The sequence below is a fragment of the Oscillibacter sp. genome, from assembly GCF_032018205.1.
In the GTDB taxonomy this organism is placed as follows: Bacteria; Bacillota; Clostridia; order Oscillospirales; family Oscillospiraceae; genus Oscillibacter.
Map to the genome: position 1 here is coordinate 172,647 of NZ_DALZOY010000001.1, position 48,687 is coordinate 221,333.

41 protein-coding genes, 1 other RNA gene and 1 riboswitch (1 of these 43 cut by a window edge) are annotated in these 48,687 nt (G+C 58.4%); of the genes, 17 read left to right on the forward strand and 25 right to left on the reverse strand.

Annotation, left to right across the window (positions count from 1 at the left end; genetic code table 11):
• The 5 genes from RTU96_RS00770 to RTU96_RS00790 all read right to left on the reverse strand — a co-directional run.
• On the reverse strand, window positions 1-254 hold the 5' end (the start) of the coding sequence (locus RTU96_RS00770) for a DUF4127 family protein (RefSeq protein WP_312634369.1). The gene continues 1,513 nt to the left of window position 1, outside the view; 254 of the gene's 1,767 nt are visible here — the first part of the coding sequence; its start codon is at window positions 252-254; the stop codon falls past the left edge of the window.
• A gap of 60 nt (window positions 255-314) precedes the next feature.
• A complete protein-coding gene (locus tag RTU96_RS00775) occupies window positions 315-683 on the reverse strand; it encodes a YbaB/EbfC family nucleoid-associated protein (RefSeq protein ID WP_312634370.1) in 369 nt (122 codons plus the stop codon).
• Between the two features lie 104 nt (window positions 684-787).
• A complete protein-coding gene (gene dnaX / locus RTU96_RS00780; RefSeq protein WP_312634372.1) occupies window positions 788-2,632 on the reverse strand; it encodes a DNA polymerase III subunit gamma/tau in 1,845 nt (614 codons plus the stop codon).
• A gap of 48 nt (window positions 2,633-2,680) precedes the next feature.
• Window positions 2,681-2,780: signal recognition particle sRNA small type (gene ffs, locus RTU96_RS00785), an RNA gene on the reverse strand.
• 111 nt (window positions 2,781-2,891) lie between these two features.
• Complete coding sequence (locus RTU96_RS00790; protein ID WP_312634373.1) at window positions 2,892-3,848, reverse strand: alpha/beta hydrolase; 957 nt, start codon at window positions 3,846-3,848, stop codon at window positions 2,892-2,894.
• 233 nt (window positions 3,849-4,081) lie between these two features.
• On the opposite strand from RTU96_RS00790, the gene RTU96_RS00795 reads away from it, so the two are divergent.
• Window positions 4,082-5,374: a hypothetical protein gene (locus tag RTU96_RS00795; protein WP_312634375.1), complete on the forward strand. Its 1,293-nt coding sequence runs from the start codon at window positions 4,082-4,084 to the stop codon at window positions 5,372-5,374.
• Window positions 5,375-5,376: 2 nt separating this feature from the next.
• The gene (locus RTU96_RS00800) at window positions 5,377-6,081 is read left to right on the forward strand and encodes a DUF6320 domain-containing protein (RefSeq protein ID WP_312634376.1); all 705 of its coding nucleotides are present in this window, start codon (window positions 5,377-5,379) and stop codon (window positions 6,079-6,081) included.
• Between the two features lie 154 nt (window positions 6,082-6,235).
• Here RTU96_RS00800 and RTU96_RS00805 read toward each other — a convergent pair whose 3' ends face one another.
• Both RTU96_RS00805 and RTU96_RS00810 read right to left on the reverse strand, forming a co-directional pair.
• Entirely contained in the window at window positions 6,236-7,009 is a 774-nt protein-coding gene (locus RTU96_RS00805; protein ID WP_312634378.1) for a GNAT family N-acetyltransferase, read from the reverse strand.
• A 67-nt stretch (window positions 7,010-7,076) separates the two neighbouring features.
• Window positions 7,077-7,784, reverse strand: a complete 708-nt coding sequence (locus RTU96_RS00810; RefSeq protein WP_312634379.1) for a PAS domain-containing protein — start codon at window positions 7,782-7,784, stop codon at window positions 7,077-7,079.
• 255 nt (window positions 7,785-8,039) lie between these two features.
• On the opposite strand from RTU96_RS00810, the gene RTU96_RS00815 reads away from it, so the two are divergent.
• From RTU96_RS00815 to RTU96_RS00825, 3 genes are all read left to right on the forward strand, one after another.
• A complete protein-coding gene (locus RTU96_RS00815; RefSeq protein WP_312634381.1) occupies window positions 8,040-8,417 on the forward strand; it encodes a RidA family protein in 378 nt (125 codons plus the stop codon).
• Between the two features lie 152 nt (window positions 8,418-8,569).
• Entirely contained in the window at window positions 8,570-10,216 is a 1,647-nt protein-coding gene (locus RTU96_RS00820; RefSeq protein WP_312634382.1) for a tryptophanase, read from the forward strand.
• A 217-nt stretch (window positions 10,217-10,433) separates the two neighbouring features.
• Window positions 10,434-11,831 (forward strand): sodium-dependent transporter, encoded by a 1,398-nt coding sequence (locus RTU96_RS00825; RefSeq protein WP_312634383.1) that lies wholly within the window; start codon window positions 10,434-10,436, stop codon window positions 11,829-11,831.
• A 143-nt stretch (window positions 11,832-11,974) separates the two neighbouring features.
• Here the strand turns inward: RTU96_RS00825 and RTU96_RS00830 are convergent, their stop codons facing one another.
• From RTU96_RS00830 to RTU96_RS00865, 8 genes are all read right to left on the reverse strand, one after another.
• A complete protein-coding gene (locus RTU96_RS00830) occupies window positions 11,975-12,517 on the reverse strand; it encodes a CarD family transcriptional regulator (RefSeq protein WP_312634385.1) in 543 nt (180 codons plus the stop codon).
• A 312-nt stretch (window positions 12,518-12,829) separates the two neighbouring features.
• Complete coding sequence (locus RTU96_RS00835; protein WP_312634386.1) at window positions 12,830-13,372, reverse strand: GNAT family N-acetyltransferase; 543 nt, start codon at window positions 13,370-13,372, stop codon at window positions 12,830-12,832.
• Between the two features lie 102 nt (window positions 13,373-13,474).
• Window positions 13,475-14,740, reverse strand: a complete 1,266-nt coding sequence (locus tag RTU96_RS00840) for an AI-2E family transporter (RefSeq protein ID WP_312634389.1) — start codon at window positions 14,738-14,740, stop codon at window positions 13,475-13,477.
• An 85-nt stretch (window positions 14,741-14,825) separates the two neighbouring features.
• Window positions 14,826-15,308: a gamma carbonic anhydrase family protein gene (locus tag RTU96_RS00845; protein ID WP_312634390.1), complete on the reverse strand. Its 483-nt coding sequence runs from the start codon at window positions 15,306-15,308 to the stop codon at window positions 14,826-14,828.
• 18 nt (window positions 15,309-15,326) lie between these two features.
• On the reverse strand, window positions 15,327-16,559 hold the full coding sequence (locus RTU96_RS00850) for an aminopeptidase (protein ID WP_312634392.1): 1,233 nt from the start codon (window positions 16,557-16,559) through the stop codon (window positions 15,327-15,329).
• 70 nt (window positions 16,560-16,629) lie between these two features.
• Window positions 16,630-17,514 (reverse strand): YihY/virulence factor BrkB family protein, encoded by an 885-nt coding sequence (locus RTU96_RS00855; protein WP_312634393.1) that lies wholly within the window; start codon window positions 17,512-17,514, stop codon window positions 16,630-16,632.
• 283 nt (window positions 17,515-17,797) lie between these two features.
• Entirely contained in the window at window positions 17,798-19,192 is a 1,395-nt protein-coding gene (gene asnS / locus RTU96_RS00860) for an asparagine--tRNA ligase (protein ID WP_312634394.1), read from the reverse strand.
• 97 nt (window positions 19,193-19,289) lie between these two features.
• Window positions 19,290-20,519 (reverse strand): class I SAM-dependent rRNA methyltransferase, encoded by a 1,230-nt coding sequence (locus tag RTU96_RS00865; protein WP_312634396.1) that lies wholly within the window; start codon window positions 20,517-20,519, stop codon window positions 19,290-19,292.
• Window positions 20,520-20,735: 216 nt separating this feature from the next.
• Here RTU96_RS00865 and rny point away from each other — a divergent pair, with 216 nt between their 5' ends.
• Window positions 20,736-22,283 carry a ribonuclease Y gene (rny, locus tag RTU96_RS00870; RefSeq protein WP_312634398.1) on the forward strand — a complete coding sequence of 516 codons (1,548 nt, stop codon included), beginning with the start codon at window positions 20,736-20,738 and terminating at the stop codon, window positions 22,281-22,283.
• A 101-nt stretch (window positions 22,284-22,384) separates the two neighbouring features.
• On the opposite strand, the gene RTU96_RS00875 is transcribed toward rny, so the two are convergent.
• The 4 genes from RTU96_RS00875 to RTU96_RS00890 form a co-directional block, all read right to left on the reverse strand.
• Window positions 22,385-24,388, reverse strand: a complete 2,004-nt coding sequence (locus tag RTU96_RS00875) for an FtsX-like permease family protein (protein ID WP_312634399.1) — start codon at window positions 24,386-24,388, stop codon at window positions 22,385-22,387.
• The gene (locus tag RTU96_RS00880; RefSeq protein WP_312634401.1) at window positions 24,381-25,148 is read right to left on the reverse strand and encodes an ABC transporter ATP-binding protein; all 768 of its coding nucleotides are present in this window, start codon (window positions 25,146-25,148) and stop codon (window positions 24,381-24,383) included. Before RTU96_RS00880 ends, RTU96_RS00875 begins: the two co-directional genes overlap by 8 nt.
• A gap of 172 nt (window positions 25,149-25,320) precedes the next feature.
• Window positions 25,321-26,310 (reverse strand): sensor histidine kinase, encoded by a 990-nt coding sequence (locus tag RTU96_RS00885; protein ID WP_397356229.1) that lies wholly within the window; start codon window positions 26,308-26,310, stop codon window positions 25,321-25,323.
• On the reverse strand, window positions 26,307-26,987 hold the full coding sequence (locus tag RTU96_RS00890) for a response regulator transcription factor (protein WP_312634404.1): 681 nt from the start codon (window positions 26,985-26,987) through the stop codon (window positions 26,307-26,309). Before RTU96_RS00890 ends, RTU96_RS00885 begins: the two co-directional genes overlap by 4 nt.
• A gap of 244 nt (window positions 26,988-27,231) precedes the next feature.
• A riboswitch (Lysine riboswitch) is annotated at window positions 27,232-27,397 on the forward strand.
• Window positions 27,398-27,506: 109 nt separating this feature from the next.
• Between RTU96_RS00890 and dapA the strand changes: the two genes are divergently transcribed.
• The 4 genes from dapA (at window position 27,507) to RTU96_RS00910 (ending at window position 31,549) form a co-directional block, all read left to right on the forward strand.
• Window positions 27,507-28,394 carry a 4-hydroxy-tetrahydrodipicolinate synthase gene (dapA, locus tag RTU96_RS00895; protein WP_312634405.1) on the forward strand — a complete coding sequence of 296 codons (888 nt, stop codon included), beginning with the start codon at window positions 27,507-27,509 and terminating at the stop codon, window positions 28,392-28,394.
• Entirely contained in the window at window positions 28,391-29,107 is a 717-nt protein-coding gene (gene dapB / locus RTU96_RS00900) for a 4-hydroxy-tetrahydrodipicolinate reductase (protein ID WP_312634407.1), read from the forward strand. The genes dapA and dapB overlap by 4 nt, the downstream gene beginning before the upstream one ends.
• Window positions 29,108-29,176: 69 nt before the next feature.
• Entirely contained in the window at window positions 29,177-29,872 is a 696-nt protein-coding gene (gene dapD, locus RTU96_RS00905) for a 2,3,4,5-tetrahydropyridine-2,6-dicarboxylate N-acetyltransferase (protein ID WP_312634409.1), read from the forward strand.
• Window positions 29,873-30,016: 144 nt separating this feature from the next.
• A complete protein-coding gene (locus RTU96_RS00910) occupies window positions 30,017-31,549 on the forward strand; it encodes a sodium/proline symporter (protein WP_312634411.1) in 1,533 nt (510 codons plus the stop codon).
• 132 nt (window positions 31,550-31,681) lie between these two features.
• Here the strand turns inward: RTU96_RS00910 and RTU96_RS00915 are convergent, their stop codons facing one another.
• From RTU96_RS00915 to glnA, 5 genes are all read right to left on the reverse strand, one after another.
• Entirely contained in the window at window positions 31,682-33,439 is a 1,758-nt protein-coding gene (locus tag RTU96_RS00915) for an ammonium transporter (protein WP_312634413.1), read from the reverse strand.
• Between the two features lie 178 nt (window positions 33,440-33,617).
• Window positions 33,618-35,021, reverse strand: coding sequence for a glutamate synthase subunit beta (locus RTU96_RS00920; protein WP_312634415.1), 1,404 nt, complete (start codon window positions 35,019-35,021; stop codon window positions 33,618-33,620).
• A gap of 13 nt (window positions 35,022-35,034) precedes the next feature.
• Window positions 35,035-39,567, reverse strand: a complete 4,533-nt coding sequence (gltB, locus tag RTU96_RS00925) for a glutamate synthase large subunit (RefSeq protein ID WP_312634417.1) — start codon at window positions 39,565-39,567, stop codon at window positions 35,035-35,037.
• Window positions 39,568-39,687: 120 nt separating this feature from the next.
• The gene (locus RTU96_RS00930) at window positions 39,688-40,236 is read right to left on the reverse strand and encodes an ANTAR domain-containing protein (RefSeq protein WP_312634419.1); all 549 of its coding nucleotides are present in this window, start codon (window positions 40,234-40,236) and stop codon (window positions 39,688-39,690) included.
• A gap of 146 nt (window positions 40,237-40,382) precedes the next feature.
• Window positions 40,383-41,714 (reverse strand): type I glutamate--ammonia ligase, encoded by a 1,332-nt coding sequence (gene glnA / locus RTU96_RS00935; protein WP_312634420.1) that lies wholly within the window; start codon window positions 41,712-41,714, stop codon window positions 40,383-40,385.
• Between the two features lie 435 nt (window positions 41,715-42,149).
• Between glnA and RTU96_RS00940 the strand changes: the two genes are divergently transcribed.
• A complete protein-coding gene (locus RTU96_RS00940) occupies window positions 42,150-42,755 on the forward strand; it encodes an NAD(P)H-dependent oxidoreductase (RefSeq protein ID WP_312634421.1) in 606 nt (201 codons plus the stop codon).
• A 137-nt stretch (window positions 42,756-42,892) separates the two neighbouring features.
• Here RTU96_RS00940 and RTU96_RS00945 read toward each other — a convergent pair whose 3' ends face one another.
• Window positions 42,893-43,576 carry a FadR/GntR family transcriptional regulator gene (locus tag RTU96_RS00945; protein ID WP_312634423.1) on the reverse strand — a complete coding sequence of 228 codons (684 nt, stop codon included), beginning with the start codon at window positions 43,574-43,576 and terminating at the stop codon, window positions 42,893-42,895.
• Between the two features lie 230 nt (window positions 43,577-43,806).
• Here RTU96_RS00945 and RTU96_RS00950 point away from each other — a divergent pair, with 230 nt between their 5' ends.
• The 6 genes from RTU96_RS00950 to RTU96_RS00975 all read left to right on the forward strand — a co-directional run bounded on the left by RTU96_RS00950 (window position 43,807) and on the right by RTU96_RS00975 (window position 48,655).
• Window positions 43,807-44,496, forward strand: a complete 690-nt coding sequence (locus tag RTU96_RS00950; RefSeq protein WP_312634424.1) for a hypothetical protein — start codon at window positions 43,807-43,809, stop codon at window positions 44,494-44,496.
• 29 nt (window positions 44,497-44,525) lie between these two features.
• Window positions 44,526-44,747: a 4Fe-4S dicluster domain-containing protein gene (locus tag RTU96_RS00955; protein WP_349680149.1), complete on the forward strand. Its 222-nt coding sequence runs from the start codon at window positions 44,526-44,528 to the stop codon at window positions 44,745-44,747.
• Window positions 44,748-44,766: 19 nt separating this feature from the next.
• On the forward strand, window positions 44,767-45,837 hold the full coding sequence (locus RTU96_RS00960) for a 3-methyl-2-oxobutanoate dehydrogenase subunit VorB (protein ID WP_312634425.1): 1,071 nt from the start codon (window positions 44,767-44,769) through the stop codon (window positions 45,835-45,837).
• Window position 45,838: 1 nt separating this feature from the next.
• Window positions 45,839-46,588: a thiamine pyrophosphate-dependent enzyme gene (locus tag RTU96_RS00965; RefSeq protein ID WP_312634426.1), complete on the forward strand. Its 750-nt coding sequence runs from the start codon at window positions 45,839-45,841 to the stop codon at window positions 46,586-46,588.
• A gap of 1 nt (window position 46,589) precedes the next feature.
• A complete protein-coding gene (locus RTU96_RS00970) occupies window positions 46,590-47,126 on the forward strand; it encodes a 2-oxoacid:acceptor oxidoreductase family protein (protein WP_312634427.1) in 537 nt (178 codons plus the stop codon).
• Between the two features lie 443 nt (window positions 47,127-47,569).
• On the forward strand, window positions 47,570-48,655 hold the full coding sequence (locus tag RTU96_RS00975) for a branched-chain amino acid aminotransferase (RefSeq protein ID WP_312634428.1): 1,086 nt from the start codon (window positions 47,570-47,572) through the stop codon (window positions 48,653-48,655).
• Window positions 48,656-48,687: the final 32 nt, after the last annotated feature.

Sequence of the window (48,687 nt, forward strand, 5' to 3'; positions counted from 1 at the left end):
CCGTTGGGGTTAAGGGGCTGACCATCCAGTTTTGTGGCATAAAGCGAGGAATCCGGCAGCAGCAGCTTATAGTCCAGAGATTCCGCAAGATACACCGCCCGCTCCACATTGTCCGGGCGGTCGTCCAGCGGAACATAGGCAAGCTTTGCAGGACCCTTCGGGTCTGCCGCCTGCCTTTGCCCGCAGCCTGCCGCTCCCAAAAGAAGCGTCAGGGATAGAGCGGCGGAAAGTAACTTTAAAGCAGTTTTTTTCATCGTGCCTCCAATTTGCAAAAAAGTCCGCAAGCACAGCCTGCGGACTTTTTACGCGATGTTTTACAGGGAGAAGCCTCCCAGATCCATGCCGCCGGTGATGTCGTTCAGGCTGGCCTCCATGGTGTCTCCCGCCTGACGCAGCGCCTCGTTTACAGCAGAAACGATCAGGTCCTGAAGCATCTCCACGTCCTCGGGGTCCACGGCCTCGGGCTTGATGTTGACGGACAGAACTTCCTTTTTCCCGTTGACCTTGGCCTCCACTGCGCCGCCGCCCACGCTGGCAGTAAATTCCTGAACCTCAACCGCACTTTGGGCGGTGTTCATGGCTTCCTGCATCTCCTGGATCTTCTGCTGCATCTCCTGCTGACGGGCGGCCCCGGAGGGGCGCATACTGCCGTTGGTAAATCCACGGCGGGCACTGTAACTCATAAAGCAAGGCTCCTTTTCAAATTTGTTTGAAGTGTATGTTTGCAGGCGGGGACGCACGCGAACGCGCCCCGGCTTTAAAACGCGGCTAAAAGCACGCGCCGCATTTATCGGATGGTGAAGTTGTCCAGTCGGCTTCCCCTGCGGATCAAATCCTCCAGCTTGTCCTCCGGAGAGGAGGCGGGGCCGTCGCCCACGGTGAGCCGCACCGTGACGGGCCCATCGGCCCGAAGGGCGGACAATTCCTGAAGCGCGCCCAAGACCCGGTCGTTGTCCAGTCGGCCCTTGGTGATTTCATCCGGCGCATAGACGGTGAGTGCGCCGTCCTTCAGCTCTCCGCTGCACCGGTCCAAAAACACCCGGTACATGGGCGGAAGACGGCCTTTGCATTCCTCCGCCAGCGCATGCCACCACTCCGCGCCTCCCGCGCTTTCTGAAGAAGCAGGAGAAGCGGGCCCCGGCGGGGAAGAAGAAACTTCCGGGGTCGGCGGCGCCGCCGGTTCCCGTGAAACTGCGGCGACGGACGTTTCCGTCGCCTTCGGGAGAGGCGCGGCTGCTTCGGGGGATGGGGTAAATCGCGCATCAGCGTCTTCCCACGGTGGGGCGCTGCGGTCGTCAATGGGCGGCTCCTCCGGCAAGGGCGGTTCCTCGCCCCAAGGCGGACTGTCCTCAAAGGCGGAAGGGGATTTTGCCACTGAAGCGGGTCTTGAAACGGGCGGAACCTTCATGGGCGGAGTGGATCTCTCCGCGGGGGCCGTACGGCCCTGTCCGTTTCGCTCCGTCGGGTTCCTGCCCAGAAGAGCGGGAAGCCGTTCCAGCGTGTCCTCCAGCTTCTGAATCCGGGCGGTGAGCGCGGTGAGGTCCCCGGAGAGGGATTCGTCGCACAGCCGCAGAAGGCACAGCTCTGCGTCGGTCCGGCGGTTGGAACTGTAATAGAGGTCGGCGGAGGCCCGCTGCAAGGTGGTGACCAGATACAAAAGTCTGCTTCCGGACGCGTCTTTTTGGAGCTTGTCCAGCGCCGCGGAGTCGTATCCTCCGGAGAGCAGCGCCGCGCCCCCCTCCGGGGCGGTTCGCCGCAGCAGCAAATCCCGAGTCAGGACGGACAGCTCGCTCAAAACGGCACCCACGTCCTTGCCCCCGTCGTAAAGTCGGTTCAAAAGCAGCAGGGCCGCTTGCGCGTCCCGCTGTAAAATGTGCTCCATCAGTTGGGCGGTCTGAAGATTTCCTGCAAGACCCAGCACGTCCAGCACGGCCGTGGCGTCAATCACGCCGCCCGCCGCCGCGCACTGGTCCAAAAGGGACAGCCCGTCCCGCAAAGCCCCGTCCGCAAGGCGGCTTAAAAGCTCCGCGCCGTCGGCGTGGAGGTCGATGCCCTCCTGCTGGGCGACGTAAGAAAGCCGTCCGGCAACCTCACGGGGCAAAATGCGCTTGAAGGAATACCGCTGGCAGCGGGAGAGAATCGTGGCCGGGACCTTGTGCAGCTCCGTGGTGGCCAGAATGAACATCAAATGCTCAGGCGGCTCCTCAAGAATTTTCAGAAGGGCGTTGAACGCCGCCACGGAAAGCATGTGAACCTCGTCCACAATGTAGACCCGCTTTTTCACGTTGGCGGGGGAATAAATCGCCTCGTCCCGCAAAGCGCGGACCTGATCGACGCCGTTGTTGGAGGCGGCGTCCAGTTCTAAAACATCCAAAAAGGTGCCGTTTTCAATTCCAAGGCAGCTTGGGCAGCGATTGCAGGGATCGCCGTCCTGAGGGTCTTCACAGTTCACCGCCTTGGCCAGAATTTTCGCGCAGGTGGTTTTGCCGGTGCCCCGGGTGCCGGTGAAGAGATAGGCGTGGGACGTGCGTCCTTCCGCCACCTGACGCTTCAGCGTCTCGGTGATGTGGGCCTGGCCAATCACATCTGAAAAGGTTTTGGGCCGCCACTTGCGGTACAAAGCCTGATACACACCACCGCCTCCTTTCAAAAAGACAGAATAAGTCCTCCGTTTGCAGCCACGGAACCGGCGCCCTCGCGGCACATGGAACATCCCGCACGATGCTGCTCGGTTCCCCGCCTGACATGGTTAGCAGGCGTCCATTGCGCGAGACCGGCTCCGCGGCTGCAAGCGGAGGACTTCATTCAAAGTGTATCTATTCTACTATAAATTTTTCAAATTATCAACTGGAATCTGCGGGGACGGGCGTAAATTTTCAGATTGATGAATTTCAGAGCAGTTCCAGAAGGAACAGGGCAATCTGTTCCATAGCCGCCGCCGCCTTTTTAATGGGGAACATCTGAAACACATGCCACATGTCATCCCAGACCTCCAGACGGCACTCCGCGCCCGCTGCCTTCATGGCATGGCACAGAGACTCCGCGTCGGAATAGAGAATTTCATAGGACCCCACCTGCACGAGCGTGGGGGGGAAGTCCGCAAAGTTTCCAAACAGGGGGGAAAGGCTGGGGCTGCGCAGATTTTCCTTCCCGGCGTATACTTCCCGGACGGCGTGGATATACTCCAGCGTCAGCATGGGGTCAATTTCCGCCCGCTCCGTGTAAGAGGGACCGGAGGCGGTCATATCCGTCCACGGGGACATGAGAATCAGGGCGGCGGGCAGCATCCGCCCGGCGGCCTTCAGCCGGTGGCACAGCACCAGCGCAAGATTCCCCCCCGCGCTGTCCCCGGCCACCACCACGTCCCGCGCGCCGTATCCTAGGCGCATGAGATAATCCCACGCACGCAGCCCGTCCTCCACCGCCGCCGGGTATGGGTGCTCCGGGGCAAGGCGGTATTCAAAGGTCAAAACGTCGAAGCCCGTGGCCTTGGTGAGCTTGGAGGAGAGCACCTTGGAATAGCCAAGGTTCCCGCTGGTATAGCCCCCGCCGTGGCAGTATAGCACGGCGCGCCTGCGCCGGTGGGGCCGCTGCAAACGCATCCACGCCGCAGGCATCCCGGCAAGGTCAAACGGCTCCCAGCTCATGTCCGCCATGTCGGCGGTGAGATTGCCCAAAAGCTCCTGACTCCGGCGCTGGCGCTCCAGCTCCTCCACCGTCATTGCTTCCGGCGCTCCCGCGCTGTGGAGGGCCTTGAGCACTCGCATGGCGGGGGCCAATCGGCGGCTTTCGGCGGATTTGCGCTGCTGGGCAAGCGCGGCCTTGAGAACCTTGCGGGACTGGTCCATGACGCGCCCTCCTTTTCAATGATGGCATCATGATAGCATAGTTTTCCCCAAATGACACGCTTTTTTCCGTTTGTTGCGGGGAAATTCGGGCGGCGGGTCAATGCGTTCTTGCGGTGAGCGGCGGCCCATGATACAATTATTCAGATGAGCCGCCGCGTTTGCCCGTCCCTGAAGGGAAAGCGAAAGCGGTCCGAGCGCAGGCGCAAATGGAGTTTAAAAAGGAGGGAGCCGCCATGGCGACAAAAAAGCAATGGTACAAGCTGGACAACGCGGGCGTGCTGTACTCCGCGCTTCAGCGGGAGGAGTATTCCGCCGTCTACCGTTTTTCCGCCGTGATGACCGAGCCGGTGAACCCCGCCGCGCTGCAAGGGGCCATTGACGCGGTGCTGCCCCGGTTTCCGGGATTCGCGGTGCGGATTCGCCGAGGCGTATTCTGGTACTATTTCGAGCCGAACACTGCCCCCGGTCCTTTTTTGAAAGAGGATGTGGCGGACCCCTGTCAGCCCTTTCGGTTTCATGAGGACGCGGGGTGGCTAATTCGATTTTACCGCTATCAAAACCGCATTTCCTTTGAGGCATTTCATGCCCTGTCGGACGGCGCGGGCGCGATTACCTTTTTTAAGACGCTTTTGGCGGAATATCTGCGCCAAACCGGTATGTTTGTTCCTGTGGAAGAGGGGATTCTGGATTTAAACGAACCGCCCCGGCCCGAGGAACTGGAGGACGCCTACGCCCGCTATGTGGGTCCCGCCGCCCGCAGGCTGCCGCTGATTAAGAAAGCCTATCAAAATCTGGGGCAGGCGGAGCCGTTTTATACGTTTCATGTCACCATGGGCTTTGTGCCGCTGGACAAGCTTCTGGAAAAAGCCCGGAGCTATGGCGTGTCGGTGACGGAGTATCTGGCGGCGGCGCTTCTTCTGGTGCTGGCGGAAAAACAACGGCGGGAGAACTATCACAAGATGCTGCCTGTGACGCTGGCGGTGCCGGTCAATCTGCGGCCTTGGTTTCCGTCGGAAACTCTGCGGAATTTTCTGGTCACGGTTCAGCCGGGGTTTGATCCGGCGCTGGGGGAGCACAGCCTTGCGGAGGTGGCGGCGCAGGTGCGCCACTATATGCGGCTCCATATTTCGCCGCAGGAAATGCGGGCGCAGATTACCCGCAACGTCCGTTATCAGTCCAACACGGCATTGCAGCTTCTGCCCCGTGTGGTGAAAAATTCCATTGTGGCTTACCATTATCGAACCCGGGGCGTGCGCCCTTATTCCGCCACGTTTACAAATCCCGGCGCGATCCCCATGCCGGAGGCCATGCGGCCCCACATTCACCACATGGAGGTGGTACTGGGGCAGGCCACCGTTCCCCGGCCCCATGTGGCCTCTGTCAGCTATGGCAACATCATGGAAATCACCGTGGCGGGGACACAGGCGGACGCGGAGACGGAACGGGACTTTTTCCGCTTTCTGGTACGGGAGGGGCTGCCCGTGCGCATTGAGAGCAACCGCTCAAACCCCGAAAGGAGGACGTAAACATGCCATATTGCGTACACTGCGGCGTGGAGCTGAGCGCCGATGTGAAGGATTGCCCCCTGTGCGGCACGGAGGTGCACGACCCCGGCGCTGACCCGGCGGCGGAGCACCCGCCCTTTTTTCCTGCCCGGCGGGCGGAGGTGGCTCCGGTTTCAAAGCGGACGGCGGCTCTGCTGCTTACGTCTATGCTGGCGTCGGTCAGCGTGTGCTGCGCACTGCTGAATCTGGCGCTGAAGCCGGAACACCGGTGGTATTTGTTTGTGGTGGGCGCGGCGGCGATGCTGTGGGTCTGGCTGGTGCTGCCGCTGCTTGTAAACCGCTGGGTCCCTCTCTGGGTGCGGCTCACCGCGGACGTGGGCGCGGTGGCGGTCTATGTGGCCCTGATCGCTCTGGCGCTGGACGGCTGGGAATGGTTTTGGGGCCTTGCAGTGCCGCTTTTGGCGGTGGCGGCGGCGGTGGTGTGCGCCCTGAGCTGGCTTTTGCGCCGGGGGCACTCCATGCTGACCACCGCCATGCTGTGCCTTGGGGCAGCGGGGCTTTTCTGCGTGGGCGTTGAGGCCTGCACAGACCTGTATCTGCATGACCTGTGGTCCCCGGGGTGGTCACTGGTGGTTTTGGCGGCCTGCGTGGGTCTTTCTATTCCGCTGGTGGTGGTGCGGCGAGTGCCGTCCCTGCGGGAGGAAGCGCGGCGGAGATTTCATTTTTAGGGCTGCTGCCCGACGGTGCACATAGTCGGGTTTTTGTTTTCTTCCATGGTGAGAGTGAGATGAAGGGGACGGCAGCATACTTTTTGAGCTGAATAAAAAAACCAAGCGGAAGGGACAGAGGAATATCCTCTGTCCTTTCCGCTTTCATGATGAATTAGAGGTATAATTCGCCCCAGCGTCCGCAGGTTTCAAAGCCGACCTGGCGATAAAGCTCCGCTACCCCGTCATTGCCGGAGATCAGGCGGGGCGTTTTTCCTTTTTTCTGAATGCGACCTGTCAGAAAGCGGCTGATGCAGCCGCCCAAACCCCGGTGGCGAAACTCCGGTACCACCGCCACTGCCGCGATGATGCCGCATTCGTCGTCCTCGGAGGCGATGCTCCCTGTGCCGACGGGCTGCCCGTCAACCTCCAACTGCCACACCTCCGCAAGCCCCTTGGACAGGCGCAGGCGCAGATCGGCGGACCAGCTCTCATACTGAAGGTGCTGGCGGTAGTATTCGTGGCTCTGCTGGAGGATGCTGAACACCGTCCGAAGGTCACCGGGCACAAGATCAGGGAACATCCCGCTCTGGGGCCCGCCCCGGTATACCATGAAATACGAGCTGTCTATTGTGCCGCCCAACAGGCGCTGAAGCGCATCGGTCAACGTCCGGTCTGCGTCGATTTCTCCCACGCGCTCCGCCTGTGCCAGAGCCGCGATTTCTCCGGGGTTTGCCCGGCCGTCGGCAGAGACTGACAGCACGCCTCCGGATAGGCACAGCGCAGCAGCGGGGAAGCCGTCTTCCACGCATAGGTAAAAGCGGGCGCGGACATCTCCCGGCCCGTAAGCCCGAAGAGCGGACAGCGCCCGGGAGCCAAAGACGTGTTCATAGGAACAGGCCGTGGAAAACGCAGAAATCTGGGTGGGCGCAGTCAGCGGCACAAGCATGGGGAACCTCCTCTTCATGAAAAAGAGGGCGTATCCGCCCGCCTTTCAAAAGCGTATATCGGGCGCGTTATCGCGTCTCGGCGTGTTTACTGTTCCTGATCTGGGACAGATAGCGGTAAATGCTGGCCTGAGAACAGCAAAGCCCTTCGGCCACGTCCTTTACCGCACCCTTGAGCAAAAAGATACCGTCGGCCTCCAGCTTGGTGAGAATTTGCAGGCGTTCGTTGGCGGTCAGCCGCTCTGCCGTTACCCCCAGCAGCTCTAGCTCGCCGCTGACGGCGTCGGCTGCCACAGCTTCCGCGGAATTGCCGAATTTTTCAGGCATCCGCTGCTCGGCTGGCACTGCCCCAGGGCCAAACTGAGAAACAAAGTCCTCCACAAAAAAGTCGGGGTGGCACAGGCCCATTATCTGGCTGCTGACAGCCCGGAACTGGCTGTCATCAAAGTTAATGCAGAGCATACCGATCAGCCGGGCATTGTCCTTGATGAACAGCGTGTTGGACCGCAAAGTCTTGCCGTTGATGGCGACCCCGTAGTAATTCAGGCGGTAGTCCGAGGTTTCGTAGCTCTTGTCCTTCAAAATACTCAGGGCAATGTTGGTCAGGGGAGCGCCAATCTCCCGCCCGCTGATGTGATTATTAGCGATGGCAACAATCGAACGTTCTTTATTTGTCAAATCGTGGAGAGCAACCTCGTAGGAAGAACCCAGGGCGCGCCCGAGGAACTCCGTAAGTTTCGCATACGGCAGGAGAAGGGGGTTGGGGATCTCGGGCATGCGCTCACCTCAGTTCATATTTTTGCTGCGATCTTTATCTTCATTATATATGTTTGTCAGTTTTTTGTCAAAATAAAAAATTATCCTAACTATAATAATAATAAATTTGCACTTTTAAAGATAATTTATAAGTATTGCACAATATTCAAAAAATAAAAATGTTTAATCAGACAAATGTGATAAATTAGCAACATTTTAATTGACAAAATTTTTAAGAGTGATAAAATTTTATTACAAAGCGAAGGAGGATTACCAATGAAAGCGATTGTTAGTACAACCAAGGCCCCTGCGGCCATCGGGCCTTACTCTCAGGCCGTGCAGGCAGGTGGACTGGTCATCACCTCCGGGCAGCTGCCCATTGACCCCGCCACGGGCGTGTTTCCCGAGGGCGTCCAGGCCCAGACCCGGCAGTCATTGACCAATGTCAAGGCTATTTTGGAGGAAGCCGGCACCGGCATGGACCACATTATCAAGACCACCGTGTTCCTGAAGAACATGAATGACTTTGGCGCCATGAACGAGGTGTACGCCACCTTTTTCACCGAAAGCGGCTTTCCCGCCCGCTCTGCAATTGAAGTCGCTCGTCTTCCCAAGGACGCGTTGGTAGAAATCGAAGTCATCGCAGTCCTGTAAGGATATTCCCGCTTTCCCGTTACGTTCCTGCATCTTTCTTTGGAAGATACTGTCCGCCAGGCGAAAAGCAGGGATTGGGACCCCTGTGTTTTGACGACCGGAGTATCCATAACAAGGCGCACTGCGCCGAAAAATTATGGAGGTAAAGCACTATGTCTAACAAATATTCTCTGAACGTTCCCGCTCCTCATCACTTTACTTTCGCGGTTCGTGATGTTCCCAATGTGACGTTGGAGCAACGTGAGCGTGCGCTGAAGGCCACCCACTACAATGAGTTCGCCTTCCCCTCCGGCATGCTGACGGTCGATATGCTTTCCGACTCCGGCACCACCGCTATGACCAACCAGCAGTGGGCGTCCCTGTTCCTGGGCGACGAGGCCTATGGCCGCAACACCGGCTATTACGTTCTGCTGGACACCTTCCGCGACATTCTTGAGCGGGGCGGCGAGAAGAACTGGAAGAAGATTGTCGATCTGGTTCGCACCGACTGCCGGGACGTGGAGAAGATGATGGATGAGGTCTACCTCTGCGAGTACGAGGGCGGCCTGTTCAACGGCGGTGCTGCTCAGATGGAGCGGCCCAACAGCTTTATCATCCAGCAGGGCCGCGCAGCCGAGTCTGTGCTGATGGAAATTATTAAGAAAATTCTGGCCCAGCGGCATCCCGGCAAGGTCTTTACCATCCCCTCCAACGGCCATTTCGATACCACCGAGGGCAACATCAAGCAGATGGGCTCCGTGCCTCGGAACCTGTATCACAAAGAGCTGCTCTATCAGACTCCCGAGGGCGGAGCCTATGCAAAAAACCCCTTCAAGGGCAACATGGACATTGACAAGCTGGAGCAGCTGATTCAGGCCGTGGGTTCCGAAAACGTGCCCTTGATCTTTACCTGCATCACCAATAACCCCATCTGCGGCCAGCCCGTTTCCATGGCCAATATCAAGGACATTAACCGGGTTGCGCACAAGTACGATATCCCCTTGGTATTCGATGTGGCCCGCTGGGCGGAAAACTGCTACTTCATCAAGATGAACGAAGACGGCTACGCCGATAAGTCCATCGCCGAGATTGCCACCGAGATGTTCTCCTATTGCGACGCCTTCACCATGTCCGCCAAGAAGGACGGCCACGCCAACATGGGCGGTATGCTGGCTTTCCGCGACAAGGGGTTGTTCTGGAAGAATTTCTCCGACTTCAATGAAGACGGCACCGTCAAGACCGACGTGGGCGTGCTGCTGAAGGTCAAGCAGATCTCCTGCTATGGCAACGATTCTTACGGCGGCATGAGCGGCCGCGACATTCTGGCGCTGGCCGTGGGCCTGTATGAGTCCTGCGACTTCAACTATATGCATGAGCGCGTGAAGCAGTGCGAATATCTGGCGCAGGGCTTCTACAAGGCCGGAGTCAAGGGCGTGGTGCTGCCCGCCGGCGGTCATGCCGTGTACATCAACATGGACGAATTCTTCGACGGCAAGCGCGGCCATGAGGCTTTTGCCGGCGAGGGCTTCAGCCTCGAGCTGATCCGCCGCTACGGGATCCGTGTCTCTGAGCTGGGCGACTATTCCATGGAGTATGATCTGAAGACTCCGGAGCAGCAGGCCGAGCTTGCCAACGTGGTTCGGTTCGCCATTGACCGCAGCCGCCTGACTCAGGAGCATCTGGACTATGTCATCGCCGCCGTCAAGGCCCTGTATGAAGACCGGGAAAGTATCCCCAACATGCGCATCATCTGGGGGCATAACCTGCCCATGCGTCACTTCCATGCCTTCCTGGAGCCCTATTCCAACGAGGAGAAATAATTCTCCAACTTATAATCTTGCGTAACCTGCGCCGCGTGGAAAGAGCGCAGGGGTAAAGAGCGAAACGCCCGCGGAAAATGAATACGCTTTCCGCGGGCGTTTTTACGCGCACTCCTCCCCGCAAAGAGGCCGGTCGGAAGTCCGGTCCAGCCAGGAAGGCGGCCCCCGCTCTGTGAGGAACCGGGGTTACCGATATACAACGAATGGAGGGACAATAATGGCAGAAAACTCAAAAACTTTAGAAAAGCAAGATGGCTTTAAGTCGCAGTGGGGCTTTATCATGGCGGCCGTCGGCTCCTGTGTGGGCATGGCCAACGTCTGGCGCTTCCCCATGCTGGTCTCCCGCTACGGCGGTCTGACCTTCCTGATCCCCTATTTCATCTTTGCGTTCATCATTTCCCAGTCTGGTATGATGGAGGAGTTCTCTCTGGGCCGTTGGTCCGGCTACGGTCCCGTGGGCTCCTTCGGCAAGGCCATGGAAAACGGCGGCAGGTCCAAAAAAATTGGCGAACTCATCGGCAGCGTCCCTGTGTTTGCCTCGCTGTGCCTGGGCACCGGCTATGCGGTCATCATGGGCTGGGTGTTCTACTACGCCAAGATGGCCTTCACCGGCGAGCTGGTGGCCATGGGTCAGGACATGAACGTCATCGGCAGTACCTTCGGGGCGGTGGCTCCGGAGGCGGCGACGCTCCCCGAAGCCATCAAGATGACTTTTGCGACCGGCGGCGCCAATAACTTCTGGATTATCGTTGCCATCGCAGTGTCTTTCCTCATTATGATCCTGGGCGTGTCCGGCGGCATTGAGGCCTCCTGCAAGGTTATGATCCCGGCCCTGTATGTGCTGTTCATTATTCTGGCGGTCGTCATGATCTTCATCCCCGGCACCGGCGACGGCTATCGGTATATCTTCACTCTGGATCCCAAGGGCCTGCTGAACCCGGAGGTTTGGGTCTTTGCCTTTGGTCAGTGCTTCTTCTCCCTGTCCGTGGCAGGCTCCGGCTCCGTCATCTACGGTTCCTATCTTGGCAAGGACGTGAAAATCCGTCAGTCTGCCGCCCTGTGCGCCGTGTTCGACACCTCCGCGGCCCTACTGGCCATGCTGATCATTATTCCCGCCATGGCGACTGTGGGCGCGGATCTGGGCAACGGTGGCCCCGGCCTGCTGTTTATTTACATCCTGCCCGTCTTCAACAGCATGGGCGGCATCTCCCGGATCATCGGCATCTTCTTCTATGTCGCGGTCCTGTTTGCCGGCATCAGCTCCATTATCAATCTCTTTGAGACGCCCGTGGCAATGTTGCAGGAAAAGCTGCACATGAAGCGCCTGACCGCCACCGCCGTAATCCACATTTTCGGTCTGGTAGTCTCTCTGATCATCCAGCCTTGGACCTCCCAGTGGATGGATATGGTGTCCATTTACCTGTGCCCCTTGGGCGCCTTCACTGCCGGGTTTATGTTCTTCTGGGTCATGAAGAAGGATGTCGCTGTGGAGGCGGTGCAGTTGGGCAGCGAAAAGCCCATCATGAAGTGGTTCTACTCTTTTGGCAAGTACGTATTTGTCCCGCTGTGCCTTCTGTGCTTTGTTCTGGGCATTGGGTTTGGCGGCATTGGCTGATCTCCCCGGTGATTCAACACTCTTTTCAAAAAATGGGCGGCGCCGAGAAACGGCGCCGCCCTCTGTTCATCTTTTCACCTGTGCTTTGACAAGGTATCCCCAAAAATTGGGCTGTGCCGCTGCCGTGGGAGGGCTTTTCTCGCTTATGCAAGCTCCTGTGCGGGGACGGATTTCCGGGTCCGCAGCTTCGCGGCGATGCGGTCCAGCATTTCACTCACCGGAACGTCCAGTGCGGCGGCAAGTTCGCCACCCAAAAGCTGCTCTGCCTGCTTCATGAAGTGTTCGTCCACAGCCCCAAATTTTCGCTTCGTCTCCTCCACATGCGTCTTTTTGCAGTAAATCGAGATGACAAGCTCCAAAAGATCGCGGCAATCGCTGGTTTGCAGAAGCGTCTGGTAATGGTCCCGCAGATTTTGGGTGCTGCCGCCGTAATAGGCCTGCGCCCGGCTGGCGGGAATCGCGTCCACCAGATCATCCGCCTCTTCTGCTGTCAGGATAGGCCGAATGGGCACCTTGCAATTTTCTATCGGTGCGTAAATCGTCCCGTCCTGATACAGGGGGCTGAGCACATAGTAGAGCTTATCCAGCTCTCCAGGCTTGCTCCGGCAAAAGTCCGGCTGGGTGATATCTTCCACCCGACACACACCCGTGCGTCCGTAAACCACAAGATCTTCCTTTTGAAACATAGCTCCTCCGCTTCCCGCCGACAGGCACAAAGCGCCTGCCGAAATGCCGAGAAAAATAACTTCCGTTATTTTTCCGCCGCGGGCCACGCCTTTTTGGCGCGGCCCGCGGACTCAACTGCGCTTAATCGCTCCCACGATAAAACGCGCCGGTCCAACGGCCGAGTTTCTCGGCTGCTGGACCGCGTAATCTATATTTATATATTATAGCACATTTTTTGAAGAAATGGTAGGGGTTTTTTACAAATAATTTTAAAACCTGTCCCTGACGGGCAATTTTCGGGTCAGACGGGCGGCCAATCTGGCCGCCGGGCGTCAGGATAGACGGCTTCCACCTTTGAATTCGACCTGCTTGTCAAAGCACTTCAGCGTCTCCCAAATCACACTTTGGAAGTGAAACCGCGTCTCTCCCGCGTAAGAATAGCCAAGCCCTTCGTACAGGTGGCAGGCCGGGGAATTTCCCTCGTAGGTGTCCAGCCGGATCACAGGCCAGTCCTTTGCCCGGGCGTGCCCCTCGCAGAAGTGCACAAATTCTTTCCCTTTTCCCTGACCCGCGAAGTCCGGGTGGATGCAAAGGGTATGGATGACCATGACCTCCTCCGGTGCGGCCTGAAAATTCCAGTGAATACCGGCGTATTCCGGCGGCTGAATCTGGTTGAGAATTACGCAGCCAAACAGCGCGCCGTCCTCCTCTCCCACATACAGCGTGCCCTGCTCAAACGCCGCGCTGGCATGAGCAAGGGTGGGGTAGAGGTCCTTCTGCCAATTGGTATGGCGTACCGTATCCTCGCGGTCCAGCAGCGCCCGGTAAAGTGCGTCCACCCGATCAAGATCGTGCGCCTGTGCAAGTCGAATCATCTCTGTTTGCTCCTTTGTTTTTAATGGGATATCCCTGAAAGTCTGCCAAAATCCGCGCAGAGATGGACCAAACATAGCGCTGCACCGGTGGAGGCAAGTGTTCTAAAGCGGCTTCTGCCCGTCAGACTGCGGATTCTTAAGTTTTCCGGGTTTGGATGGGCGCTTTTTTACCGGCGGAACGGGCGGCGGAGCCAGCGGGGCTTGGGGGCGCAGCTTAGAGGGCGAAATTTTTCGTTCCGCCAGCTGGTCCTTTACGAACTGACGGAACAGGGCATACAGCACCGAGCACAAGGGAATAAATACCAGCATTCCCAGAATCCCCATTAGCTTTCCGCCTAAGATGACCGCCACCAGCACCCAAATGGAGGGAAGCCCCACGGAAGACCCCACCACATGGGGATAGATAAGATTTCCCTCGATCTGCTGGATGACCAGAAACAGCACGATGAACAAAAGCGCCTGCACCGGATTTACCAAGAGAATCAGCAGTGCGCCCACGGCGCAGCCGATAAATGCCCCCACAATGGGAATCAGGGCCGTCAGCGACACCGTCACGCCCACCAGAACCGCATAGGGCATCTTAAAAATCGGCATAGTCACGATGAACAGGGAGCCCAGAATCACTGCCTCCAGACACTGGCCGGAAAGAAAGTTTGAAAATGTGCGGTTTGCAAGGTCGGCCACGGACAAGATCCGGTCCGCCGCCCGCTCAGGCAGCAGGGCGTAGAGAATCTGGCGAATTTGATGCCCTAGCTTTTCCTTTTGAAGAAGCAGGTAGACGGCAAACACCAGCCCGATGAAAAACGTGCTCACGCCGCTGACCACGCTGCCCACGAAGCTCATGCCGCCCAGCACGCCGCCAACGCCCGTATTTACCAGCTGCTCGCCCAAATCACGCAGCAGCTCCAGCGCCTTGGCGGACAGAGTGGTCCACTGGATGTCCAGCGTTTGAAGCGCCGTCTCAAGCTCCGGCAGGCGGGTTTCCAGCGTCGAGAGCATCTCTGGCAGCCGGGTAAAAAACGTCTGTGCCTGCTGAGAGACGGAGGATACCGCATCCCCCAGACTGGGGACGATGACAAGGCTTGCAAGCGCCAATACCCCGGACACCAGCGCCAGTGTCAGCAAAAAAGCCACGAGGCGGCGCAGTTTTGCGGTGCGCTTGTCGTTGCCCATCCGCCGCTCCACCGCCCGCATGGGCACGTTGAGAATGAACGCCACGGCGCAGCCCAGCAGAAAGGGCGCGATGAGAGAAACCATTGCCCCCAGCGCCCCGCCCAGCAGCGTCAGATTTTGCAGACCCCAATACCCCGCCAGAACGGCAAAGGCCGCGCCAGCCACCGTCCACACGTTTTTCTTATGAAACTCCATAGCTACTCCTTTTGAAAAAGCGGGCGGGGCAAGGCTCCGCCCGCTTGACCGGGTTCCGACTTATAAAATAGGATGGGCCAAAGCGTCAGCTCCTACGATAGTTTTCCGCCGCCGTCAGATAGCTTTGCGCCTCTTCCCGGTTGGCCTCAATCTCCTCCGGCGTGAGGGACCGGACGACCTTTGCGGGACTGCCCAGAATCAATGACCCGTCGGGCGCGTCCATTTTCCCGGACACCAGCGCCCCCGCCCCCACAAGGCAGTTGTTTCCAATCCGTGCCCCGTTTAGAAGCACGGAGCCCATGCCCACAAGGGTATTGTTCCCCACGGTGCAGCCGTGGAGAATGGCCCCGTGGCCCACGGTGCAGCCGCTGCCCACTGTCGTCTCGTCGTGAAGCGCGCAGTGGTCCTGAATGTTGGTGTTTTCCCCGATTTTGATGGGGCCCCAGTCCCCCCGGAGCACAGCGTAATACCAGATGTTGGCGCCCTTGCCCAAGGTCACGTTCCCGGTCACAACAGCGCCCTCAGCAATTAAAACGTCCTGATCCGTCTCTCTTTTTTGATAAGGCATATGGATGTCCTCTCTATTTTATATGGCAAAATTCCCGTTTACGAACACGGGGATTTCCTCTCCTGCGTGGGTGGTGCCCACGATGGACAGATCCTGCGTCCCCACCATAAAGTCCACGTGGGTGATGGAGTCGTTCAGGCCCCGGCGGGTCAGCTCTTCGCGGCTCATTTCATGCCCGCCCTTCAGGCAGGGATATGCCTCACCGAAGGCAATGTGGCAGGCGGCATTTTCGTCAAACAGGGTGTTGTAGTACAGAATTTTCTGGTTGGAAATGGGGCTGTCGTAGGGGACTAGCGCTACCTCGCCGAAATAGGACGCGCCCTCGTCCACCGCAATGGCGGCCCGCAGGTTTTCCTCACCTTGCTGGGCGTGGGCCTCCACAATTTTTCCATTCTTCACCACAAAGTGGAAGCCGTCGATGATATTTCCGTCGTTTACCAGAGGAATGGAGGCGTAGACCACGCCGTTTACCCCGGTTTTCAGGGGAGAGGTAAACAGCTCCTCCGTGGGAATGTTGGCGATAAAGGTCTGGCCCTTCAGGGTCACGTCGTCTCCCGCTTCCCAGACGTGGCCCTCGGGAAGCTCCACCGTCAAATCTGTGCCAAGGGAGTTTTTGTAGTGCAGGGACTTAAAGTTCAGCGCATTCAGCGTTTCTCTGCGCCGCGCCAGCGTGGCAAGATGCTCCCGCCATTTTTCAACGGCGCTTCCGTCTCCGCTGATGCGCACGGCGGCAAAAATAGCGTCCCACAGACGCTCCATTGCTTCGGACTCCGTTGCCTTGGGGAACACCCGCTTGGCCCAGGAGGGGATGGGAATAGACGCGATGCACCACGGAAAGCCGCCGGACATTTGCAGGCGGTTGAACATCCGCAGCGCCTGCCCTCCGGCCCGCTGGGCCCGGACCACCCGGCCCGAATCCACGCCCTTGAGGTTTTCCGGGTCGCCGGCAGAGATGGCGAGATAGGCCGCCCCCTCCATGGCATAGTCGTTAAAAAAGTGCCGCCGCCACAGGGGAACGGAGTCAAACACGTCCTCCTCGGCCCGCAGATACTTCATCCGGCCCAGCGCGTCGTCGTTCCAGTTGACCACCACCTCGCGGCAGCCTGCGTCATAGGCTTTTTCCGCGCACATCCGGGCAAACCATGCGCACTCCACCGGGGTGGAGATAATCAGCGTCTGCCCCTTCTGCACGTTCAGGCCTACCTGAATCAGCAGCGCGGCGTATTCCATCAATTTTTCCTCGTGCTTCAATCTGCATCCATCCTTTCGTCAGGCCCGGCGCACCGGGACTTGCTCACTTCATTTTGGGTTTTTAATTACTTTATGGATCTTCCTGCTCGAAGGAAAAGCTGTCCTTTCCCTCCCTGCGCAGGGAGATAAGGGTCCCGTTCAGCTCCGCGCCCATAATCAGCGCGGTGGCGCTCATATACATCCACACCAAAAGGGCCATGGCCGTTCCAATGGAGCCGTACAGCAGGGAATAGTTGGCCATGCGCTCCATGTAGACGGCGTAAATGCCCGACAGCACCAGCCACCCCGCAAGGGACGACACCACGCCGGGAAGCAGGTTTCTCCAGGGCTGGCGGGCGTCCTGCGTGATGGCGTAAAGCGCCAGAAGGGCGAAGCACGCCACCACCGCCACCAGAGGAAACCGAAGCGTGGCCCACAGCTTTGCAGCAAAAGGCGGCAGGTGAAAATTTTCCACCGCGTAGGAAAGCGCGGTGTTGTTCACGCTCATCAGCACCAGCGTCAGCGCCAGTGCCAGCAGCAATAGAATCGTGTAAACCAGCGTGCGCACAAAATGCGCCGCTGCGTGGCGGGGCGGGCCCAAATGGTATGCCGTGCGCACGGAGCGCATCAGGGTGTTTGCCGCCCGCATGGGGAAGTAAATGGAAAAGACCAGCCCAAACAGCAGCAGCCGGACATTGGCGTTGGCCTGCACGTGGACAAGGTACACGCCGATGAAGTCCACCGCTACCTTGGGCAGAAATTCCCCAAGGTCCTTTAAGATGGCACCTACGTCCAGATGCAGCAGTCCCAGCAGAGAGCTGGCAAAAATCAGCATGGGGAAAATCGCAAATAAAAGGTAAAACGCCAGCGCCGCGCCCTGAATGGACACGTTGTGCCGCAAATAGCGACGCACCAGCAGATACAGGCCGCGCCAGAGCTTGTTTTTCGGCAGCGGCGGAAGATTTGGCTTGCTCACAGCGCCCCCCCTTCACATGGTACGATACCATGACAGTATTTACCGGCTCGGTAAAAATATGACGGCGGCGGCGCAATGCGGGCCGTTTCAGTAATTTTACCATGATTTTCCGCCGCCGTCCACCGGCATTTTTATTTTCTACCCTGCCATTCTGCACGAAAAGTGGCGCTTTTTGTGCTTTATTAAGGCCGCTGAGAATTGAAGTACATTGTAGGCGGAAAACAAGGCACGGCGGAAGGCAAAGCCCTCCGCCGCGCGTATTACGCCCCGCTCATTTTAATTTTTAGAAGTCTGCGCTGCCCACGGTGCGGGGATGGGGCAGCACATCCCGGATGTTGCTCACGCCGGTGAGGTACATCACCATCCGCTCAAAGCCCAGACCGAAGCCTGCGTGCTTGCAGGAGCCGTACCGCCGCAGATCGCAGTACCACCAGTAATCCTGCGGATCCATACCCGTCTCCCGGATGCGGGCCTCCAGCTTGTCCAGCCGCTCTTCGCGCTGGCTGCCGCCGATAATTTCGCCGATGCCGGGAACCAGACAGTCTGTTGCGGCAACGGTTTTTCCGTCGTCGTTCATGCGCATATAAAACGCCTTGATTTCCTTGGGATAATCCGTGACAAACACGGGCTTTTTAAACACCTGCTCCGTCAGATACCGTTCGTGCTCCGTCTGAAGGTCGGTGCCCCACTCCACCTTGTAGGCAAACTGGTCGTTGTGCTCCTTCAAAATCTCCACGGCCTCGGTATAGGTCACGCGGCCAAAGTCGGAAGTGGCCACATGCTCCAGCCGCTCCTTAAGGCCCTTATCCACGAAGCTGTTGAAAAAGTCCATCTCTTGGGGGCAGCGCTCCATGGTACGTCGAATGACAAATTTAATCATGGCCTCCGCCACGTCCATGTCGCCCTTGAGGTCGGTGAAGGCCATCTCCGGCTCGATCATCCAAAACTCGGCGGCGTGGCGCTGGGTGTTGGAGTTTTCGGCCCGGAAGGTGGGGCCGAAGGTATACACGTCGCCAAAGGCCATGGCGAAGTTTTCTGCGTTGAGCTGACCGGACACCGTGAGGTTGGCGGGCTTTCCGAAAAAGTCCTGAGAATAGTCAATCTGCCCGTCCTCGGTGCGGGGCGGATTCTCGGGGTCCAGCGTGGTTACTCGGAACATCTCGCCCGCGCCCTCACAGTCGCTGGCGGTGATGATGGGGGTATGGACATAGACGAAGCCACGGTTTTGGAAAAACTCGTGGATGGCAAAGGCCGCGACGCTGCGCACCCGGAAGGCGGCGGAGAACAGGTTCGTCCTGGGCCGCAGGTGCTGGATGGTGCGGAGAAATTCCGGGCTGTGGCGCTTTTTCTGGAGAGGGTACTCCGGGGTGGAGGTGCCCTCCACCACAATTTTGACGGCCTTCAGCTCCAAAGGCTGCTTGGCCTCCGGCGTGAGGGCCACCGTGCCGGTGACGATCAGTGCCGCGCCCACGTTCTGGGACGCGATCTCCGCATAGTTGGCAAGAGCTGCCGTGTCCAGCACCACCTGCAAGTTCTTAAAGCAGGAGCCGTCGTTCAGCTCCACAAAGCCAAAGTTCTTCATGTCCCGCACGGTGCGGACCCAGCCGCCCACGGTGATCTCCTTGCCGGAATAAACCTCGCTGTCGGCAAAAATTGCCGCGATTTTTGTCATACTCATTTCGTTCACCCGTTTTGTCATTTTTGCCGGAACGGCATCATTTAAATATAGAATAATATTATACGCGCTTTTTCGGCGGTTTACAAGTCGCTTTCCCTCAAATCACCTGAAACAGGTAAAATTTGAGATAGTCCGTCTCCTCCACGCCCCAAAGAATGGGATGGTCCGGCCCTTGCTGACGCGCTTCCACCTGCCGAAGCTGCACCCCTGCGTCCCGGGCGGCGCTTTGCAGCATGGCTTCAAATTTTTCGTGGGTGGCAAAGTGAGAGCAGGAGCAGGTGGCGAGATATCCTCCTCGGGGCAGCAGCTTCATGGCCCGGTAGTTGATCTCCTTATAGCCGGTGATGGCGTTTGCCACCGTGGCCCGGGATTTCGTGAACGCCGGTGGGTCCAAAATGATGAAGTCGTATTTCCGGGGCTGTTTTTCAAGCTCCGGCAGCAAATCGAACACGTTGGCCCGGACGCACGCCACCACGTTTTCCAGCCCGTTGCGGCGCACATTGTCTCTCGCCAGCTCCACCGCCGATTCCGACACATCCACGGCGGTGACGTGGGCCGCGCCGCCCATGGCGGCGTTTAAGGCGAAGGAGCCGGTGTGGGTAAAGCAGTCCAGCACCGTCCGTCCCTTGGAAAGCCGGGCTACCGCCTGACGGTTGAACTTCTGGTCCAGAAAAAAGCCGGTCTTCTGACCATTTTCCACGTCCACCAGATACTTTACGCCGTTTTCAACAATCTCTGTCACGGCGGACTCCGGCGGCGTCTCCCCCGGCAGGGGGAACCAGCCCTTGTATTGCGTGAGCCCCTCTTTTTCCCGGAGGGCCATGTCGTTGCGCTCATAGATTCCGGTAATCTCCTGTCCATCCTGACGCAGAATTTCCACCAGCAGGGGAAGCAGCAACTCCTTGCGCACCTCCATCCCCACGGAGAGAATCTGCACGGCGAGAAGCGGGCCAAACCTGTCCACCGTCAGCCCGGGAAAGCCATCGGCCTCGCCGAACACAAGGCGGCAGCAGGTTAAATCCTCCGGCCGCAGCACAGTTTTTCGGTATTCCCAGACCCAGCGGAGCTTCCTCTCCCAGAATGCCCGGTCAAAAACGTCGTTGGCGTTGCGGGAGACAAGGCGGATTCGGATTTTGGACTGTTCCGAGTAAACTCCCGTTCCCAGATACCGGCCCTTTTGACTCACCGCGTCCACCAGAGCCCCGTTCTCCGGCGCGCCGCGCAGGGCGGTGATTTCCTCGCCGTAAACCCACGGGTGGCCCCGGAGCAGGGCGGCCTCCGCCTTGGGCGTGATGGTGGCGCTTGGATAGATTCTCTCCGTTTTCATAAGCGTATCCTCATTTCCGTTTTCCGCATTTCGTGTTCGAGTGTAGCACATTTTTTGAAAAAACGCTATATCCGGTGAAAGTTTATACATTTTTTCTTGACAGGGGAGCGGCAAACGATTAAACTAAAAAAGGATTCTTATCGGCAGTTTTAAAGCCGCTGATTTTTCCAAAATTTTCTCGCATACAAACACCGAAAATTCAGGAGGTAAACCATTGTGACGGAGATCATCATTTCAGTCCTTGCGGGGCTGGTGGTCGGCGGCGCGGTTTGCTTCCCTCTCGGTATTCGCTACCGGAAGCAGGTATCCGAACGGGAAATCTCAAGCGCCGAAGAAGAGGGACGGCGCATCATCAACGAGGCGATAAAAAGTGCAGAAACCAAGAAGAAAGAAGCCCTGTTGGAAGCAAAGGAAGAGATCCTGAAAAACCGCAGCGAACATGAGAAGGAAGTAAAGGAACGCCGGTCCGAACTGCAGCGGCAGGAAAACCGCTTACAGCAAAAGGAAGAAAACCTCGACCGCAAAACCGAGGCCATTGAGAAAAAGGAAGACGCCCTGGCCCAGAAGCACCAGCAGGTGGACCGGGAGACTGAGGAAATCAAGACCATCAAGCGCAGCCAGACAGAGGTGCTGGAGCGTATCTCCGGCTTCACCGCCGAGGAGGCAAAGCATTATCTGATCGAGCAGGTGGAGAGCGAAGTAACGCACGAAACCGCCCTGAAAATCAAAGAAGTGGAAGCCCGCATGAAAGAGGAAAGCGACATTCGTGCCCGCGAGGTGGTGGCGCAGGCCATCCAGCGCTGCGCGGCGGACTCTGTGGCGGAAATGACCGTCAGCGTGGTGGCGCTTCCCAACGACGAAATGAAGGGCCGCATCATCGGCCGCGAGGGCCGCAACATCCGCACCATCGAAACGCTGACCGGCGTGGACCTGATTATCGACGACACGCCGGAGGCCATTACCGTCTCCTGCTTTGAGCCGGTTCGCCGGGAGGTTGCCCGGCTGGCGCTGGAAAAGCTTATTTCCGACGGGCGCATTCACCCCACTCACATTGAAGAGATGGTAGAAAAGGCCCGCAGGGAAGTGGACGCCGTGATTAAGGCCGAGGGCGAGCGCGCCGTATTTGAAACCGGCGTGCGCAATCTGCACCCTGAGCTTGTGAAGATGCTGGGCCGGCTTCATTACCGCACCAGCTATGGTCAGAACGTTTTGCAGCACTCTATCGAGGTCAGCCACATTGCCGGTATGATGGCGATGGAGCTGGGCGCGGACGCGCAGGCCGCCAAGCGGGCGGGCCTGCTGCACGATTTGGGCAAGTCCGTGGACCACGAGATGGAGGGCACCCATGTGCAGCTGGGCGTGGAATTTGCCCGGAAGTACAAGGAAAAAGAAGACATCATTCACGCCATCGAGGCCCACCACAACGACGTGGAGGCCCATACGGTGGTGGCCTGCCTTGTGCAGGCGGCGGACGCGATTTCCGCGGCCCGCCCCGGCGCGCGGCGTGAGAATCTGGAGAACTACATCAAGCGTCTCCAGCAGCTTGAGGAAATCACCGGCAGCCATCCGGGCGTTGAAAAGTCCTTTGCCATTCAGGCGGGACGCGAGGTCCGCGTGATGGTGAAGCCTGACCAGATTTCCGAGGACGAGATGGTGATTCTGGCCCGGGATCTGGCTAAGAAGATCGAGGAAGAGATGGAATACCCCGGACAGATCAAGGTCCATCTGATCCGCGAGACAAAAGCAGTGGAATACGCGAAGTAACAAGCAAGCCCCCGGCCAGACGGCCGGGGGCTTTTTAATTAGTTCCGCTGAACGGGCTTCATGGAAGAACTTAAAAAACCTTGCTGCTTAAAAAAATGAGATTAGGCGCTGACCAGCTCATAGTAAGCCTTGGCTGTTGCGCGGTAAACCAATGCGTAAATCACCGCGAACGCCGCCAGCGTCCCCGCGGTGCACCCCAGAACCAGCGGTCCGTTGTGCAGGGAAAACAGGGTCAGCAGCCGGGTCATGAGACTGAAATCAAACGCCACATGAACCGCCGCCACTGCCAGAGGCGCAAAAAACACCACCAATAGCTGAGAGTTGATGGACCGACGAACGGTTTTCAGCTCCATTCCTACCTTCTGCATCACAAGATATCGCTCTCGGTCTTCATAGCCCTCGGAGATTTGCTTGTAATAGATAATCAGGACGGCGGCCATCAGGAAGATGGTTCCCAAAAACACACCGAGGAAGAAAAAGCCGCCGTTGAGGGAGTAGTAGTTTTGCCCGAAGCTCTCTCTGGTTTCAAAGTCCAGCCGGGCCCAGTCTCCCGTGCCGGTGAAATCCATCGTCTGCTCCAGCTCGTTGGGTTGTACCGCGCCCTCGTCCACATCCCAAAAGCCGCGCCACTGCATGGGCTCCGCGTCCTGCGCGCCCAGAGAGGCCCGCTGGCCGTTATACAGCGCGTCAAGCACCTCGTCGGACACCACCATGTACAGCACATCTACCGCCGAGGGCTGGAATTCGGGTGGGGCAGGATACTGTGCATCGGGCTTCGCCGCTGTCAGCGTCAGGTCATCGGCATTGAAAAACCGGAAGGTTAGACTCTGCTTTTGCCCCGCTCCGTCTGCATACAGCAGCATTTCGCCGTTGGAAAGTGTCGGGGCCTCTTTACCGGTGACGGCGGCATAATCAGCGGGGGCCATGGCGCAGACCATGTTGTTGACGCCAGACATATCGCTTTTTACCTCCAGCGCACCTTTGTCTTCATGCACGCCGAAAGAGAGATATCCGTAACTGGAAACGGGCGCGGCGGAGACGCCCTCTGCCCCAAGCTGCTCGGCCACGGTTTTATAAAGCGCCTGCGGGTCAAAGGGGGAATCCTTCACCGGGTCATACTGAATCTCTGCCCGCAGGTTTCCGGGGAACTGCTCTTCAAGCGCCGCCTCGCTTCCCAGATACAGAGACAGCGTGCCTGAAATCATCACCAGCACCATGGTGGAAAGCACGCAGATGTTGGCAAGGCCCACGGCGTTGCGCTTCATGCGGTACAGCATTCCGGAAACGCCGATGAAATGGTTAATTTGATAGTAATACTGTTTGTTGGCCCGCAGGGCCTTTAGAACCGCGATGCTCACGGCGGTAAACAGGCAGTACGTCCCGATGATGACCAGCAGCACCGCCACAAAATACATGCCCAGCGCCGCCATGGCGGACCGGGTGGTGATGGCGATGGTATACCCTGCGCCCAGCGCAGCAATGCCGATCAATGCCGTGATGACACGGGTCTTCGGCTCCCGTTCTCCGGCGCTGCTTTCCCGCAGCAGCTCGGTGGGGTTCTGAACGTGGATACGGCGAAGATTGAGCAGCAGATTAAACAGCACTATCATTCCAAACAGTACCGCCGTTCCGACGATTCCCTCGCCGGATACGTAAAAACCGTATGCAATGTCCATCTGCATCAGGCGGCACAGCAGCAAAACCGCCAGCTTTTGCAGCAGCAGCCCCAGCAGCACGCCGCCCACAATGCCCGCGGCGGCGGTATAAGCCGCTTCAAAGCCCAAAACGATTGCGATGTGCCGCTTACCCATGCCTAGAACATTGTAAAGCCCCAGCTCGCGTTTGCGCCGCTTCATCAGGAAGCTGTTGGTATACGTCAGAAAAATCACTGCAAAAACCGCGATCACAAAGGTGCCGATGCTCATAAACACGGAGAGGTACATGTATCGGGAACTGTTGGGCAAATCGGGCGCGTTTGCAAGGGCCACCGCAATGTAATATGCCGCCGCCGTCCCGATGACAGTGAGAAGGTAGGGAATGTAGAATTTTCCGTTCCGCGCCAGATTGACCAGCGCCATCCTCGGGTAAAAATGCCCCTTACTCATTTGCCTCACCGCCTTGCGCCAGCACTGTCAGCGTGTCGGAGATGCGGCCAAACTGCTGTTCCCGGGTGTTTTCTCCGCGATAGAGCTGGTGATAGACCTCTCCGTCCCGTAAAAACAAAACCCGCTGGGCATGGCTGGCGGCCTTGACGGAGTGCGTCACCATTAAAATGGTCTGCCCGCCTCCGTTGATCTCTCCGAACAAATCCAGCAGCCGGTCGGAGGCCCGGGAATCCAAAGCGCCGGTGGGTTCGTCCGCCAGAATGATTTGGGGATTTGTAATCAGCGCCCGCGCCACGGCGCAGCGCTGCTTTTGTCCGCCGGAAACCTCATAGGGGTATTTGCTTAAAATGTCCCGGATTCCAAGCTGCTCCGCCAGCGGCTTCAACGCCTTTTCCATCTCACCGAACTCCTGCCTTGCCAGCACCAGCGGGAGGAAAATGTTATCCTGCAAGGAAAAGGTGTCCAGCAAGTTAAAATCCTGAAACACAAACCCTAGATTTGTGCGGCGAAAAGCGGCCATGTCCCGCTCTCGAATATCGGAGACGGCTCTGCCCGCCAGCAAAACCTCTCCGGAGGTGGGCTTGTCCAGCGCGGCCAATATATTCAAAAGCGTGGTTTTTCCCGAGCCGGATTCCCCCATGATGGCCACGTATTCTCCGGGCTCCACGGAAAAGCTGACATTTTTCAATGCCTCCACCTGATTTCCGCCGAAGCGGGTGGTATAGATTTTTTGCAGATGAGATACTTCCAGAAGCGACATATGAACTCCTCCTTTTCATACTCTCATCCTAACAAAGCGCTTGCGGCACTGCCATTGAATTTCCTTACAGTTTCGCCCGCAAGCTTACATTTTTGTAAGTTTGCCCGTATAGCCGACTTGAAGCCCCTGGAGCGGATAGCAAAAGCGATCCGTCCCATTTGGAGGGCAAGGGTTATTCCGCCACCTGCCGCCCTTCGTGCAGCAGCAGACGCACAATGGTCCCCACGCCGGGCCGGGAGACAATGGTAATCCCGTGGCCCAGATTTGTCAAAACCCGTCGGCTGAGGTAAAGGCCTATGCCGGTGGCTTTTCGGTCCTCCCGGCCATTATAGCCGGTGAAGCCCTTTTCAAATACCCGGGGCAGGTCCTCCGGGCGGATGCCGATGCCATTGTCCGCGATGGCCAGCGTTTCGCCGTCGGGATAGATGCGGACGGTGCCGCCCTCGGGGGTATATTTGATGGCGTTGGACAAAATTTGCCCCAGCACAAAGCTCAGCCATTTTTCATCCGTCATAAGCGTGCGGTTTGTCTCGTGAAATTCCAGCGTCAGTTTTTTCAAAATAAACAGCCGCGCGTACCGGCGCAGACTTGCCCGGATGATTCCGTCCAGTTCGCAGCGGCGCAGAACATAATCCGTTGTGTCGCTGTCCAGCCGCAGATATCCCAAAACCATTTCCACATACTCTTCGATTTTTAGAAGTTCTGCCGACAGGGCCTCGCGGTCCGTCTCTCCGCCGGACTGAAGCAAAAGCCGCCCGGCGGCAATGGGCGTTTTAATCTGGTGGGCCCAGAGGGTGTAATAATCCAGCAAATCCTGACGGCTGTTTTCGCTCTGCGTCAGCAGCTTGGCACGATGGGCGCATACGGCGTTTAAAAGCGACTGATAGTCCGCCTCCAGCGCGCTGCGGGGGTGGGGAAGGGGCAGCACCGTTTCATAAACGGCCTTCTTCAACTGTTCAAGCTCTTTATGGCGGCGGAGAAAGCCGACATAGCCCACGGCAAAAAATAATAGGCCCAGCACGATGCATAAAAGCGCGGCGTACCCCACCGCCTCGGCGGGGTATGCATACAGCGACAAAACCCCGGCAAAAATGGCGGCGGACGCCGCCAGAAAAAGCAGCAGCTTGTACTGCCGTCTCAGATATTGCAGCAGCATGTTCAGTCCTCCACCAGATAGCCCGCGCCCTTTTTCGTGCGGATCAATGTTCCAAGGCCCGCCGCCTCCAGCTTTTTGCGCAGCCGGGCCACGTTCACCGTCAGGGTGTTTTCATCCACAAACGCGTCAGATTCCCACAGTCGGGTCATCAAACCCTCGCGGCTGACAATTCGGCCCCGGTTTTCCAAAAGCATCTGTAAAATTTTCAGCTCGTTGCGGGTCAGCTCCAGCTTTTCCGTCCCGGCGGTCAGCGTCCCGTCGGACACGTTCAAAACCGCCCCGCCGCAGGACAAAAGCTGGGCTGGCTCTCCGAAATCATAGGCCCGGCGCAGCAGCGCCTGCACCTTGGCGGCGAGGACGCTTAAATCAAACGGTTTTGCCAGAAAATCGTCTCCGCCCATGTTCATGGCCATAATCTGATTCATGTCATCCCCGGCGGAGGAGATGAACAGAATCGGGACCTTGGACACCCGCCGAATCTCCGTGCACCAGTGATATCCGTTGAAAAATGGAAGGGACACATCCAAAAGCACCATCTGCGGCGCTGCGGCGGCAAATTCCGCCATCACATTCTGGAAATCGCCAACCCGGATGACCCGGTGGCCCCAGCTTTCAAGGTGCGCTTCCATGGCGCCGGAGATCACCGGGTCGTCCTCCACAATTAAAATACGGCAACCGTTCAAATTCCGTACCTCCCTATGCGCTTGCCCGTTTCACAGGTGCTTTTGAAACGGAAAACCGCTGTGTATTCCGCGCCGGAATGACGCGTTTGATAAAATTCAGGTTTTCAGAGGATAGTATAATCTATTTCCAAATTTAGCGCAACGCTTCACATTTTGTCCGCCCGCCGCAGAATTTTGTGGATTTTTCCTCTTTGGGTCAGAAACTTGCTCTTGAATCCGGGCTTGAAAGATGCTATGATAACCCCAATAGGATAGAGGCGCGAATGAGACGGCGCTGCGGGAGTCGACAGGCAACGATCGCAGCGGAAGCGATTTCGCCGAACTGAACCGGCAGGTATGCCGCTTTGGTGGGTCCGGGGAGAACATCTCCGGGACTGTCCGCGGGAAACCGCGGGTGCGCTATCTGCTCACAGGGTACTTCCGCACGCTTGTAGGTTGGTGTGGGGGCGATTGTCGGTAGAGAGCGTTTTCTCTGCCGATTTTTTGTTGCTTAAACAATCAACGTATGGAGGAAACACTATGAAATTCGATCATGTACAAGGTTCAATCGTGGCCACGGTTACGCCGTTTCACGACGACGGGAGCGTCAATTTTGAGGTTTTGACCCAGCTTTTGGAGCGGCAGATTGCCGCCGGGACGGATGCCATTCTGGTTCTCGGAACCACAGGAGAATCCTCCACCATGACCCACGAGGAGGACGACGCGGTGGTGGCCCACGCGCTGAAAACCATCAACGGACGGGTGCCGGTGGTGGTGGGCAGCGGCTCCAACTGCACCGCTACGCAGGTGCAGAATGCAAAGCGCTATCAGGCTATGGGGGCCGACGGGCTGCTTTTGATTACACCCTACTACAATAAGACCAATGCCGAGGGCATGTATCACCACTTTGCCGACGTGGCAGACGCGGTGGAGATTCCCTGCATTCTCTACAATGTTCCGGGGCGCACAGGCTGCTCCATCCCCGTGTCCGTGGTGGAGCGGCTGGCGAAGCATCCCAATATCGCCGCCATCAAGGAAGCCTCCGGCGATATGAGCTATGCAATGAAAATCGCCCATTGCATTGGGCCGGACTTTGCGCTCTATTCCGGAAACGACGACATCACCATCCCCCTGCTTGCCATCGGCGGCAGCGGCGTGATCTCCGTGTACGCCAACGTGATGCCCAAGGAGTGCCACGAAATTGTCACGGAATTTCTCCATGGCGACCGGGAAAAGGCGCTTGCGCAGCACCTGCGGTATTTGCAGGTGATGAACGATTTGTTTTTGGAGGTCAACCCCATTCCCGTGAAGACCGCCATGAACCTGATGGGTCTGAATGTCGGTCCCATGCGTCTGCCCCTTTATGAAATGAGCGAAGAAGCCAAGAAGAAGCTGGAAGCCGCCATGCAAGAGGCGGGTCTGCTGTGAGGCTCATACTGATCGGACATGGGAAAATGGGGAAGCTGCTGGAGCAGCGGGCTGCGGAGCTGGGCCACGAGGTAGTCGCCGCCTTAGACCGGGAAAGCCTTGCACAGCTCGCCGCCCTTCCGGCGGCGGATATGGCCATCGACTTCTCCCGGCCGGAGACGCTGGGCGCGATTGGAGCCTACGTCCGCCGTACCGGCACACCCCTGCTCTCCGGCACCACGGGCTACACGTCCGAGGAAATGGAGGCGCTTCGCGCTCTGGGAACCGCCGCCCCGGTGCTCCACGCCGCCAACTTCTCTCTCGGCATCGCGGTGTTTCGCAGGGCGCTGACACAGGTTTCCGACACGCTGAAGCCCGCGTTTGACATTGAGATTGAGGAAATTCACCACAATCAAAAGGCCGACGCACCCAGCGGCACGGCGAAGCTGCTTCTCTCCGCCATCGACCCGGCCGGGGAATATACCCCCGTCTATGGGCGGGAGGGAAACACCGGCGCGCGAACCCCAAAGGAAATCGGGGTTCACGCTCTGCGGGGCGGCACCGTGGCGGGGACTCACACGGTTTCTTTCTTTGGCCCGGATGAGGAACTGTCCATAACCCACCGGGCCGCAAGCCGCCTGATTTTTGTGAACGGAGCGCTTCACGCGGCGGGTCTGCTGACGGGAAGGCCCAAGGGGTTTTATGCTCTTGAGGACCTGCTGTTCGGGCAATAAAAATTTTAACCTGACAGTGCGGATTCCGCGCAAGATACGCGGGAAGCCGATAGAAAGGAATTAAAACCAATGAACGCGCAGGAAATTATTGACTACATTTCAAATTCTGAGAAGAAGACCCCTGTGAAGGTCTACGTGAATATGTCAGGTCCGGTGGACTTTGGCTCCGCCAAAGTCTTCGGGTCTAATGGGAGCTACACCGTGTTTGGCGACTGGGGGGAGCTGGGCCCCATTCTGGAGCAAAACCGCGCCAAGATGATTGATCTGATGGTGGAAAACGACCGGAGAAATTCCGGCGTGCCTTTGCTTGACACAAGGAACGTTCCGGCGCGCATCGAGCCCGGCTCCATTATCCGCGAAAAGGTGGAGATCGGCGAGGGTGCAGTGATCATGATGGGGGCTATCCTCAATATCGGCGCCATTGTCGGCCCCGGTACCATGATTGACATGGGCGCGGTGCTGGGCGGACGGGCCACGGTGGGCGCGCATTGCCACATTGGGGCCGGCGCGGTGCTGGCCGGGGTGGTGGAGCCTGCCTCCGCAACGCCTGTGATTGTGGAGGACAACGTGCTGGTGGGCGCCAACGCCGTGGTGATTGAGGGTGTCCGTATAGGGAAAAACGCCGTGGTGGCCGCAGGTGCGGTGGTGGTGGAAGATGTGCCTGAAAACGCCGTGGTGGCAGGCTGTCCCGCCCGAATTGTCAAAATGAAGGACGAGAAGACCGAAGGGAAAACCGCTCTGGTGGACGCGCTGCGAAGGCTGTGACCGCAAAAGATATTCAACCCCGGACAAATTGATCATATTGATGAAATCCCGCATAAAAACGTTTTTATGCGGGATTTTGTATTCCCTTTTGGAGGGAAATATGATATATTATAGAGCACTTGTGTGCAAAGGAGACTGGAAACTATGCTGAATACAGCGAATATCTGCATTACTATTTCAATTCTCGTCTATCTGATTGCGATGGTGGCCATCGGCGCGGCCTGTTCTAAAAAGAACAAGACCACGGATGACTTCTATCTGGGCGGGCGAAAGCTTGGCCCGCTGGTCACGGCCATGAGTGCCGAGGCCTCCGATATGAGCAGTTGGCTCTTGATGGGCCTGCCGGGGGTGGCGTATCTCACGGGCGTGGCCGACGCGGGCTGGACTGCCGTGGGTCTTGCACTGGGCACCTATCTCAACTGGTTGATTGTGGCTCGCCGCATCCGGCTGTATACCCATAAGCTGAACGCCATCACCATTCCGGAGTTTTTCTCCAAGCGCTTTGGGGATGAAAAGCGGCTGCTCACGGGAATTTCCGCTGTGGTAATCCTGATTTTCTTTATTCCTTACACTGCCTCCGGTTTTGCTGCTTGCGGGAAGCTGTTCAACAGCCTGTTCGGCGTGAATTATCTGGCGGCAATGATCATCTCCGGTATCGTGATCGTGGCGTACACGACCATGGGCGGGTTCCTTGCCGCTTCTACCACCGACTTTATTCAGAGCATTGTCATGACCGTGGCCCTGCTGATTGTACTGTTGTTTGGCGTGAACGCTGCGGGGGGACTGGACGTGGTGATGGACAACGCCCGGGCGCTCCCCGGCTATCTGAGCATGGCCCTGAGCCACAGCCGGGCGGAAAACGCCGCCGTTCCGTACAGCCTGATTACCATTATCTCCACCTCGGCCTGGGGTCTTGGGTACTTTGGAATGCCCCACATTCTGCTGCGGTTTATGGCCATTGAGGACGAGCGGAAGCTGAGCCTCAGCCGCCGTGTCGCCACCGTGTGGGTGGTGATTTCCATGGCAGTGGCCATTTTTATCGGCATTGTTGGCTATGGCGTCACCGTGGCGGGCGGCATCGGGTTTTTGGAAGGCTCCGCCTCCGAAACCATTGTCGTGCGGCTGTCGGGCCTTTTGTCCACCTTTGGCATTCCCGCGGCGCTGCTTGCCGGTGTGGTGCTGGCGGGGATTCTGGCCAGCACCATGTCCACTGCCGACTCTCAGCTTCTGGCGGCGGCTTCCAGCGTGTCTCAGAACTTGCTGGATGAGTGCTTCCATGTGAAAATGAGCGAAGGGAAAAAGGTGGCTGCCGCCCGAATGACGGTGCTGGGGATTGCTTTGATTTCCATGATTCTGGCGCGGGACCCCAACAGCTCCGTATTCGGCATTGTGTCCTTTGCGTGGGCGGGCTTCGGCGCGGCCTTTGGCCCTGTGGTCCTGTCTGCCCTGTTCTGGAAGCGGGGTACCTGGCAGGGGGCGCTGGCGGGCATGATTTCCGGCGGCACCATGGTTTTTGTGTGGAAGTATCTGGTGCGGCCGCTGGGCGGTGCATGGAACATCTACGAGCTACTGCCCGCATTCTTGACTGCCTGTGTCTTCATCGTCATCGTCAGCCTTGCAACTCGCGCTCCCGGCCACGAGATTACCGACGACTTCGACGCCGTGAAGGCCCTGTGACGACCTGCTGCCCCTGACGGACGACGGAGCATTTCCCCAAATTATTAAAAACATAAAACGGAAGCCGCCCGGAGCATTGCTCCGGGCGGCTTCCGTTTAGAAGGGGGTGTGTATATTCCGCGGAGGGAAGGCTCAGCCGACGTCGTCCTGCAAGGCGTCGTAGCCTTCTTCACCGGTGCGGACTTTGATGACATTTTCCACGTCGTAGACAAAAATCTTTCCGTCTCCAATGTGGCCGGTGTACAGTGCCTGCTTGGCGGTGGACACCACGAGGGATACGGGCAGCTTGCACACCACGATGTCTACCTTCAGCTTTGGTCGGATATTGACCTCCATTTTTACGCCGCGATAGTATTCGCTGGCGCCCCGCTGCTCGCCGCAGCCCATAACGTTGGTGCAGGTCATGCCGGTGATGCCGATATCGAACAGGGCAGTTTTCAGCGCATCAAACTTGCCCTGATTGCAGAGAATTTCAATTTTGGTGATTTTAACGCCCGCGGGAGCAACAGGAACGGCGTCCCCGGCGACGGGGGCTACCAGCTCCACGGGGACGGCTTCCCGCACGGGAACATTGCCTAAGAGGGCCTCGTCATCGTAATCGCTGCGGGCAACCGTAAAGTCAGCGTAGGCACTGAGCAGGCCGTGCTCAGTGGAATCCAGTCCCTCCAGTTCTTCCTGCCGAGACACCCGCAGACCAATCGTATGCTTGATAAGCTGGAACATGCAGGTCATGGTGACGCTTACCCACGCGGCCACCGCCAGAACACCGATGAGCTGCACCAGAAGCTGGGCAAAGCCGCCGCCGTAAACAAGGCCCAGTCCCGTGCCCCGGGTCAGCACCTCCGCGTCTGTATAGGGGTCGAAATAGGCGAATATGCCCACCAGCAGAGTACCTACCGCGCCGCAGCAGCCATGAACGCCCACTGCACCCACGGGATCGTCTACCTTCAGCTTCTGGTCGATGAATTCCACGCCGAATACCACGGTAAAGCCTGCGATCATGCCGATGATGGCCGCGCCGGTGACGGTGACGGTGGAGCACCCAGCGGTGATGGCCACAAGGCCCGCAAGAGAGCCGTTCAGCGTCATGGACACGTCGGGCTTGCCATATTTCACCCAAGTGATGCACATGGCGGTGAGGGTCGCGGTGACGGCGGCCATGTTGGTAGTGACGAAGATGCGGCCCACGTTTTGGGTCAGGCCGTCAATGGCGAGGGAGGAGGCGGGGTTAAACCCGAACCACCCGAACCACAGAATGAACACGCCCAAACAGCCCAGCGTGATGGAGTGGCCGGGGATGGCGCGGGACTTGCCGTCCTTGGTGTATTTTCCAATGCGGGGACCCAAAATCATTGCGCCGATAAAGGCGCTGAGTCCGCCCACCATATGTACGGCGGTGGAACCGGCGAAGTCGTGGAAGCCGTATGCCCCAAGGCCGGACATAAGCCCGTCGGGCGTTCCCAGCGTGCTGAGCCAGCCGCCGCCCCAGATCCAGTGACCGGAGACGGGATAGACGAACAGAGAAATAATCACGGAATAGACAAGATAGCTCTTAAACTTTGTCCGCTCCGCCATGGCTCCGGAGACAATGGTGGCGGCGGTGGCACAGAAAACCGTCTGGAAGATGAGAAAGGTCCAGTCCGTGTCTGCCGCGGAGGCCACTGCCGGCGTGCCCATCACGCCGGGAATCAGCTCCGCGCCATACATGATGCCGAAGCCGATCAGCCAGTAGACAATGGTTCCGCAGACGAAATCCATCAGGTTTTTCATGCAGATGTTGCCTGCGTTTTTGGCACGGGTAAACCCGGTTTCCACCATGGCGAAGCCAGCCTGCATGAAAAAGACCAGCGTGGCCCCCAGCAGGACCCATAAGGTGTCGATAGCGCTCATAGTTTTTCCTCCTCCATTTGCACACAGCTAGAAAAATTGGCAAAGGCGCCGGAGAGCGATTTGCTCTCTCCGGCGCCTTTGCCAGTTATATTGGTATGACTTTACTACGAAAACGAATGTGCGTCAACTGGCGAATTTCTCAAGAAAATTAGCATACTGCATAAAAAGTTATTCAATATTATACACTTCGGACAAGGTTTGTGTAGCCGCTTAAAAACCGATCCACCTCTGCGGCTGCTGTGCGCCCCTCGGCGATGGCCCAGACCACCAGCGACGGGCCCCGGCGCATATCTCCGGCGACGAAGACCTTTTCCACATTTGTGCAAAATCGGTGCGCGTCTGTGAAAACGGCGTCGCTTTGTTCCACGCCGAAGGCGCGGCAGACGGTTTCCCCGCAGCCGGAAAAGCCGGTGGCCACAATCAAAAGCTCACAGGGAAGCGTGTCGCCCTGTGTGGTGACGACGGCGTTCAGCGCCCCGTCCTCTCCGGACACAAGGCTTTTTACCTGCGTGCCAAAGCGCCGTGGGTCCGCCCCGAATACCGCAGCGGCTTCCTCGTGGGCATAGTCCGCGGGAAGACTGCCATCGGCGTTAAGATAGTCCTCCTTGGGACGGCGCACCAACTGCACGACGGATTTGCAGCCCTGCCGCAGGGCTGTGGCCACGCAGTCGGAGGCGGTGTCTCCCGTGCCGATGACCACTACGTCCTTGCCGTTTGCAAGGGCGCTTTCGGAAATTTCCAAGCGAAATGCCTGCCGCTCCACGGCGGCTTTTAAATACTCTGTGCCATAGAGAACGCCGGCCAGCTCCGCCGTATCAAGGCCAAGGGGACGGGGCTGCTCCGCGCCGCAGCAGAGAATCACCGCGTCGTATTCCTCCGTGAGCCGCCGGGCCGTTTCGGGCGCTGCCGCGTCCACGCCAGTGACAAAGGACACGCCTTCGTCCGTCATCAGGCTGACGCGCCGCATTACCACGGACTTGGGCAGCTTCATGTTGGGAATACCAAAGGTCAGAAGTCCGCCGGGGTAAGCCTCCCGCTCAATGACAGTGACGGAATGGCCCCGGTGATTGAGCTGGTCCGCAGCGGCCAGCCCCGCCGGGCCGCTGCCTACCACGGCAATCTTTTTTCCGGACCACTGGGGCGGGCGGCGGCGTTTCACGCCGCCGGAAGAAAACGCATCCTCAATCACGCAAAGCTCGTTGTCCCGGATGGTCACCGCGTCGCCGTACAGTCCGCAGATGCACGCGTCCTCACAGGGGGCGGGGCAAACCCGCCCCGTAAATTCCGGAAAGTTGTTGGTTTTGAGTAGGCGGCTCAAGGCATGGCCCCGGTTGCCGGACCAGAGCATATCGTTCCACTCCGGAATCAGGTTGTGAAGCGGACAGCCGAAGACCGCTCCTTCGTAGAGCATCCCCGCCTGACAGTACGGCGTGCCGCAGTTCATGCACCGCCCGCCCTGCTGGGCGCGTTCGGCATCGGGCTGGGGGAAATGAAATTCGTTCCAGTTCTCCACCCGCTGGGCAGGAAGACATTGTGCGTTGTCCCGGCGGGAATAGTCTAAAAATCCGGTAATTTTACCCATATGTAGTCTCCCTTCATGCCTGCGTCCGGGCATAGAACGCCTCAATTTCCGCCTGCTGGCGGCTCATACCCTTTTCCTCGCGCTGGGCGATGGCCCGGAGCATCCGGTCATAGTCGATGGGCATGACCTTCTTGAAGCAGGGGATGTAAGACTGGAATGCCGCCAGAATTTTTTTGCCCCGGGGAGAACCGGTGGCGGCCACATGCTCTTCAATAAGGGCACGAAGCTCCTGGATGTCGTGGGCTTCGGTCAGCGTGTCCGTCAGCACCTGCTCCTTGTTTAGCCGCAGGTACAAATCGTGCTTTTCGTCCAGCACGTAGGCAACGCCGCCGGACATGCCCGCCGCGAAGTTTTTCCCGGTGGGGCCGAGAATGACGACCCGGCCCCCGGTCATGTATTCGCAGCCATGGTCCCCCACGCCTTCAACCACCGCCACGGCGCCGGAATTGCGCACGCAGAACCGCTCGCCCGCCATGCCGTTGATAAACGCCCGGCCCGCCGTGGCCCCGTAGAGGGCCACGTTGCCCACAATAACGTTTTCGCCGGGCTTGAAAACGCTGCTTTTAGGGGGATAGAGAATCAGCTTGCCGCCGGAAAGACCCTTTCCAAAGCCGTCGTTGCAGTCGCCCTCCAGCGTCAGGGTCAGCCCCGTGGGGATAAACGCGCCGAAGGACTGCCCGCCGCCGCCGTGGCAGGTGACAACATAGCTGTCGTCCGGCAGAGTATTGCCGCACCGAGAGGTAATCTCGGAGCCGAAAAGCACACCGAAAGACCGGTCGGTGGACGAGACATTCAGTTCCAGTCGTCCGCCCCGTTTTCCCTTCAGGGATTTTCCCAGCCTTTCCATCAGGATGCGCATGTCCGCCGTCTTTTCAAGGCCGAAGTCATACACGTCCGCCGGGTCAAAGTGGGGAGCGCGTTCGCCTGTGGGATTGCCCAGCAGTCCGCCCAGCTCCAGCGCTTCCGCCCGATGAGTGACAAGCTTCTCCCGGACCCGCAGAAGGTCGCTGCGGCCCACCAGTTCGTCCACGGTGCGCATGCCGAGCTGCGCCATCAGCTCCCGCAGCTCCCGGGCCACAAAATACATGAAGTTGACCACATACTCCGGCTTTCCGGAGAACCGCTTGCGCAGGACGGGATTTTGGGTGGCGATGCCTGCGGGGCAGGTATCCAGATTGCACACCCGCATCATGCAGCAGCCCATGGTCACCAGCGGGGCGGTTGCAAAGCTGAATTCCTCCGCTCCCAGCATGCAGGCGATGGCCACGTCCCGGCCGGTCATCAGCTTGCCGTCGGTTTCAATCACCACGCGGCTGCGCAGTCCGTTTTGAATCAGGGCCTGATGCGCCTCGGCAACGCCCAGCTCCCACGGAAGACCCGCTCCCTGAATGGAGCTTTTGGGGGCCGCGCCGGTGCCACCGTCGTGGCCGGAGATCAGCACCACCTGCGCCCCCGCTTTGGCAACGCCGGAGGCGATGGTTCCAACCCCCGCCTCGGACACCAGCTTCACACTGATACGGGCGCGGCGGTTGGCATTTTTCAGGTCGTAAATGAGCTGCTCCAAATCCTCAATGGAGTAAATATCATGGTGGGGCGGGGGAGAGATCAGCGTCACGCCCGGCGTGGAGCAGCGGGTTTTGGCAATCCACGGGTAGACCTTGGCACCGGAGAGGTGGCCGCCCTCGCCGGGCTTGGCTCCCTGCGCCATTTTAATCTGAATTTCTTCTGCGCTGCAAAGGTATTCGCTGGTTACGCCAAACCGGGCGGAGGAAACCTGCTTGATGGCGGAATTGCGGTCAGTGCCAAAGCGGGCGGGATCCTCGCCGCCCTCGCCGGAGTTGGACTTTCCGCCAATGCGGTTCATGGCCAGCGCCATGCACTCATGGGCCTCCTGAGAAATGGAGCCGTAGCTCATGGCTCCGGTTTTAAAGCGCTTGACAATAGAGTCCTCGCGCTCCACCTCGTCGATGGGAATGCCGCCACCCTCGTCAAACCGGAAATCCAGCAGGCCCCGAAGGGTATGGGGCTTGTCGGCCCGGTCCACCTCGGCGGCGTATTCTCTGAATGTGTCGTAGCTTCCCTCCCGCGCGGCCTTTTGCAGCAGTAAAATGGTGCGGGGATTGTACATATGGTCCTCTTTGTCGGGGCCGGAGCGCAGTTTCAGAGCTCCGACGGAATCCAGCGTGGTGTCATAACCAAGGCCCAGGGGGTCGAAGGCCCGGTTGTGGTTCCACTCCACTCCTTCGCCGATTTCCGCAAGGCCCACGCCTCCCACCCGGCTGACGGTATTGGTAAAATACCGGTCGATGACGGAGCGGTGGATGCCCACACACTCGAAAATCTGGGCGGACTGGTAAGATTGGATGGTGGAAATGCCCATTTTGGAGGCAATTTTTACAATGCCGTGGAGAATGGCGCTGTTGTAATCGCTGACAGCGGCGCCGGGGTCCTTGTCCAGAAGCCCCACCTCCACCAGCTCTGCCACGCACTCCTGCGCCAGATAGGGATTGACGGCCTGCGCGCCATAGCCCAGCAGCGCGGCGAAATGATGCACGTCCCGCGGCTCCGCGCTCTCAAGAAGAATGGAAAGGGCAGTGCGCTTCTTGGTGCGCACCAAATGCTGCTGCAATGCCGAAACCGCCAGAAGGGAGGGAATAGCCATGTGGTTTTCATCCACGCCCCGGTCGGAAAGAATCAGGATATTTGCCCCATGGCGGTAGGCCCGGTCGCAGTTGATAAACAGGCGGTCCAGCGCGTGTTCCAAGGGCATGCCGGGGTAATACAGCAGGGACAGGGTTTCCACTTGAAAGCCGGGGCGGTTCATGTAGCGGATTTTCATTAAGTCCAAAGAGGTGAGAATGGGGTTGCGGATTTCCAGCACGGTGCAGTTTTCTGCCCGCTCCTGCAACAGATTTCCGCCCGCGCCCACATAAACCGTGGTGTCTGTGACGACTTCCTCCCGGATGGCGTCCATGGGCGGATTGGTGACTTGGGCGAAAAGCTGCTTAAAATAGTTGAATAGGGGCTGATGCTGTTCGCTGAGCACGGCCAAGGGCGTATCCACGCCCATGGCGCAGGTAGGCTCGGCCCCGTCCCGGGCCATGGGGAGGAGGGAGTCCTTCACTTCTTCATAAGTATAGCCAAAGGCCTTGTACAGCCGGTCTCGCAGCTCCTGGGGGTGGTGCTCCACCTGCCGGTTGGGAATGGAGATGTCCTTGAGGTAAACCAAATGTTGGTCCAGCCATTCGCCGTAAGGTCGGCGGCGGGCATAGCTCCCCTTCAGCTCCGCGTCGTCCACCAGCCGCCCAAGGGTCAAATCCGCCAGCAGCATCCGTCCGGGCTGCAAACGGGACTTTTTCACGATTTTTTCCGCCGGAATGTCCAGAACGCCCACCTCGGAGGAAAGAATCAGCGTCTCGTCGTCCGTCAGGTACCAGCGGCAGGGGCGAAGGCCGTTCCGGTCCAGCACCGCGCCCACCGTGTCTCCGTCGGAAAAGACGATGGCGGCGGGGCCGTCCCAAGGCTCCATCATGGTGGCGTAATAGTGATAGAAGTCCCGCTTTTCCCGGTCCATTCTGCGGTCGTTGGCCCACGGCTCGGGAAGGCACAGCATCACCGCCTGAGGCAGGGGAATGCCGTTCATCATCAGAAATTCCAGCGTGTTGTCCAGCATGGAGGAATCAGACCCGTTCTGGTCCACCACGGGGAGAATTTTGTCCATGTCCTCCTCCATGACCGACGAGAACATGGTTTCCTCCCGGGCCAGCATCCGGTCCACATTGCCCCGGATGGTGTTGATTTCTCCGTTGTGCATGATATAGCGGTTGGGATGGGCGCGCTCCCAGCTTGGATTTGTGTTGGTGGAAAACCGGGAGTGCACCAGCGCGATGGCGCTTTCGCAGTCCGGGTCGGAGAGGTCGGGATAAAATTCCCGAAGCTGCCCCACCAGAAACATTCCCTTATACACAATGGTGCGGCTGGAAAACGAGGGGACGTAGGCGGCAATGCTGGACTGCTCGAAGACCCTGCGGGCAACATACAGCTTGCGGTCAAAGTCCAGTCCTTGGGCACAGCCCTCCGGACGCTTTACAAAGCACTGGCAGATGTGGGGCATACAACTCCGGGCCTTATCGCCCAGCACGTCTGGACGGGTGGGAATATTTCGCCAGCCTAAAAATTCCATCCCCTCCTTGGCAACAATGATCTCCAGCATTTTCTGCGCCTGCGCGCGCTTGAGCGCATCGGCGGGGAGGAATAGCATCCCCACGCCGTAATCCCGTTCTTTTCCCAGAGAGAAGCCTTCCTCCAGCGCGGCCCTTGACAGCAGCTTGTGGGGAACTTGAAGCATCAGGCCCACGCCGTCGCCGGTTTTTCCGGTAGCGTCCTTTCCCGCGCGGTGCTCTAGCTTTTCCACGATTTTCAGCGCGTCGTCCACCGTGCGCCAGGTTTTTTCACCCCGCAGGCTCACCACGGCGCCGATGCCGCAGGCGTCGTGCTCAACAAGGGGATCGTAAAGGGGTGTGGGCCGCTGAGTAGGGTCAATCATGGAAAACAGCTCCTATCTGTGATAAAGTGAGCCGCAGGGTGGATTGCTCCCCCCGCGGCAGTTTATAAAATGCACCTTGGGCAATACCGGGATGGCGTTTGGCAAAGAAAATGCGAAATTTCAGCCGTGTCCACCGGTATAAGCTTCTATCATCAACTGCGCGGTTTCCGCCAGCTTCATGCCTGCGTCCATGCTGCGTTTTTGCAGAAAACGGTGGGCCTCGGCCTCAGACATGCGGTTAATATCCATCAAAAGCTCCTTGGCCCGGCGGATCAGCCGCTGCGCCGGTTCGTCCCGCAATGGCGAGGGATGGCGAGGGATGGTGGGACGAAAGGCCAGCAGAAGCTCCAGCGAGGTAAAGAAATCCGCTTTGCGGGCGGGGGAAGCCAGCTTGAACAGGTTTTCTCCTTCGCAAAAATCCAGATTTGCGGCGGTGGACACCACCAAAAGGGCGCTGACGCCCCGGAGGGAGCCCGCCAGATCGTTTGCCGTCATATCCCGCAGACGAAAGCCGCAGATGATGGACGCGCCGCCAAGCTTTCTGGCGGCGCGAATGGCCTCCGCCCCCGTGGCGCAGCAGGCGGCAGGGATATAGCCGCCCGATTCCAGCAGCAGCACGGTGCGCCGCTGCGCTTCTTCGTTGGAAAACGCGACGATGATTCCGGACATGGCTTCCATCCCTCCTCTCCCGGGCAACAGGCCGCGCTGATTTTTGCCCGGCGGGCGCAAATCTCCGGGCGGATATCTATGCCGTGGCCGCGTATATGAAAAGCGACCGACGGCGCGTCCTATGACGTCTTACAGCCCCGGATAAATCAGTAGGTCACAAGATATTTGCCCAGCTCCCAAGCTGTGACCTGCGTGCGGTATTCCGCCCATTCCCGCTGCTTCCCGGCAATATACTGGCTTGTGACATGGGGACCCAGCGCATCGGTGACGACCCGGTCGGCTTCCATGGCAAAAACGGCCTCCTCCAGCGTGGCGGGAAGATTGGCAATGCCGTGGCGGCGGAGAGTCTCCGCGTCCATGGCGTACAGGTTTTCCACCGTTTCCTCCGGCGGCGTCAGCTTTCGCTCGATTCCATCCAGACCTGCCGCCAGACACACGGCCAGCGCCAGATACGGATTGCAGGAGGGATCTGGACTGCGCAGCTCCACCCGGGTGTCCTGCCCCCGGGGAGACGGAATGCGGACCAGCGCGGAGCGGTTGGACGACGACCACGCAAGGCAGTTGGGAGCCTCATAGCCGGAAACCAGCCGCTTATAGGAATTTACCAGCGGGTTGGTCACCGCGCAAAAGCCCCCGGCGTGGGCCAGAAGTCCCGCGATGAAGTGATAGGCCAGCGGCGAAAGCTTTCTTGCGTCCGCTTCGTCATAAAAAGCGTTTTTCCCGTCCCGGAACAGGGACATGTTTACATGCATACCGCTGCCCGCCGCGCCGAAAACCGGTTTTGGCATAAAGGTGGCGTGAAGCCCGTTTTTCTGCGCCATGGTCTTTACCGCCAGCTTAAAGGTCATAATCCCGTCGGCGGCCTTCATGGCGTCGGCGTATTTCATGTCAATTTCGTGTTGACCGGCGGAAACCTCGTGGTGGCTGGCCTCCACTTCAAGCCCCATTGCCTCCAGCGCCAGGCAGATTTCCCGCCGGGTTCCCTCTCCGTGGTCCAAAGGACCCAGATCGAAGTAGCCCGCCTGATCTCCGGTGACGGTGGTGGGGTTTCCCGCGTCGTCGGTCTGAAACAGGAAAAATTCCATCTCCGGCCCCACGTTAAAGGTAAAGCCCATATCCGCCGCCCGCTTGACCACCCGCTTTAATACGTTTCGCGGGTCCCCGGAAAAGGATGCGCCGTCCGGGTTGTGAACGTCGCAGATCAGCCGGGCCACCTTCCCGTATTGGGGCCGCCAGGGCAGCACCGCGAAGGTGTCCAGATCCGGCCAGAGACACTGGTCGGATTCCTCGATGCGGACAAAACCTTCGATGGAGCTGCCGTCCAGCATAATCTGATTGTTCAGCGCCCGCTCAAGCTGAGAGACGGAGACGGCCACGTTTTTCATCTGGCCGAAAATATCCGTAAACTGCATGCGGATGAACTGAACGTCCTCCTCCTGAACCATTCGGAGAATATCTTCCTTGCTGAATCCGCTCATAAAAACAGTCTCCTTTCAACTGAGAGTTTATGCGTTTGCGCTTGGTTTCTCACAATAGCGCAATAAAGCGTGGAATGCAAAAAGAACGCGGCAAAGCCCCTGAGGGTGCCCCGTTGCGCTCTCTTGCTGGGAATTATAGCGGCGAAATGGATTGTTGTCAACGCTTTTGCCACGGATGACGGGAAAAAAGTGCGCATTTCATGGCTTTTTCTAAAACCGGAAGTTTCCGCAAAAAAACTTTGTGCAATTTCATATGGCTTGCGGCTGTTTTCATAAAGCGGACATTTATATTCAAGAGACATACGATATGGAAGGAACTGCCGCTCTTGACGGCGTATTCCGGGGACGGTATACTAAAGTAACATACAATAAGAAGAGGCCTTTCGGTGAGGATGCGTACAAGCCCTCCCGGAGAGGAACGTCAGGAGGCATTTTGTGAAACAGGCATTGTATATTGACTGTTGCATCCGGGGAGAAGCGTCCCGTACGAGGAAGCTGGCGGAGTCGTTTTTTGCCGCGCTGCCGGATGGTTGGCAGGTGACTGCTGTGAATCTTATGGAAGAGGACTTTCGACCTTTAGCCGGCGAGTTTTTTGAACGGCGGGAAGCGCTGCTGAAAGCCGGAAAAACGGACGATCCCCGGTTTGACAGGGCGCGGGAGCTGGCGGCGGCGGACTTGATCGTAATTGCCGCGCCGTTTTGGGACATGAGCTTTCCCGCGCTGCTGAAGGTCTATATTGAAAACGTGTCGGTGGAGGGCATCACCTTCCGCAGCACAGCGGAGGGCCTGAAGGGCCTGTGCGCGGCGGAGAGGTGCGTGTTTCTCACCACCCGCGGCGGCGCCTATCCCGCCGGGGACCCGCTGGAGCAGGCCGTGCCCTACTTGCGGGCTATTCAGATGTTTTTCGGAATGGGCGATCTGACCTGCGTGGCGGCGGACGGGCTGGACTTGGACGGCGTGGACCCGGAGGCCCTGCTGGCGGACGCCTGCGCCGAGGCGGAGGCCCTTGCGCGGACTCTCCGGCCTTCCGAAACTCGCTGAGTTGCTTCCCGGCAATGGAGGTTTGCAAAAGCTGCCAATAGGCTAAAGCGCCTGCCTCGGCATTGCCGGGGCAGGCGCTTTTTGTTTAATAAAGAACGGGGAGGCCATGGCTTGGGGGAAATAACGCTCGCGGTGGGCTATACCCGCAGAGTTTGAATCAGGTGCTTCATGTGGATGCTCATGGCGTAGCGCGCGCCCACGTCGTCCCGGCGCAGCAGAAAATCCACAATCAGCCGGTTGTCGGCCACAGCAATTTCCTGCATATGCTTTTGATTCTCCGAAATCTGCATAATCTCGCTCACCGCGTCGTTGATGATGGGATAAAGGCGGCGCATGTATTCATTGTGAGACGCGCGGATGATGCTCAGGTGAAAGTCCTGATCCGCAGAGGGCCAGTCTCCGCCGGAGGCGGCAATCTGGGCCATTCGCTCCGCTTTGCGGCGGATTTGGTCCAGTTCCTCGTCGCTTGCCCGCTGGCAGGCCAGCGCCACTGTGGCAGGCTCAAAAATCAGGCGCATCTCAAACAGGTCTCTGGCTCTGGTCCGGGACCGCAAATCCGTCAGCGCCGTCATATCCACCGGGAAGCGGGGCAGCTCTCGGGCTACAAATGTACCCTTGCCCCGCTGAATTTCCAGCACACCCTGTGCAACCAGAAATGAAATCGCCTCCCGCAGCGTAGTGCGGCTGACGCCTAAAAGCTCGCTCAGTTCGTTTTCGTTGGGCAGTTTGCCGCCGGTTTCATACCGGTGCTCCTCTGCAATCATGTCCAGCAATCTCTCCGCCGCCCGCTGAGACAGCTTTGCCTTTTTCGGTCCCTCCATAAAAGTCCTCCTTCGCCCCTACGGGGGCGTATTTCATGTTTTAAAGTGCTGCCGCTCTGCCTGCAAACTTCACATTCACATCAAATTTCAAAAAAAGATCGACAGAGTTTCGGCAAAAGGCACAATAACTTCCCTTGACATCTCCAACCAAATCGGTTATACTGACATCATACAACGCATACGATAATAATACAACTCTTTTTTGATATTTTGAAAGCGAGGGGGCCGTTTTGATTCTGACATCCGATCAGGTCTGCTCCAACCGCGTCGTACTTGTCTGCGGGCATTACGGGACGGGGAAGACCGAGTTTGCCGTAAACTATGCGCTGGGGTTGGCCCATGAGGGACACGCCGCCATGCTGGCGGACGTGGACATCGTGAATCCCTATTTCCGCTCCAGAGAGCGGAGAAAACTTTTGGAGGGGGCGGGGATCCGGGTGATCTCCTCTTCTCAGGCATGCAGCGACGCGGACGTGCCCGCCCTTCCGGCGGAGCTTTTGACCATTCTGGAAAACCGAGAAATCCGGGGTGTGATGGATGTGGGCGGCGATCCGGTGGGCGCACGGGTGCTGGCCCGGTTTCAGCCCAAAATTATTGGGGAGGATTACAAGCTCCTTTTTGTGCTCAATGCCAACCGGCCCGAGGTGCGCACGGCAGAGGCCGCCGTGGCCTATCTTCGCAGCATCGAGGTCGTGACGGGTCTTGCGTGCGGCGGTATTGTGAACAATACCCATCTGTGCGGCGAGACGACGCCTGAAGAGATTCTTAAGGGCGCGGAGCTGGCTGAAGCGGTTTCGCGGGAAACCGGCATTCCCGTTATGTGCCATGTGGCGGAGCGGCGCTTCACCGGCGAGGAAAGTCTCGCGGGGCTTAAGCTGTTTCCCATTGACATTTATATGAAAAAACCGTGGGAGCTGTAAAAGGCTCCCAACAACATGAAGGGAGGCAAATGAGTATCATGGCAGCAAGGGTAACATTTGACCGGGACCGGTGCAAGGGCTGTGAGTTGTGCGTTTCCGTGTGTCCCAAGCATATCGTGGCGATTGACATGGACGTGATCAACCGCAAAGGCTATCACCCCGCCGGGGTGGTGGACATAGCGGCATGCATTGCCTGCGCAAGCTGCGCAAAAATCTGTCCGGATTCCGTGATTACCGTGGAAAAAATCTGACGAAGGAGGTTGAATTTTCGTGGGAAAAGAGCTTTGGAAAGGAAATGAAGCGATTGCAGAGGCCGCCATCCGCGCGGGCTGCGACTGCTTCTTTGGGTATCCCATCACCCCGCAGAGCGAGATTCCGGAATATCTCTCTTTGCATATGCCGCAGCACGGCAAGGTGTTTGTTCAGGCGGAGTCCGAGGTGGCCGCTATCAATATGGTGTACGGGGCCGCAGGCGCCGGAATGCGGGTCATGACCTCCTCCTCCTCTCCCGGAATCTCCCTGAAGCAGGAGGGCATTACATATCTTGCGGGCGCGGAGCTGCCCGCCGTCATCGTCAACTGTATGCGCGGCGGTCCGGGCCTTGGAACGATTCAGCCCGGCCAGAGCGACTATTTTCAGGCCACCCGCGGCGGCGGCAACGGCGACTACCGTACGGTGGTGCTGGCTCCTGCCAACATTCAGGAGGCCGTGGACATGGTGCAGGAGGCGTTTGACATCGCCGACCAATACCGCAACCCCGTGCTGGTGCTGGCGGACGGCATGATCGGCCAGATGATGGAGCCGATTGAGTGGCGCGAGATTCCAAAGCGCAAGCTGGCGCCCAAGGACTGGGCCGCCACCGGCCGCAAGGGCCGGGCGCACCACAACGTGATCAACTCCCTATATATCGATCCCAACGAGTGCGACGACTTTAACGTGGAGCTTGCAAAGAAGTATCAGCTCATCAAGGAGAACGAAGTCCGCTGGACCGGCAAGGACGTGGAGGACGCCGAGCTTCTTATCACGGCCTACGGTACGCCCGCCCGCATTGTCCTCACGGCATTGGAGCAGCTTCGGGCCGAGGGGATTAAGGCGGGACTGTTCCGCCCCATTTCTCTGTGGCCCTTCCCGGAGAAGGAACTGCATGATTTGGCCCTGCGTGACAATGTGAAGGCGATTTTGGATGTGGAAATGAGCATCGACGGTCAGATGATCGAAGATGTGCGCCTGAGCGTGGAGGGCCGCAGGCCCATCTCCTATCTGGGTCACGCTGGCGGCGTGATTCCCACTGTGGAAGAAATCGTGGAAGCGGGCAAAAAGGCCCTGAAGGAGGCGGAGTAACATGGCGGTTGTCTATCAAAAATCCAAGGGACTGACGGACGTGGAGTTCCACTACTGCCCCGGTTGCACCCACGGCATCATTCACAAGCTGGTGGCTGAGACGATGGAGGAAATGGACCTGCTGGACACGGCCATCGGCGTGTGTCCTGTGGGCTGCTCGGTGTTTGCCTATAAGTATTTCAACTGCGACATGCAGGAGGCCGCCCACGGACGCGCCCCCGCCGTCGCAACTGGCATCAAGCGCACCCATCCCCACCAGCCGGTGTTCACCTATCAGGGCGACGGCGACCTTGCCTCCATCGGCACGGCGGAAATTGTCCACGCCGCCATGCGGGGAGAGAAGTTTACCACCATTTTCATCAACAATGCCATTTACGGCATGACCGGCGGCCAGATGGCTCCCACCACCCTCATCGGACAAAGAGCCACCACCTGCCCCCAGGGCCGCACCCGTGAGCAGGCCGGTATGCCCATCCGCATGGCAGAGATGCTTTCAACGCTTGACGGCTGCGTCTATGCCGAGCGGGTCTGCGCCACCGACATTCCCAACCTGAATAAGGCAAAAAAGGCCATTAAAAAGGCATTCCAGCTTCAGATGGAGGGCAAGGGCTTTACTTTTGTGGAGGTTCTTGCCACATGCCCCACCAACTGGGGCATGACGCCGCTGAAGTCCATGGAGTGGCTGAAGGAGAACATGGTTCCTTACTATCCCCTGGGTTTGATCAAGGATACCGGCACGGAGGTGAAGTGAGATGAAAAAGGAAATTATCATTTCCGGCTTCGGCGGACAGGGCGGCCTTGCCATCGGCAAGAATCTGGCGGAAGCCGGCATGGCCGAGGGGCTGAACGTGACGTGGGCCCCGTCCTACGGACCCGAGATGCGGGGCGGCACGGCCAACTGCTCTGTGGTGCTGTCCGACCGTCCGGTGGGCTCCCCTGTGTTTAACCATCCCACGGAGCTGATCGCCATGAACGAGCCCTCTCTTGAAAAATTTGAAGCGGGCGTGGTTCCCGGCGGTGCCGTGTTTGTCAACAGCTCGGTGGTTACCGACAAGGTGACGCGCCCGGATTTGACCGCGTACTACATTCCCTGCGGGGAAATTGCCGATCAGGTGGGCAACGCCAAAGTGGGCAACATGGCCATGCTGGGGGCGTATGTGGCCGCCACCAAGATTTTAAAGCCCGAGGCCATCGAGGCGATGATTGAGGAGATGTTTACCGGGGCCAAGGCCAAGCTGGTTCCCCTGAACATCGAGGCATTCCGTCGGGGCATGGCCTGCGTCGGATAACGCTGTCTTTTGTAAATTGAATGTCCCCCGTCCGCCGGTTTCTCGGCGGGCGGGCGGACGAATATCCCGTCCCGGGCCTGTTCTGTGCATTTTAACAGTTGACTTTCTCCTGCCGGGAGCGTATAAATAATTTAATATTCAAAACGCAATGAACGGGAATTGCCGTCAGGAACGCCGACTTCAGAGAGCTGCCGCATGGTGCGAGGCAGCGGACGCGGCCTGATTGGTCTGGCCCGGAAGCGGCCCGCCCAAAGAGAAGCTTCTCCAGTAGGCGGCGACGGGAGCCTCCCGGTTACAGAGGCGGTGCGCGGAAGCGTACATAAGAGGCCGCGTTGCGGCAAAGAGAGTGGTACCACGGAAGTTTGGCTTTCGCCTCCCTGATTTCAGGGGTGCGAGAGCCTTTTGCTTTATCAGTTCAAAATAAAAGTAAGGGAGAATTTCAAATGCTGAACATCAAGATCACCAAGACGACTTCCCCCAAAGCAAAGCCTGCGGACGAGTCCAAGCTGGGCTTCGGAAAAACCTTTTCCGACCACATGTTTATTATGGACTATACCGAGGGTCAGGGCTGGCACGATGCCCGCATTGTGCCTTATGCTCCCATCTCTCTGGAGCCTTCCGCCGTGGTGTTCCACTATGCGCAGGAGTGCTTTGAGGGCCTGAAGGCCTATCGCACCGCCGAGAACAAAATTCAGCTCTTCCGCCCAGACTGCAACGCCCGCCGCATGAACAACACGCAGGAGCGCCTGTGCATGCCCGCCATCCCTGAAGAGGATTTTGTGGAGGCCATCCGCGCGCTGGTGGAGGTCGAGAAGGACTGGGTTCCCCATTCCGAGGGCGCGTCTTTGTACATCCGTCCGTTCACCATTGCCACCATGGCCCAGCTTGGCGTTCACGCGTCCACTACCTATCAGTTCATCATCATCTGCGCCCCCTCCGGCGCATATTACGCGGCGGGGCTGGCCCCCATCGACATCTATGTGGAGGACACCTATGTTCGCGCCTGCCCCGGCGGCACCGGCTTTACCAAGTGCGGCGGAAACTACGCCGTGTCTCTGCTTGCCGCCAAGGTGGCCGAGGAGCGTGGATACAGCCAGGTGCTGTGGTTGGACGGCGTGGAGCGCAAGTATGTTGAAGAAGTGGGCGCCATGAACATCTTCTTCAAGATCGACGGCAAGCTTGATACCGCCGAGGCGCAGGATAAGGACGGCACCGTGCTCCCCGGCGTCACCCGCCGCTCCATCATCGAGCTGCTGAAAGACTGGGGCTATGAGGTTGTGGAGGGCAAGCTGGCCGTCGACGACCTGATGAAGGCCTCCCGCGAGGGCAAGCTGGAGGAGGTGTTCGGCACCGGTACCGCCGCCGTCGTCTCCCCCGTCAAGAAGCTGGACTATGAGGATCAGACCGCCCAGATCGGCCACGGCGAAATCGGCCCTCTGACCCAGAAGCTGTACGATACCCTTACCGGCATCCAGTGGGGTAGAATCCCCGACACGAAGGGCTGGATCGTCCCGGTTTGCAACGCTTGATTTACGCCTGATTTTAATTCCCCGCCCGGCTG

Bases quoted from the DNA above. Each gene is read 5' to 3' on its own strand.
- RTU96_RS00975 (WP_312634428.1), top strand. From the start codon at position 47,570: ATGCTGAACATCAAGATCACCAAGACGACTTCCCCCAAAGCAAAGCCT.
- RTU96_RS00830 (WP_312634385.1), bottom strand. From the start codon at position 12,517: ATGTTTCAAAAGGAAGATCTTGTGGTTTACGGACGCACGGGTGTGTGT.
- RTU96_RS00910 (WP_312634411.1), top strand. From the start codon at position 30,017: ATGCTGAATACAGCGAATATCTGCATTACTATTTCAATTCTCGTCTAT.
- RTU96_RS00815 (WP_312634381.1), top strand. From the start codon at position 8,040: ATGAAAGCGATTGTTAGTACAACCAAGGCCCCTGCGGCCATCGGGCCT.
- RTU96_RS00845 (WP_312634390.1), bottom strand. From the start codon at position 15,308: ATGCCTTATCAAAAAAGAGAGACGGATCAGGACGTTTTAATTGCTGAG.
- RTU96_RS00835 (WP_312634386.1), bottom strand. From the start codon at position 13,372: ATGATTCGACTTGCACAGGCGCACGATCTTGATCGGGTGGACGCACTT.
- RTU96_RS00920 (WP_312634415.1), bottom strand. From the start codon at position 35,021: ATGGGTAAAATTACCGGATTTTTAGACTATTCCCGCCGGGACAACGCA.
- RTU96_RS00965 (WP_312634426.1), top strand. From the start codon at position 45,839: ATGGCGGTTGTCTATCAAAAATCCAAGGGACTGACGGACGTGGAGTTC.
- RTU96_RS00825 (WP_312634383.1), top strand. From the start codon at position 10,434: ATGGCAGAAAACTCAAAAACTTTAGAAAAGCAAGATGGCTTTAAGTCG.
- RTU96_RS00805 (WP_312634378.1), bottom strand. From the start codon at position 7,009: ATGCTTGTGCCGCTGACTGCGCCCACCCAGATTTCTGCGTTTTCCACG.
- RTU96_RS00875 (WP_312634399.1), bottom strand. From the start codon at position 24,388: ATGAGTAAGGGGCATTTTTACCCGAGGATGGCGCTGGTCAATCTGGCG.
- RTU96_RS00775 (WP_312634370.1), bottom strand. From the start codon at position 683: ATGAGTTACAGTGCCCGCCGTGGATTTACCAACGGCAGTATGCGCCCC.
- dapA (WP_312634405.1), top strand. From the start codon at position 27,507: ATGAAATTCGATCATGTACAAGGTTCAATCGTGGCCACGGTTACGCCG.
- gltB (WP_312634417.1), bottom strand. From the start codon at position 39,567: ATGATTGACCCTACTCAGCGGCCCACACCCCTTTACGATCCCCTTGTT.
- RTU96_RS00800 (WP_312634376.1), top strand. From the start codon at position 5,377: ATGCCATATTGCGTACACTGCGGCGTGGAGCTGAGCGCCGATGTGAAG.
- RTU96_RS00970 (WP_312634427.1), top strand. From the start codon at position 46,590: ATGAAAAAGGAAATTATCATTTCCGGCTTCGGCGGACAGGGCGGCCTT.
- RTU96_RS00865 (WP_312634396.1), bottom strand. From the start codon at position 20,519: ATGAAAACGGAGAGAATCTATCCAAGCGCCACCATCACGCCCAAGGCG.
- RTU96_RS00820 (WP_312634382.1), top strand. From the start codon at position 8,570: ATGTCTAACAAATATTCTCTGAACGTTCCCGCTCCTCATCACTTTACT.
- RTU96_RS00795 (WP_312634375.1), top strand. From the start codon at position 4,082: ATGGCGACAAAAAAGCAATGGTACAAGCTGGACAACGCGGGCGTGCTG.
- RTU96_RS00790 (WP_312634373.1), bottom strand. From the start codon at position 3,848: ATGGACCAGTCCCGCAAGGTTCTCAAGGCCGCGCTTGCCCAGCAGCGC.
- RTU96_RS00930 (WP_312634419.1), bottom strand. From the start codon at position 40,236: ATGTCCGGAATCATCGTCGCGTTTTCCAACGAAGAAGCGCAGCGGCGC.
- RTU96_RS00915 (WP_312634413.1), bottom strand. From the start codon at position 33,439: ATGAGCGCTATCGACACCTTATGGGTCCTGCTGGGGGCCACGCTGGTC.
- RTU96_RS00840 (WP_312634389.1), bottom strand. From the start codon at position 14,740: ATGGAGTTTCATAAGAAAAACGTGTGGACGGTGGCTGGCGCGGCCTTT.
- asnS (WP_312634394.1), bottom strand. From the start codon at position 19,192: ATGAGTATGACAAAAATCGCGGCAATTTTTGCCGACAGCGAGGTTTAT.
- RTU96_RS00945 (WP_312634423.1), bottom strand. From the start codon at position 43,576: ATGGAGGGACCGAAAAAGGCAAAGCTGTCTCAGCGGGCGGCGGAGAGA.
- RTU96_RS00810 (WP_312634379.1), bottom strand. From the start codon at position 7,784: ATGCCCGAGATCCCCAACCCCCTTCTCCTGCCGTATGCGAAACTTACG.
- RTU96_RS00880 (WP_312634401.1), bottom strand. From the start codon at position 25,148: ATGTCGCTTCTGGAAGTATCTCATCTGCAAAAAATCTATACCACCCGC.
- dapD (WP_312634409.1), top strand. From the start codon at position 29,177: ATGAACGCGCAGGAAATTATTGACTACATTTCAAATTCTGAGAAGAAG.
- RTU96_RS00955 (WP_349680149.1), top strand. From the start codon at position 44,526: ATGAGTATCATGGCAGCAAGGGTAACATTTGACCGGGACCGGTGCAAG.
- glnA (WP_312634420.1), bottom strand. From the start codon at position 41,714: ATGAGCGGATTCAGCAAGGAAGATATTCTCCGAATGGTTCAGGAGGAG.